We start from the raw sequence: 57,671 nt of genomic DNA on the forward strand, positions 1-57,671 counted from the left end.
GCGATGTTCGGGCTCAGCCTGCTCGCCACGCTGCTGATGATGCCGCTGATCTTCGCGCGCCTCCTCCAGCACGGCCCGCTGCCGCTCGCGTTGACGCCGACCCTGTTCCTCGTCCTCGGCCCGCTCGGCCAGTCCACCACCGCGGTCAACTCGCTGGCGGACGTGGCGCCGGGCGCGACAGACGCGCCGTACGCCGATGCGCTCGGCGCGTTCGCGGTCGTGTACGGCGTGCCGGTGATGGGCTTCGCGCTGCTGTGGCTGGCACTCGCCGCGGCGATGGTGGTCAGGGCGGCCCGGAACGGCATGCCGTTCACCATGACGTGGTGGGCGTTCACCTTCCCCGTCGGTACGTGCGTGACGGGCGCCGCCGGACTCGCCCGCCACACCGGGCTGGACGCCCTCGGCTGGCTGGCGGCGGCCCTGTACGCGGCGCTCGTCGTCGCCTGGGCGGTCGCCGGCGTACGTACGGCTCGCGGCCTGGTCAGCGGAGCGCTGCTCGCAGCACCCGGGGCGCCTCGGCCAACGACGGTCCGTACCACGTGAGATGACGCCCGCTGACGAGCGCGGCGGGCAGTGCGGGGAAGGCCTCGGGCCCGTCGTCGGCCGTGAAGCGGTAGGGCTCGTCGGGCAGTACGACGAGGTCCGCACCGGCGGCGCGCAGTTCGTCGAGGGGGATGCGCGGGTAGCGCTCGGCGTGGCCGGCGTAGAGGTGGTCGACGCCGAGTCTGGCCAGCAGGTCCCCGGCGAAGGTGTCGCGGCCCAGCACCATCCAGGGCCTGCGCCAGATCGGCACGACGGCCTTCAGCCGCGGGCCGTCCGTCCGCACGTCACTCCAGGCCGCCTCCGCCGCGTCGAGCCAGGCCGGGCGGGCGCTCAGACCGCAGCCGTCGACCAGGACCCGCTCCAGCTCGGCGAGGGCCTCGGGCAGATCGCGGATCACGGTGACCATGACGGTGAGCCCGGCCTGCCGCAGGGCGGCGAGATCGGGCTCGCGGTTCTCTTCCTCGTTGGCGATGACGAGATCGGGGCGCAGTCGTACGACCGCCTCGACGTCCGGATTCTTCGTGCCGCCGATCCGTACGACGTCGAGGTCCGCCGGGTGGCTGCACCAGTCGGTCGCCCCGACGAGCAGGCCGGGCGCGCTGACGGCCACGGCCTCCGTCAGGGACGGTACGAGCGAGACGACGCGTGGGCGCACGGCGGCCTGCCCGCCGTCAGCCGGTTTGACGCGGGTCTGCGTCGGAGTCGGCGCCGTCACCGTGTCCGACCGTGCCGGCCGCCGCTACGACGAGGATCCGGGTGCCGGGTTCGGTGGCCCGCCACCGGTGCCGTACGCCACCGGACAGGAACAGCGTGTCGCCGCGCTCCAGCCGGTACGCCCGGCCTTCCGCCTCCACCTCGGCGGCGCCATCGGCGATGTACATGAGCTCGTCGCCGTGGTGCTGGAACTCGCGCCCGGTGTCCTGCTCCCCGATGTATTCGGTGGCGCGCAGCTGATGCCTCCCGCGCACGACACACCGCACGGCCGCGCCATCGCCGTCTTCCTCCACGGCGCGTACGACATCGACCGTACGCCCCGAGTCGGCGGCGGCGATCAGCTCGGCCGCCGAGGTCTCCAGCGCCTGGGCCACCCGCTCCAGGGAGCGGGTGCTGGGTCTGGCGCGTTCGTTCTCGACCTGGCTGAGGAATGGCACCGAGAGCCCGCTGCGGGCCGCGACCGTGGCCAGGGTGAGGGCCAGGGACTTGCGGCGCCTCCGGACGGCCGTACCGACCCGAAGGGTTTCCTTGTCGTCCATCGCTCCGGCTCCCTCCCTGTCTCGTGGTGGTCATCAGTCGTCAGTCGTCAGTCATGGGCACTGAGTGCAGCCTACGCAGCTTCGCGCGCCGGTTTCGTACATACGTCAGGGAAGGCCCCCCTGTCCAGGACGGTGGTGCTACGGCGTCCGGCTCAGCCCGCGGCACGGACGGCATTGGGGCCGTACGGCATCATCGGGGTGTGACGCGACGCCTGATGCTCCTCGACACCGCTTCCCTCTACTTCCGCGCGTATTTCGGAGTCCCGGACTCCGTACGCGCCCCGGACGGTACGCCCGTCAACGCCGTACGCGGCCTGCTCAACTTCATCACCCAACTCGTCCAGACCCACCATCCCGACGACCTCGTCGCGTGCATGGACGCCGACTGGCGCCCGCAGTGGCGGGTCGACCTGATCCCCTCCTACAAGGCGCACCGCGTCGCGGAGGAGACCGAGACGGGCCCGGACGAGGAGGTCGTCCCCGACACGCTCAGCCCGCAGGTGCCGATCATCGAGGACGTGCTCGACGCGCTCGGGATCGCCCGGGTGGGCGTGGAGCCGTACGAGGCGGACGATGTGATCGGGACGCTCGCGGGCCTGGCCACGGGGCCGGTGGACATCGTCACCGGGGACCGCGACCTCTTCCAGCTGGTCGACGACGCCCGCGAGGTGCGGGTGCTGTACCCGCTGAAGGGTGTCGGCTCGCTCCAGGTCACCGACGAGGCGTGGCTTCGCGACAAGTACGCGGTGAACGGTCCCGGGTACGTCGATCTGGCGATCCTGCGCGGCGACCCGAGCGACGGACTTCCGGGCGTTCCCGGGATCGGCGAGAAGACGGCCGCGAAGCTCCTCGACGCGTACGGCGACCTGGCCGGGATCATGGCGGCGGTCGGCGACCCCATGTCCGGACTGACGCCGTCGCAGCGCAAGCGGCTGGACGAGGCGCGCGACTACCTCGCCGTCGCGCCGAAGGTGGTGCGCGTCGCCTCCGACGTACCACTGCCGGACTTCGATCCGGCGCTGCCCACCGAGCCGCGCGATCCGGCGGCGCTCGACGAACTCGCGGCGCGATGGGGACTCGGCAGCTCGCTGGAGCGCCTGCTCGCCGCTCTCCACGGCTAGACTGCTAACTTAGGTAAGCCTAAGCATGCAAGCGTCTGAGCAAGCGAGAGTCAGGGGAAGCGCCGTGGCGGAACGACCGGCCCGCAAGACACCGCAGGTTCGTGAGGCACAGGTGGTGCGTACCGAGCGGATCACTCCGCACATGGTGCGCGTCGTCCTGGGCGGTGAGGGGCTGGCCGGCTTCGCGGCCGACGAGTTCACCGACCACTACATCAAGGTGCTGTTCCCGGCGGCGGGAGCGGTGTACCCGGAGCCGTTCGACATGGCCCGCATCCGCGAGGAGTTCCCGGCGGAACAGTGGCCGGTGACCCGGACGTACACGGTGCGGTCGTGGGACGCCGTACAGCGCGAGCTGACCGTCGACTTCGTGGTGCACGGCGACGAGGGCCTGGCCGGTCCGTGGGCGGCGCGGGCCAAGTCCGGCGAGACGGTACGTTTCCTCGGCCCCGGCGGCGGCTACGCGCCGGACCCGGCGGCCGACTGGCATCTGCTGGTGGGCGACGAGAGCGCGCTTCCGGCGATCGCCGCTTCCCTGGAACGGATGCCGGACGGCACCGTCGTACACGCCTTCGTCGAGGTGGCGGGCCCCGAGGAGGAGCAGAAGATCGCCACGCCCGAGGGAGTGGCGGTGACGTGGCTGCACCGCGGCCGGAACCCGGTGGGCGAGACCCTGATCGCCGCGGTGCGCGGCCTCGACTTCCCGGCGGGCGACGTCCACGCCTTCGTCCACGGCGAGGCGGGCTTCGTGAAGGACCTGCGCCGCCACCTGCGCATGGACCGCGGTATCGCGCGCGAGCGGCTGTCCATCTCGGGCTACTGGCGTCTCGGCCAGGACGACGACGCGTGGCGCGCGATCAAGCGCGAGTGGAACGAGCAGGTCGAGCGCGAGCAGGAGCCCGCCGCCTGACCGCCCCCTCCCCCGCTCCCCCGCTGTTGTCCGTACGGAAGTGACCCGGCCCCTCGCTGATCTTCAGCGGGGGGTTTTGTCGCCTCCGTGGCCCTGGCCGGCACGGTCGCGGGAACGCTCGTATCGCTGCGTACAACTGCCTCGCGGGAAGCGTCGGGCACCGTCCCTTCCTGGTCCTGCGCGCGGTGGGGAGGCGGGCCATCATGAGGGGCGAGACCATGTGTCCGGAGGACCCATCCATGGGGGCGGGAAGTCGTCAAGGTGAGCACACCGGAAAGGGAAACGCGCGTATGAGTGTCGCCGTGGTGCTGTTCACCTCCGATCTGCGGCTGTACGACCAGCCGGTGCTCGGCGCGGCGCTGCGCCGGGCCGACGAGGTGGTGCCCCTGTTCGTACGGGACCGGGGCGTGACGGAGGCGGGCTTCGACGCACCCAACCGGCGTGCCTTCCTGGCCGATTGCCTGGCCGGGCTGGACGCGGGGCTGCGTGAGCGGGGCGGGCGCCTGGTGGTCCGTACCGGCGATGTGGTGGAACAGGTGTGCCGGGTGGTGACCGAGTCCGGCGCCCAGGAGGTTCATGTCGCGGGCGGGGTCAGCCGGTACGCGACGCGCAGGGAGGAACGGCTGCGCACCGCTCTCGGGAACGTTCGCTGCGCGCTGCACGTCCACGACGCGGTGATCACTGCGGTACCGCCCGGGCAGGTCACACCGGCCGGCAAGGACCACTTCGCCGTCTTCACGCCGTACCTGCGCAAGTGGGGAGCGGCCGGCGTCCGCGATGCTGTGCCGGCGCCCCGGACCGTGCGCGTTCCGGACGCGGTCGAAAGCGGTCCTCTGCCGACACGCCGCGCCGTCACGGGAACGTCGCCCGGTCTCGCGAAGGGCGGTGAACCCGAGGCACGCAAGCAGCTGCGCGCCTGGCTGGCGGACGGCATCGAAGCGTACGAAGAACATCACGACGACCTGTCCGGTGACGCCACCTCCCGGCTCTCTCCCCATCTCCACTTCGGCTGTCTCTCGGCGGCCGAACTGGTGCACCGCGCGCGGCACAAAGGCGGCCCGGGGGCAGAAGCCTTCGTACGTCAGCTCGCCTGGCGGGACTTCCATCACCAGGTACTCGCGGCCCGCCCCGCGGCGTCGTGGGCCGACTACCGGACGCGCGGCGACCAGTGGCGTACGGCCCCGCGGGAAATCACCGCCTGGCAGGAGGGCCGCACCGGCTGTCCCGTGGTCGACGCGGCCATGCGCCAGCTGCGCCACGAGGGCTGGATGCACAACCGGGGCCGGCTGCTGGTGGCGAGTTTCCTCACCAAGACGCTGTACGTCGACTGGCGCGTGGGCGCCCGGCACTTCCTGGATCTGCTGGTGGACGGGGACATCGTCAACAACCAGCTCAACTGGCAGTGGGTGGCCGGCACCGGTACTGACACGCGCCCCAACCGGCTGCTCAACCCGCTCGCGCAGGCCAGGCGTTTCGACCCGAGGGGTGACTATGTGCGGCGCTGGGTGCCCGAACTCGCGGGGATCGCGGGAGCGGCCGTCCACCAGCCGTGGACGGTGACAGGGCCGGACCGGGCCCGGATCGACTACCCGGATCCCATCGTGGACCTCGCCGAGGGCCGCGCCCGCTTCGAGCGGGCGCGCGGCCTGCGCTGACCGCAGCCACTGGGGACCGGCACGCAGCAGTTCGCGCGCACAAGGGAGCGTCCGCTTACCGCGCCCGCACCGTGGCCAGCACCTCCCGGTCCGGCTGAAGGGTGAGCGTCGGCACCGGCCGTATCTCACCCGGGTCGACGTCCAGCTCGAAGCGCCGCGCCAGCACGGCCAGCGCGAGCACCGTCTCGACCATCGCGAACCGCGCCCCGAGGCACACCCGTGGCCCGCCCCCGAACGGGAACCACGCGTACTCCGGTATCGCGTCCCCGCCGTCCGGATCCCATCGCTCGGGCCGGAACTCCTCCGGCTCCGGGAACCACCGGGCGTCGCGATGAGTGGCCCACTGACTGCTCCACACCCGCGTCCCCGGCACCAGGGGCAGCCCACCGATCCGCGCGCCCTCCTTGGCCACCCCGGTGAGCAGCCAGATCGTCGGATACAGCCGCAGTGTCTCCTTCACCACCGCTTGCGCGTACGTCAGTTGCGCATAGTCCTCGAAGTCCGGCTCGCGGTCACCGAGCACCCGCTCCAGTTCCCCGGCGAGCGCTTCCCGCACCCGCGGATTGCGCGCGAGCAAGTACCACGCCCACACCAGCGTGCTACTGGTCGTTTCGTGGCCCCCGATGTACAGGGTGACGGTCTCATCGCGTATCTCCTCGTCCGAGAGCCGCGCCCCGGTCTCGTCCTGCGCGGCGAGCAGCCGGCTCAACAGATCGGGGCGCTCCCCTTCACCCTGCCGGTGCTGTGCGACAACCCGCGCGACCTCGGCGTCGATGACCGCGGCGGCCCGCCGGATCCGGGCCCGCCCCCGCGTCGGCACCCAGTCCGGCAACAGTGCCCCGATCCCGCTGAACTCCGCGCCTATTTCCCGCTGCGCGACGTCCATCGCCCGCCCGATCGCCTCCGCGTCGGCGTCGGTGTCCGCGCCGAAGATGGTACGGACGGCGATCCGCTGAGTGAGGGCCGCCATCTCCCGCTTGATGTCGATCCGTTCACCGTCCGACCACCGGTCGGCAAGCTCCACGGCGCACCCGGCCATCGTCGCGGCGTACGACCGCACCTGCTTGGGCCGTACGGACGGCTGCACCAGCGACCTCTTTCGACGCCAGTCCGGCCCCCGCGCCACCACCACCCCGTTGCCCATCACCGTGCGGAAAGCGATCCCCAGCTCCGGCTGGTCGAAGGTCCGTTCCGTCTCCGTCATCAACTCGCCGATGTGCTCGGGGTCGGCCAGGAACAGCGACGGCTTCGGCCCGAACCGCCAGCGCACCAAGTCCCCATGCGCCCGCAGCCGTTCGAAGAAGGCGAGCGGGTCCTTCCCGAACTGCGGCAGGTTGCCGAGCACCGGCACCCCGCGCGGACCCGCCACGGTCATAGCCGGCCCGTTCGGCTGTACGCCGACGGCCGCATCGGTGTCCGTGGTGGTCATGACGGGTCTCCCCTGTTCAGGTGGCGCGCGTCCTGTCGTGCGCTACGAGTGACTCCATGGAAGCGCACAGGTACGACACCGCACCACCCCTGTGGATAACTCACAACCACGCGTCACACAGGCCCCGTTGACCCCACACACGCCAATACGCCGCCCCCTCAGGCTTCCAGGGAGCGGCGCACCGGTAACACTCAGACGAACCGAACCGTCAGCCCACCGACGAGTACGCGACAACGCCCCGCAGCACAGCGTCCACCGCCTTGCGCGCGTTCTTCGTGACCGCACTGCCCTCCGCCGACGACGGCGCGGCCGCCGCGATCTGCCCCAGTACGTCGATGACCTGCTTGCACCAGCGGACAAAGTCCCCGGCCGGCATCTCCGCCTCGCGCAGCACCTCGTCGAGCCCCTTGCCGGAGGCCCACATGTACACCGCCCAGGCGAAGCCGGGGTCGGGCTCCCGCTGCCCGACCCCCTCAGCCTGATTGATCTTGAACTCCTCCTCCAGAGCATCGAGCCTGCCCCAGATCCGGACCATCTCTCCCAGCGCGATCTTCGCGGGCCCGGTCGGCACCTTAGGCGCGACCGCGTCGTCCGGCTGGCGCGCCTCGAAGACCAACGCCGAGACGCACGCCGCCAGTTCCGCCGGCTTCAGCCCTTCCCACACGCCCTCGCGCAGGCACTCGGACGCCAGCAGGTCGAGCTCGCCGTAGAGCCGCGCGAGCCGCTTGCCGTGCTCGGTGGCCTTGTCGTCGCGCAGATAGTCCAGCTCGGTCAGCAGGGCGTAGATCCGGTCGAAGGTACGGGCGATGGTGTTCGTACGCCCCTCGATCCTGCGCTCCAGCTGCTTCGTGTCGCGCTGGAGCCGGTGGTAGCGCTCGGCCCAGCGGGCGTGGTCCTCACGCTCGTCGCACCCGTGGCACGGATGCGCGCGCAGCGCGGTACGCAGCCGCGCGATCTCACGGTCGTCAGCCGCGGCCGCCCGCTGCTTGCAGTGCCGCTCGAGCACCATGTGCCCGGCCTTGGTCCGCAGCGCGGACGCCAGATCACGCCGCGACTGCGGGCTGCGCGCGTTGAAGGACTTCGGGATCCGCATCCGCTCCAGCGCCTCGACCGGCACCGGGAAGTCGACCGACGCGAGCCGCTTGACCTGCCGCTCGGCGGTCAGCACCAGCGGCCGCGGCCCGTCGTGCTGATCGAACCCCCGGTGCCCGTTGGCACGTCCGGCGGGCAGCCCCGGGTCCAGCACCAGCGCCAGCCCCGCGAACTTGCCGGTGGGCACATGGATGACATCACCGGGCTTCAGCTTCTCCAGCGACGCGGCCGCCGCGACCCGCCGCTGCGTCGCGCCCTGTTTGGCCAGCTCGGTCTCGCGGTCCTTGAGCTCACGGCGCAGCCGCGCGTACTCCTCGAAGTCCCCGAGGTGGCAGGTCATGCCCTCCCGGTAGCCCTCGATCCCCTCTTCGTTCTTCTGGACCTGCTTCGAGATCCCGACGACCGACTTGTCGGCCTGGAACTGCGCGAAGGACGTCTCCAGCAGCTCGCGCGACCGGTGGCGTCCGAACTGCTGCACCAGATTGACCGCCATGTTGTACGACGGCTTGAAGCTGGAGCGCAGCGGGTACGTACGCGTCCCGGCCAGTCCCGCGAGCGCCCCCGGGTCCATGGCACGCTGCCAGAGCACGACCGCGTGGCCCTCGACATCGATGCCGCGCCGCCCGGCCCGCCCCGTCAACTGCGTGTACTCGCCGGGGGTGATGTCCGCGTGCTGCTCGCCGTTCCACTTGACGAGCTTCTCCAGCACCACCGAGCGGGCCGGCATGTTGATGCCGAGCGCCAGCGTCTCGGTCGCGAAGACCGCCTTGACCAGCCCGCGCACGAAGAGCTCTTCGACGACCTCCTTGAAGGTCGGCAGCATGCCGGCGTGATGCGCGGCGATGCCCCGCTCCAGGCCTTCGAGCCATTCGTAGTACCCGAGGACGTTCAGGTCCTCGCCCGGGATGGAGGCCGTCCGCTCCTCGACGATCTCGCGGACCAGCATGCGCTCGTCCTGGTCGTTGAGCCGCAGGCCGGCGTACAGGCACTGCTGGACGGCGGCCTCGCAGCCGGCCCGGCTGAAGATGAAGGTGATCGCGGGCAGCAGGTCCGCGGCGTCGAGCCGCTCGATGACCTCGGGCCTTCCGGGCGTCCAGATGCGGCTGCGCTGCCTGCGCTCGCGCTCCCGGTCCGCCTCCCGCATGTTTCCGCGGCCGCGGCCGCGCGCGAAGGGGGTGCTGTTCTCCATCCGCGCCATGCGCACCAGGTCGGGGTTGACCTCGCGCCTGCCGCCCCTGCCGTCGTCGGACTCCTCGAAGAGGTCGTACATCTTGCGCCCGGCGAGCACGTGCTGCCACAGCGGCACGGGCCGGTGCTCGGAGACGATCACTTGGGTGTCGCCGCGGACGGTGTCCAGCCAGTCGCCGAACTCCTCCGCGTTCGACACGGTCGCCGACAGCGACACCAGCGTCACCGAGTCGGGGAGGTGGATGATCACCTCTTCCCAGACGGCGCCGCGGAAGCGGTCGGAGAGGTAGTGCACCTCGTCCATCACGACATACGCGAGCCCCCGCAGCGCCTGCGATCCGGCGTACAGCATGTTCCGCAGGACCTCGGTGGTCATGACGATCACCGGGGCGTCGGGGTTGACGCTGTTGTCACCGGTCAGCAGCCCGACCTTGTCGGCGCCGTAGCGCCGCACGAGGTCCTGGTACTTCTGGTTGGACAGCGCCTTGATGGGCGTGGTGTAGAAGCATTTACGTCGCTCGGCGAGCGCCAGGTGCACGGCGAACTCGCCGACGATGGTCTTGCCCGAGCCGGTCGGGGCGGCCACGAGCACGCCCTTGCCGGCTTCAAGGGCCTTGCATGCCTCGACCTGGTACGGGTCCAGCTCGAAGTCGTACAGCTCGCGGAAGGGCGCAAGCGCGGTGGCCTGCTCGGCTGTACGGATCCGGGCAGCGGCGTAACGCTCAGCTGGGGAAAGGTCCTCTGTCATCTTGTCTTCGAGCCTACCCGCCCCGTATGACAGTCAGCCCGATCTTTAAATACGCGGGCCGAGCACCCGCGGACCGAGCACCCTGACCGCGCCCGGCACGCACACGGCGGTCAGCGGCAGCGCCCCCAGCGGTTCCCCGTCGGCGTACCCGGTAACCCCCGCCGCCGCCAGCTCGACCTTGGCCGCCCGGTGGACCGAGACCTTGGGATGGCTGAGATGCGTACCCCTGTACACCTTGGGAAAGACCTTGATCAGCGTCGTACGGGAGCAGTCCCCCACCACCGTGATGTCGAAGAGCCCGTCGTCGGTCCGCGCGTCGGCGCAGATCCGCATCCCGCCCCCGTACGACGTCCCGTTCCCCACGGCGACCAGCGTCGCCTCGACCTCGTGGACGTCGCCGTCAAGCGTGATCCGGTACGCGACGGGCCTGAAGGAGGCCAGTTCCGCGATCATCGCGAGGTCGTACTTGAACCGCCCGCTCGGCCACCGCATCCGGTTCCCGCGGTCGTTGACCCGCGAGTCGAACCCGGAGGCGAGTACGGTCCCGAACCACTTCTCCCCCACCCGCCCCAGATCCACGTCCATGATCCGCCCGCCCTTGAGCGCTTCCGCGGCCAGTCTCCCGGCGGCGGCCGGGTCCCGTACGGGCAGCCCGAGCGTACGGGCGAAGTCGTTGCCGGTCCCGACGGCGATCACCCCCAGCGGCGTCCGCGTCCCGGCGACGGCCTGCAGCGCGAGCGAGGCCATCCCGTCCCCGCCGACGGCTATCAGGGCCCCGGTCCCGCCCTCGACGGCGTCGCGCGCCCGCCGCAGAGCGTCGTCCGCGTCCTGGCCGAGGACCGTGCGTACGGAGAATCCCGCGTCCCGCAAAGCAGAAGCGGCCGGCTGCGCGGCGTGCGCGCCCCGGCCGCGTCCGGCGGTGGGATTGACGAAGAGGGTGATCTCACTGGTCACCCGGCGGACCCTACAAGCTCAGGTGACGTCGTCGTAACTCTGCAGCTGCTTCGGCCCCGGCCCGGCACTCTCGGCCCCCGCCTGCTCGGGCAGTGCGCGCGCGGCGGGCACGGTCTCGATCTCACCGATCGCCGCAGGGCTGAGGTCCAGCTCCGAGGCCTCGTCGTCGTCCAGCTCGGCGTCGGGGTTGTTGCGTTCCCGTCGCTTGTCGTTCAGCAGCGAGAATCCGACCGCCATGAAGTACAGGAGGGTGATCGGCCCGGCAAGGGCGAGCATGCCGACCGGGTCGGTCGTCGGCGTGATGATCGCGCCGAAGACGAAGACGCCCATGATCACGCCGCGCCACCACCGGAGCATGCGGCGGCCGCTCAGCACGCCCGTGAGGTTGAGCATCACCAGCACCAGCGGCAGCTCGAACGCGAGGCCGAAGACAATCACCATCCGGAGGGTGAAATCGAGCACGTCCCCCAGGGACAGGATGTTCGCGGATCCGGCCGGCGTGAGGCTGATGAGAACCTTCACGCTGATGGGAAGGATGAGGTAGGCGAGGTACGCACCGGCAGAGAACAGCGGCACCGCCGCGCCGACGAACGCGTACGTGTACTTCTTCTCGTTCTTGTGCAGTCCCGGCGCCACGAAGGCCCAGAGCTGGTACAGCCACACCGGGCTCGCGAGGACGAGACCGGCGGTGAGGCTCAGCTGGATCGTCACGCTGAAGGGTGCCATCAGCGTGTTGAAGGAGACGATCGCGCAGTTGCCGCCGTCGCTCGTTTCGCCCTTCCCGCACTTGGGCACCGACTGCGTCAGGAACGACATGAGCTCCTCGCTGTACACGAGGGCCACAATCGTGACCACCATGATCGCGAGCAGACCCTTGGCGAGCCGGTTGCGCAGCTCACGCAGGTGCTCCACGAGAGGCATGCGCCCCTCGGGGTCCTTCTCCAGTTTGGGGGCAGACTTGAGCAACCCACGTCCTCATCTCGTGCGGCAGGCGATCATCGTTCTCCGCGGAACGGTGCCTGCGGCGGCCCAGGTGTCAGCGCTTGGTCGTGTCGGTGGGCTCGGCCACCGGGCGTGAGCTGGTCACGTCACCGGGCGCGGCCTTGATCGTACGAGGGGCGGGCGTGGTGTGGTCCTGGGCGTTGCCCGTCGCGTGCGGCGGCGGGTCGGCAGGGGTGCTCTGGTCGTCGTCCTTCTTCATCGCCTTGGCCTCGCTCTTGAGGATGCGGGCCGACTTGCCCAGCGAACGGGCCATGTCCGGAAGCTTCTTGGCGCCGAACAGCAGGATGATGACGACGAGGATGAGGATGATCTCGGTGGGGCCGAGCCTACCCATAGCTTTTACCTTCTTCACCGAGGCGACAGGGAGTCTGATGCCCGACCGGCCGGACGTTTGTCCGGTCGCCGCGCTGGCTGCGATCGTAACCCGTAGGAGTAAACGAGGGGCAATGCCTGTGCGTACTCCGGATTGCGGCCCGCGCCTCGCTCCAAGAGCCGCTCAACCAGCCTACGCCCCCGCAGTCGCCCTGCGGCAGCCGCGCTTCCTACCGCCAGGCTTCGCCACTGCGGGCCAGGCCCTCGGCCGCGCGTTCGAGGTTCTCCGCGGCCGTGTTGATCTCCTGCGAGGTGGCGGCGACTTGGCGCCCGAGGCGCTGGACCTCCGTGAACACCCGGATCGCCAGCACGCCCAGCACGGCGAGACCACAGAAACCAAGAGCGATTGCGAGCATCGGCCAGAACATGCGCCAGAGCCTAGACGGTCAGACAGTGGAGTGGAGTCGCAGCGTCCGCACGCCGCCCCCGGTGAGCAGTTCGACGATCCGCTCGCCCGCCGGTTTGCGCACCGCCGCCTCGCACTCGGGGCAGGTGAAGGAGTAGAAGGTCGTACGGCGGCTGGCGCCTATCGCGAGGCGCAGCGAGCCCGCCGACAGTTCGAAGCGGGCGCCGCAGTCCGGGCAGCCCGCCTTGAAGAGGACCGGGCCCACCTGGGTGGGAACCCTTGGCAGTAGCGACATGTCCACCAATCTCCTTGTTACGCCCGGCCGGGGCTCTCGTACGCCGCGAGCGCCTCGCGGGCCGCTTCCCGCGCGCTGACCGCCAGCTCCGGCGGCGAGACGATGTGCCCGTCCCTGCCGAGTCGCAGAGCGAGCCGCCGCAGCGAGGCCGGTTCCGGCGTACGCAGGGTGATCCGCAGGCCGCCGTCGGGCAGTTCCTCCGCGCTGTCGTGCGGGTAGTACTCGGCGACCCAGCGCCCGCCGGGGCCCACCTCGACCACGACCTCGGGGTCGTCGGCGGACGGCTGGACGAGCCCTTCCGACAGGTCACGGAGCTCGATCTCCGGCGGCGAGGACGGCTCGTCGAGCAGCCTGATCTCGGCGACCCGGTCGAGCCGGAACGTACGCCGCGCCTCGGAGAGCCTGCACCAGGCCTCCATGTACGTGTGGCCGACGGCGAAGAGCCGGATCGGGTCCACTTCCCGCTCGGTGAGCTCGTCGCGCGCCGGGGAGTAGTAGCGCAGCCACAGCCGGCGCCGCTCAGCGATCGCCCGGTCGACGTCGGCGAAGACGCCGCCCTCGGCTTCGAAGGTCACCGAGAGTCTGGAGCTGGCGCCCGCCGCCTCGCCCGCCGCGGCCTCCAGCTTCGCCGTGGCCCGCAGCAGCGCCTGCCGGTCGCCCTCACGCAGGCCGGGGAGTGTGGAGACGGCGCGTGCGGCGACGAGCAGCGCGGTGGCCTCGTCGGCGGCGAGCCGCAGCGGCTCCGCGACATCGTCCGGGTTGTGCCACCAGATCCGGTCGCCGTCGGTGTCGATGTCGAGCAGGTCGCCGCCGCGGAAGCTCGTTCCGCACATGGGCAGGACGTCGAGGTCGGAGATCAGCTCGTCCTCGGTGATCCCGAAGGCGCGGGCGACATCGCTGACGTGCGCGCCGGGGCGCTCGCGCAGGTACGTCACCAGGGAGAGCATCCGCCGGGTCTGGTCGATCGCGTTCGTGGCCATGGTGGCTGTGTCCTCGGTCCTTCTCAGTCCTTGGCCACGGCGCGCAGCCGGTCCACGACGTCCGCCCGCAGATCAGCGGGCTCCAGTACGACGACTTCGGGGCCGAGCTCGACGAGCCAGGCGTCGAGCCCGTGCCCGTACGGAATCGCCAGCTCGTCCCAGCCGTCACCCAGGTCCCGTACGGCGGTGGCCCTGGCCCGCAGCGGATAGCCGGAGCCCTGGCGCAGCTTGATCAGCGCGCTGCGGGTCGCGGTTTCGCCGGCCCAGCTCTCGACGGTCTCGCGTACGGTCACGACGTCCGGCACCTGGGCGGTGAAGGACCCGGCGCGGGAACGCACCTTGCCGGTGATCCGGGAGAGCCGGAAGACGCGCTCGGCGCCGCGCTCGCGGTCCCAGCCCGCGAGGTACCAGTGGCCGCGCCAGCACTCCAGCGTCCATGGCTCGACGTGCCGGGTCTCGGGGCGGGCGGCGTTGGCCTTGCGGTAGTCGAAGACGACGGGGCGCCGGTCGCGGCAGGCGAGCATCAGCGGCTCGAAGGCCGTCTCGTGCACCGGGATCCGGGGTTCGAGGGCGCTGTGGTGTCCTTCGAACGGGTCCTCCGCCTCGGGCATGCCCGCCGCGCGCAGCTTCTGCAGCGCGCCGCTGGCGGCGCCGGCGAGGCGGGCCTGCTGCCAGACCTTGGCGGCGAGGCCGAGGGCGGCGGCCTCCTCGGCGTCGAGGGTGATGGCGGGGAGGCGGTTGCTGTCGCGGCGGGCCAGATAGCCGGCGTCGCCGTCGAGGTTCTCGACGGTTTCGATGACCAGGCCGAGTTCGCGCAGATCGTCCTTGTCGCGCTCGAACATCCGGTTGAAGGAATCGTCGGTGCCCGCTTCGAGGTAGGCCTCGATGGACCCCCTCAGTTCCCGCTTGCTGAGCGGGCGCCGGGTCCCTAGCAGGCACAACGCCAGATTCATCAACCGTTCGGCCTTGGCAATCGCCATCGGCACCCTCTCTCTTGCTCTACGACCGTCGACCGTACCGCCCCGGGGTGTCGCGGCAAAAGCCGAGGGCCCATGCCGGACGGCATGGGCCCTCGTACCGCACTCACTTGATCAGAGGGTGCCTTGATCAGAGCGCGCCTTGATCAGACCGCGACGAGGTCGCAGACGAAGATCAGCGTCTCGTTCGGGGCAATCACCGGGGGACGGCCCGAAGCGCCGTACGCGAGGTGCGCCGGGATGACCAGCTCACGGCGTCCGCCGACCTTCATGCCCTGCAGACCCTGGTCCCAGCCGGAGATGACCTGGCCGGCGCCGAGCTGGAACTGGATCGGCGTGCCACGGTTCCAGCTCGCGTCGAACTCTTCACCCGTGGAGAAGGAAACGCCGACGTAGTGGACCTTGGCCACGTCACCGGCCTTGGCAACAGCGCCGTCGCCCTCCCAGATGTCCTTGATCTGCAGGTCCTTCGGCGGCTCGCCACCCGGGAAGTCGATCTCGGGCTTTTCGATGCTCACGGAAAATGCTCCTCTTTACTGCGAACTGGGCAACCTGGACAGTCTCACAGATCGCCGGTCAGACGGCGCCGAGGATGTCGACAACGAAGACCAGCGTGTTCTTGGCGAGTGGACTGCTCGGGTCCGCGCCGTAACCGAGTGAGGGCGGGATCACCAGCAGCACCCGGTCACCGACGCGCTGGCCGACCAGGCCCTTGTCCCAGCCCTGCACCACGGATCCGGTGCCGATCTGGAAGCCGGTGGCGCCACCGTGGTCCCAGGAGGAGTCGAACTTCTTGCCGTCTTCCCATTTGACTCCGGTGTACTGGCCGATCAGGCCCTGACCGGCCTCGATCTTCGCGCCGGAGCCCTTGATCAGCACCTGCTGCTTCATCTCGGTGGGGGCCTTGTCGCCCTTGGGAATGGTGACGGTGGCGGCCTTCTGAGGCTCGGCCTTCACCGTGGGCATGCCCGCCTCGGGCGCTGCCTGCGTTCCCTTGACCTCGCCCTTGGAGTCGACCTTCGCCGCTGCGACCAGGTCGACGACCCAGACCAGGGTGTCCTTCGCGGTGATACCCGACTGGGGATTCAGCCCCTGCCCGATCAAATCGCTTGCGGGGCCCTGGACCAGCACACGGCTGCCGGCCTTGAGGCCGGAGAGGGAGTCGAGGACTTTCGGGGGCACTTGCTGGCTCGGCTGACCGAGACGCTCCACGGGCTGGCGGTGCGGCTGTTTGTCACCGCCCTGCGCAGCCCAGCTGCCGCCAAGATCGGCCGGGTCGTCCCACTTTCGCACGGAGTAGTCCACACGGATGAAGTCACCTTTCTTGGCCTCCGATCCGCTGCCTTCGGAAACCGTCTTGACGACGGTCTTGTCATCGGGCTTGGCGTCCTTGGACACGGAGACTTCGGGCTTTTCCCCGAATTTCCCCTTGACCTCGGCCACACCTGCTGCCGACTCGTTTGACGAGTCCGAACCACACGCGCCGGCGAACAGCAGGGCGGGCACGGCCAGCAGGGAGGCGATACGTCGCTTGGTGTTGTAGTTCATCAGTCCAACTGAGGTCGGGGCCATGGGCAGTGGCCGCCACTCTACGGTGTGCTGTCGGCTCAACCGTCGACCAATCGCGTCACAGAATGGCCCGGTCCTCGCCCTGGCGGGGTGAGGACCGGGCCACAGTTCACCGGGCGCCCGCAGCCGACCCCATGGGGCTGGTACGAGCGGGAATTGCGGACCGTACCGTCAGGAAGAGGCCTTCAGCGAGCGGAGCTTGGCCTTGAACGCCGCTTTGCTCAGGCGGCTACCTGTCCTGTCGTCCCCACTTCCGGAGGCGTAGGTCGCGTCGACCAGACTCGTGCCCGACTCCAGGTACACGAAGTGCGGCGTGACGGCAGGGGTGGGCTCCGAGTCCACCACCCCCTTACTTCCGGCGAAGACGAGAAGCTCGTGGCCCTTGGCGAAGGTGCTCTTTGCCGGAGCCTCCTCGGTCACGTACTTCACACCGTCCGCGACGCCGCCCATGGAGCGCACGACGATTTCCGACCCAACCTTCAGACCACCCTTGTGCACCGCGCCCACACGGACAACGATCGGGGTGTAGACGGCCTCGAACGTGGACCCGTCGTCGAGCTTGTCCGTCACATGCACGTTGGGCCGTCGCGAAATGACGGTCCCTTCGAAGACGTTCTCGTTCAGCGGGAACGCCACCGCGGCAGCCGGGTTACTGTCCACCTTGTAGGAGTGTCCTTCGACGACCCGAGCCCCGGAGGGCTTCCCGGAATCGATCTCCGGGACAGCCGCCCCACTCGGCTTCCCAGCTCCGGAGCACGCGGAAATACTCAGGGCCACGACCGTGAGAACCGTCGCCGTACCCGAGTGGGCTCGCAAGCGCCTCATACCGTTCATTGTTCGCCTCCCCCGCTCAGTAAAGGGCCTTGACGCCAGCAATGTCGTCGCTGTTAAGTTTGCGCCGGGTTCCGGTGTTGATGGTGGTCATGACCGAGCCCTTCTCGGCCCTGGTCAGGTCCGTACCATCGTTGCAGTGGTCCAGCCGCGGGTGTGCGAGGCCGGTGAAGTGCCCTACCTCGTGCACGACGACGGTCTGGACATCGGCTCTTTTGGCGCTGATGTTCTGACTACCATTCACCCATGTGAACTTATTGGAGAGGATGAGCGTCCCGCCCGTGTGTCGGCCGGCGTGAACGTTCGTCAGGGCCACGCCGGGCGAAGCGCCCATCAGCTCGCTGTAGCTGTGGGAAGCCCGGAAGGCATAGACCTGCCATCCACTGGTGTACGTGGGGGCGGCATAGCGGAGGTTGGAGCCACTACGGTTCCACTGCGCCAGGCCGCCCTTGAGACCGCTCCTGAGCGAGCTCTTGAAGTTAGATTTCGCAGCCAGGGACTTGGTCCCGGAAGTCTTCCACTTCGTCATTCCGGTTCTGCAGTACGCCGACGCAGGCGATGCCGTGACTCCCACGAGAACTGTGGCAAGTACGCTCCCAGCCATGCCGAGAGCGAGCGTTTTCCGCCCCCTTCCCCCGGCAGGCAGCACGGATATTCGACTGATTCGCATTGCTTCCCCCTTACTCGGTCAGGTCGATTGCCGTTCGTTCGCCGGGTCGAGGGGGAGGACACGCACCCCGCCCGCTCCACGAGTCCGGCGAACTGACGGTGCGGCGACACTAACAACAGCCCCCTCGGGCCCATCCCCTCCTATGTGCCCGCACAGGAAAGTGCCGCGCGCCAATCTGCACACTGGTCCGCACGCCGTGCTAGAGGTCCACAGTCCGCTATGCGCTATTAGCCGCCTTTCAGCTTCAGCACCTCCGCCGATCCCCTCCCGGAAGCTGACATTCCGCGCATCTTTGGCGCACCCACAGCAGGTGACATGTCTCTCACGCAAAAGGCCGCCCGGTGTCCGGGACAGGAAACGTCCCCGGACACCAGGCGGCCAATCGCCCCGCCGACTACATACCGGCGATGAGCTTTTCCACCCGGTCGTCGACCGACCGGAAGGGGTCCTTGCACAACACGGTTCGCTGTGCCTGGTCGTTGAGCTTGAGATGCACCCAGTCGACGGTGAAGTCCCGCCGCTGTTCCTGGGCCCTGCGGATGAAGTCACCGCGCAGCCGCGCCCTGGTGGTCTGCGGAGGCACCGATTTGCCTTCGAAGATCTTCAAGTCGTTGCAGATACGAGCGGCTTGCCCCTTCTTCTCCAGCAGGTAATAGAGCCCGCGCCGACGGTGGATGTCGTGGTAGGCGAGGTCTATCTGAGCGACCCGGGGGTGCGACATGGTCATGTTGTGCTTGGCGCGGTAGCGCTCGATGAGCTTGTACTTCATGACCCAGTCGATTTCGGTGCCGATCCGGTCGAGGTCCTCGGCCTCGATCGCGTCGAGCGCGCGGCCCCACAGCTCGAGGACCTGCTCGACCGTGCCCGTACGGATGCCGCGGCGGTCGACGAAGTCCACGGCCTTGTCGTAGTACTCGCGCTGCACCTCTATGGCGGAGGCCTCGCGTCCACTGGCCAGGCGCACCTTGCGCTGTCCGGTGATGTCGTGGCTGACCTCACGGATCGCCCGGATCGGGTTCTCCAGAGTGAGGTCACGCATCACCGTGCCCGCCTCGATCATGCGCAGGACGAGGTCGGTGGCACCGACCTTGAGCAGCATGGTCGTCTCGGACATGTTGGAGTCGCCGACGATGACGTGGAGCCTGCGGTAGCGCTCGGCGTCCGCGTGCGGCTCGTCGCGGGTGTTGATGATCGGCCGGGAGCGGGTCGTCGCGGAGCTGACGCCCTCCCAGATGTGCTCGGCGCGCTGGCTGACGCAGAAGACCGCGCCACGCGGGGTCTGCAGCACCTTGCCGGCGCCGCAGATGAGCTGGCGGGTGACGAGGAACGGGATGAGGATGTCCGCGAGCCTGGAGAACTCTCCATGGCGGGCCACGAGGTAATTCTCGTGGCAGCCGTAGGAGTTTCCCGCAGAGTCGGTGTTGTTCTTGAAGAGATAGACGTCGCCCGCGATTCCCTCCTCGTGCAGGCGGCGTTCGGCGTCGACGAGCAGGCCTTCGAGAATGCGCTCGCCCGCCTTGTCGTGGGTGACGAGCTCGGTCACGTTGTCGCATTCGGGAGTTGCGTATTCCGGATGCGATCCCACGTCGAGGTAGAGGCGGGCGCCGTTCCGCAGGAAGACATTGCTGCTGCGGCCCCATGACACAACACGGCGGAAGAGGTAGCGCGCCACTTCGTCAGGAGACAGTCGGCGCTGTCCCCTGAACGTGCACGTGACGCCGTACTCGTTCTCCAGCCCGAAAATGCGGCGGTCCATGACTGAACATTACGCCTGATGGCCTGTCCTGAAACCGGGTTCGGCCGCACCGATTCGATCATTTTCGCAAGGCATTACGACAGAGTCCTGGGGAAGGGGAGCCACAACGGGAATCGTGAGGACCCGCCGGGTGGCCAGCAGGACCAGCAGCGCGGCCACTCCACCGGCCGCCGCGACGGCGAAGCTGGCAGCGGTGCCACCGTGTTCGACGGCCGGTCCCGCGGCGCCGGTTCCCACCGCCGCCCCTACGCCGAAGGTGGTCACCAGCCAGGAGAAGGCCTCCGTGACGGTGCCGCGCGGGGCGTGCCGGTCGACGACGATGAAGGCGCAGGCGAGCGCGGGCGCCAGGAAGACTCCGGAGACCGCGGCGAGTACGACCATCGCGGGGATGCCGGGGGTGAGCATCAGCGGCAGATAACCGGCCGCGAGCAGGGCGACGATGAACCGCAGCCGCCGTTCGGGGGCGCCGACCCACTGCCGGGCGCCGTACACCATACCGCCGGCGAGCGCGCCGAGGCCGAGGGCCGCCATCAGCCAGCCGTACACCGCTTCCCGGCCGTGGTCGTCGGCGTACGCGACACCCGCGACGGTGATCGAGCCGAGCGCGAGACCGATGAAGAAGAACGCGCCGAGGAGGGCCAGCAGGCCCGGCGAGCGCAGGGCGCCAAGCCAGTGGGCCTCACGGGGCGCGGAACGCCAGGTCCGCGAAGGCTCGGAGAGTACGACGGAGAGCGCGCCCAGCACACCTATGGCGTTGATGACGAGCAGTGCGGCGGCCGGTGACCGGAGCGCCACGAGCAGCGTGACGAGCAAGGGGCCGACGGTGAACATGATTTCCTGGGCCACCGCGTCCATGGCGTACGCCCGGTGCACCCGGTCCTCGCGGCCGAGCACGTTGGGCCACAGCGCCCGCAGACCCCCTTCGAGGGGCGGGGTGAAGAGGCCGGCGAGGGCCACGGCGGCGTACGCGAGGGGCAGCGGATCGATTCCGGCGAAGGTGAGCAGGACCATGCCGAGCGCGGACAGGACGGCGGCCGGCAGCTGCACGCGCGGCTGCCCGTACAGGTCCACGGCGCGGCCGAGCAGCGGCTGCCCCACCGCGTTGCCGAGCCCGTACACCGCGGCGAGACCGCCGGCCAGGGAATAGCTGCCGCCCTCGGCGCGGGTGAAGAGCACGATCGCGATCGGGGCGGTGGCGTTGGGCAGCCGGCCCACCAGGGTGCCCGCCAGCAGGCGCGCGGCGTACCGCGTCCTGAGGAGATCCGCGTATCCGGCGGCCATGTCTGCCCCTCTCTGCCCCGGCGCGAGCCGAGGTTTTACGTATAACGTACGGTGCCATACGTACCATGAGCCAGTCCGCGGGTCCACCTCGCGGCGAGAAACCGTTGCTGCGGAGGCACGAGTGACCAGCCGGGACGACACCCACGACGCCGCCGCCACCGGCACGCCCGCCACGCCGCCGACCAGCAGGGACGTGGCCCGCGCCGCCGGCGTCTCGCAGGCGACCGTGTCGCTGGTACTGGGCGACAAATGGCGCGGGCGTGTGTCGGAGCGCACCGCGGACCTCGTCCGCGGGGCCGCGCGGGAACTCGGGTACCGCCCCAACCTCGCCGCCCGCAACCTCCGGCTCGGCCGGACCAGGACCGCGCTGCTCGTCGTGCCCGCACTGACCAACGAATTCTTCGCGCGCGTCTACGCCGGCGCCGCCCGCACCGCCGCGGAGCACGACTTCGGCGTCGTCCTCTACCCCTCCCCCGAGGGCACAAAGCCCGCCAGAGACCCGTTCGCGTCGGCGCAGGCCGCCCTCGACGGCGTCATCGCGTCCTCGATGGCCACCGAGGCACTGGGCGCGATCCGCGGCGCGGGGCTGCCGCTCGTGATGCTCGACAGCGATCCGGACGACCCCGGCGCCGCCGCGCACGTGAACCTCGACATCGCCGACGGAATGCGCCTGGTGACGGAGCATCTGCTCGCCCTCGGCCACCGCCGGTTCGTCCATCTCGCGTCGGCCGTGGACTCCTGGACCTTCGACGTACGCGCCGCAGCGCTCCACGACTCGCTGCGCCGGGCCCCCGACGCCGTCGTACGCACCGTGCCGGCGCCCCTGGACGTACACGGAGCCAGGCAGGCCGCCGAGCTGGCGCTGACCGGGCCAGGCCCACGGCCCACCGCGCTCGTCTGTGACGACGACATCCTCGCGGCGGGCGCCTGCAAGGCGGTGCGGCGCCTCGGCCTGCGGGTGCCCGAGGACGTCTCGGTCACCGGCTTCGACGACCTCGCCCTCGCGACTGCCGTGGATCCGGAACTCACCACCGTGCGGCTGCCCGCCGAGCAGGTCGGAGAACGCGGCATGGCGGCCCTGCTGGCCGTCCTGGACGGCCGGCGGCCCGAGGGTGGCGACCTCCCGGTGGAACTGATGGTGCGCGGCTCCACCGCCCGCGTGTGACGGCTCCCGACGCGACGGTGCCCCGGACCGCTGGGCGGTCCGGGGCACAAGCCGAGACGGGTCCGGAGCTACGACTCCTCGGTGTCCGAAGGAGTGTCGGTGGGCGCGGCCGCGTCGCCGTCCGCCTCCAGCAGACGCGACAGCTGACGGCCGACGATGCGCTTGAACTTCCGCTCCTGCGGGCGCGTACGGTCCAGGACCGCCACCTCGAGCCGCTCGGCGGGGATCTCCCGCTCGCTGCCGTTGGTGTCCCGCGAGAGCGCCTGCACCGCGAGCTTGAGCGCTTCGGCGAGCGTCATCCCGTCGCGGTGGCGCTGGTCGAGGAAGGTGCTGATCTGCTCGGCGTTGCCGCCGACCGCGACCGAGCCGTGCTCGTCCACGATCGAACCGTCGTGCGGCAGCCGGTAGATCTGGTCGCCCTCGGGCCGGGACCCGACCTCGGCGACGACCAGCTCCACCTCGTACGGCTTCTCCGCATTGCTGGAGAAGATCGTGCCCAGCGTCTGCGCGTAGACGTTGGCGAGGCCACGGGCCGTCACATCTTCACGGTCGTACGTGTATCCGCGCAGATCGGCGTACCGGACGCCGCCGATCCGCAGGTTCTCGTACTCGTTGTACTTGCCGGCGGCGGCGAAGCCGATCCGGTCGTAGATCTCGCTGAACTTGTGCAGAGCGCGGGACGGGTTCTCGCCGACGAAAACGATGCCGTCGGCGTACTGCAGCACGACAAGGCTGCGACCGCGGGCGATGCCCTTCCGGGCGTATTCCGCCCGGTCGGCCATGGCCTGCTGGGGTGAGACATAGAACGGCGTCGACACCGGCTATCCGTCCCTTTCTGTCGTTATCACGTTGATTCCAAGGAACAGGAGCCGTCAGAGAAGCGCGGCGCGGGGACCGTCGGGCTGCTCCAGCCGCCGCTCCAGGATCGAGCGGGCCAGTTCGGAGGACTCCGCCTCGGTGAGCCGCCGGAACCCCTCTTCGGTGATCACGGTGACGATCGGATAGATACGGCGGGCCACGTCCGGGCCGCCGGTCGCCGAGTCGTCGTCGGCTGCGTCGTACAGCGCCTGGATCACCAGGGTGGTCGTCTGCTGCTCCGTCAGATCGTCGCGGTAGAGCTTCTTCATCGACCCGCGGGCGAAGATGGACCCGGAGCCCGTCGCCGCGAATCCCTTCTCCTCGGAACGGCCGCCCGTCACGTCGTACGAGAAGATGCGGCCCTTCTCGCGGTCGACGTCCCAGCCCGCGAAGAGCGGGACGACGGCCAGGCCCTGCATGGCCATGCCGAGGTTGCTGCGGATCATGGTGGAGAGCCGGTTCGCCTTGCCCTCCAGGGAGAGCTGGGCGCCTTCCACCTTCTCGAAGTGTTCGAGCTCCAGCTGGAAGAGCCTGACCATCTCGACCGCCAGACCGGCCGTGCCGGCGATGCCCACCGCCGAGTACTCGTCGGCGGGGAAGACCTTCTCGATGTCGCGCTGGGCGATCATGTTGCCCATGGTGGCCCGCCGGTCACCGGCGAGCACCACGCCCCCGGGGAACGAGGCGGCGACGATCGTCGTGCCGTGCGGAGCCTCGATGACGCCCTTGACGGGCGGCAGCACCCGCCTTCCCGGCAGCATCTCGGGCGCGTGATCGCCCAGAAAGTCCATGAACGAGGACGAACCAGGCGTCAGGAAGGCAGCCGGCAGACGCCCGGTGCTACGAGGGTTGGCTTCCACGCGTTTCCTTCCGGATAGGCGGCGGCCCGCCACTGGAAGGCCGGGCCGATCTTTCGAACTGTGCACGGACCATACCCGTACGGTTGCCGGTCATCCGTCCCGGTGCGGCGGACCTGGGTCCACGGCCACCGGGACGGACAACGGGCTTTACTCCCCGCCCTTTTGGACGAAGGAGCGCACGAAGTCCTCGGCGTTCTCTTCGAGCACATCATCGATTTCGTCGAGTACAGAGTCGACGTCGTCCGAGAGCTTTTCCTGCCGCTCCTTGAGGTCCTCGGAGGCCTGCGCGTCCTGCGCGGTCTCCTCGACCTCCTCGGTGGAACGTGTCGCCTTCTGCTGTCCGCCGTCGCTGTCCTTGGTCGCCATCTCTACCTCACCCCGCTCGCTCGGTTCGATGTCCTTGATCAGACCCTACAAGCGGGGTCTGACATCCGCGCCGTACTTTCACAACGCGTGGGGACCACCTCGATGATTCCCACCCGCGGCCCCTTTCAGCCGCCGGAGAGCACCCGGACCAGGTCTTCCGCCGTCCTGCACCGGTCGAGGAGCTCCTTGACGTGATTACGTGTACCACGCAACGGTTCCAGGGTGGGGACGCGCTGGAGCGAATCCCGGCCCGGCAGGTCGAAGATCACGGAGTCCCAGGACGCGGCCGCGACGTCGTCCGCGTACTGCTCCAGGCAGCGGCCGCGGAAGTACGCCCTGGTGTCCTCAGGAGGCTTCGTCTCGGCCCGCCGAACCCCGCTCTCGCCCAGGAGCCGCTTCATCTTCCCGCGGGCCGCCAGACGGTTGTAGAGGCCCTTCTCGGGACGTACGTCGGCGTACTGGAGGTCCACCAGGTGGAGCCTGGGGGCATCCCAGTCGAGGCTGTCGCGCCTGCGGTAGCCCTCCAGGAGCTCCCGCTTGGCGATCCAGTCCAGCTCGCCCGACAGGCTCATCGGGTCGTTCTCCAGCCGGTTCAGTACGTCCTCCCAGCGCCCCAGGACGTCCTTGGTCTGGTCGTCCGCGTCGACGCCGAACCGCTCCTCGACGTACTTGCGCGCCAGCTCGAAATACTCCATCTGAAGCTGGACAGCTGTGAGTGTCCGGCCGCTGCGCAGGGTGATCAGCTGCTGCAGCGTCGGGTCGTGCGAGACCTGGTGCAGGGTGCGCACCGGCTGGTCGATCGCGAGGTCGACGTTGATGAAGCCGTCCTCGATCATCGAGAGGACCAGGGACGTCGTACCCAGTTTCAGGTACGTCGAGATCTCGGAGAGGTTCGCGTCGCCGATGATGACGTGCAGCCTGCGGTACTTCTCGGCGTCGGAGTGCGGCTCGTCGCGGGTGTTGATGATGGGGCGCTTGAGGGTCGTTTCCAGGCCCACCTCGACCTCGAAATAGTCGGCCCGCTGGCTGATCTGGAAGCCGTGCTCGTGGCCGTCCTGGCCGATGCCCACGCGGCCGGCGCCCGTGACGACCTGCCGGGACACGAAGAACGGCGTCAGGTGGCGCACGATGTCCGAGAAGGGGGTTTCCCGCTTCATCAGGTAGTTCTCGTGCGTGCCGTAGGACGCGCCCTTGTTGTCGGTGTTGTTTTTGTAGAGGTGGATCGGCTGGGCGCCCGGCAGCTGGGCGGCGCGCTCCGCGGCCTCCGCCATGATCCGCTCGCCAGCCTTGTCCCAGAGCACCGCGTCCAGCGGGTTGGTCACCTCCGGGGAGCTGTACTCGGGGTGCGCGTGGTCGACGTACAACCGCGCGCCATTGGTCAGGATGACATTGGCGAGGCCGATGTCCTCGTCGGTGAGCTGGCTGTTGTCGGCGGCCTCCCGGGCGAGGTCGAAGCCTCGCGCGTCCCGCAGCGGGTTCTCCTCCTCGAAGTCCCAGCGGGCGCGTCGCGCCCGGTGCATCGCCGCCGCGTAGGCGTTGACGATCTGGGACGAGGTGAGCATGGCATTGGCGTTCGGGTGGCCGGGGACGGAGATCCCGTACTCCGTCTCGATGCCCATTACTCGCCGTACGGTCATGCGGCCCTCCTTGCCCGCGTCGCCCCCGGACGGGGGCGGCACTCAAGTACCGCTGGTTCTCCGGTGCGTGTGCGGTGCCCGGTCCCGCACAGCGCGACTCGGCGGTACCGAAGAGCCAGCCTAGAACGCCTTTGCGCTGGTGGGGAGATCAATTGCGTCATTGCTCTGGTGTGGTCGGTGTGGCGGCCCGTAGTGGCGAGAATGCAACCGGCTGCGGATACCCGAGCGGGTACCCGCAGCCGGTCTGCGATCTACAGGTACTGACCGGTGTTTGCCACCGTGTCGATGGAGCGTCCGGTGTCCGCGCCCTGTTTTCCAGTGACGAGCGTACGGATGAATACAATCCGCTCGCCCTTCTTTCCGGAGATACGGGCCCAGTCGTCCGGGTTCGTAGTGTTCGGCAGGTCCTCGTTCTCCTTGAACTCATCCACGCAAGCCTGGAGGAGGTGGGAAACCCGAAGGCCCTTCTGGTTCTGGTCGAGGAAGGCCTTGATGGCCATCTTCTTGGCCCGGTCGACAATGTTCTGGATCATCGCGCCGGAATTGAAGTCCTTGAAGTACAGGACTTCCTTGTCGCCGTTCGCGTACGTGACCTCGAGGAAGCGATTCTCCTCGGACTCGGCGTACATCTGCTCGACGACCGACTGGATCATGCCGTGGACCGCGGCTTCCCTGGACCCGGTGTGCTCGGCCAGGTCGTCCGCGTGCAGCGGCAGGGTGGACCGGAGGTACTTCGCGAAGATGTCCTTCGCCGCCTCGGCGTCCGGACGCTCGATCTTGATCTTCACGTCGAGCCGGCCCGGCCGCAGGATCGCCGGGTCGATCATGTCCTCGCGGTTGGAGGCGCCGATGACGATGACGTTCTCCAGGCCCTCCACGCCGTCGATCTCGGCGAGCAGCTGCGGAACGATGGTGTTCTCCACGTCCGAGCTGACACCGGAGCCACGGGTGCGGAAGAGCGACTCCATCTCGTCGAAGAAGACGATGACAGGGGTGCCCTCGCTCGCCTTCTCCCGGGCACGCTGGAAGACGAGGCGGATGTGCCGCTCGGTCTCACCGACGTACTTGTTGAGGAGCTCGGGGCCCTTGATGTTGAGGAAGTAGCTCTTCCCCGCGGGCTTGCCGGTCGCCTCGGCGACCTTCTTGGCAAGGGAGTTGGCGACGGCTTTCGCGATCAGCGTCTTGCCGCAGCCGGGCGGACCGTAGAGCAGGATGCCCTTCGGGGGCCGCAGTTCGTGCTCCTTGAAGAGGTCGGGGTAGAGGTACGGAAGCTCGACCGCGTCGCGGATCAGCTCGATCTGGTTGCCCAGGCCGCCGATCTTGGAGTAGTCGACGTCCGGGACCTCTTCGAGGACGAGCTCCTCGACCTCGCTCTTCGGGATGACTTCGTAGACGTAACCGGACCTGGGTTCCAGCAGCAGGGCGTCGCCGGAGCGGATGATCACGTCCAGTAGCGGCTCGGCGAGCCGCACCACCCGTTCCTCGTCGGTGTGCCCGACCACCAGGGCGCGCTCGCCGTCCTCGAGGATTTCCTTGAGGGTGACGATTTCCCCGGCGCGCTCGTACTCCATGGCCTCGACCACATTGAGGGCCTCGTTGAGCATGACTTCCTGGCCACGCCGGAGCTCTTCGAGCTCCACGCTGGGGCTGACGTTCACCCGTAGCTTGCGGCCACCGGTGAAGATGTCGGCCGTGCCGTCCTCGTTCGCCATGAGGAAGACACCGAAGCCGGCCGGCGGCTGCGCGAGCCGGTCGACTTCTTCTTTGAGGGCCACAATCTGGTCGCGGGCCTCACGGAGCGTGTTGGCGAGCCGCTCGTTCTGTGCGGACACGCCGGCCAAGTTGGTCTGCAGCTCGACGATCCGCTCTTCGAGAATCCTCGTGTGACGCGGAGAGTCGGCGAGCTTGCGGCGCAGGACGGCGATTTCCTGCTCGAGATAGGCAACCTGGCCGGCGGGGTCCTCAGACCCTCTGCCCGGCCGGATGCCGCGGTTGATGTCGTCGTCGTGGGCTGCCACGGTCCTCACCTCCTCCAAGGGGAGCTGGACGCTTTCTGACCCTACCTGGGCGGGTGCTGGTTGAAACCCCTAGATCACAAAGACTGCGGGGTGTGTCCGATCTTCACCCTTGCGTACTCGCTCACACCAGGGGAATACCCACCCATCAACCTGGCAAAGCGGCCGGTTGTATCGTCGAAGTGTTCAACACCCGTCAGGGCTGGCTCCAATTGCTACAACCGCGCAGAAAACGGCAGGAGATATGACCGTGCAGCAGAAGGCTCCCACCGACGACGGCGCACAGACCGGTGACCCGCTCGAGGTGTGGATCGACCAGGATCTCTGCACCGGCGACGGCATCTGCGTCCAGTACGCCCCCGAGGTCTTCGAGCTCGACATCGACGGCCTGGCGTACGTGAAGAGCCCCGGCGACGAACTGTTGCAGAGCCCCGGCGCCACAACGCCCGTGCCCCTGACGCTTCTGAGGGACGTCGTCGACTCGGCGAACGAGTGCCCGGGCGACTGCATCCACGTACGCCGCGTCGCGGACCGGGTCGAGGTCTACGGCCCCGACGCTGAGTGACGGATCACATACTGCGTGCGTCCGGCACGACGGATCTGGCGAACTTGCCGCCCTTCCACTGCCACTTGACCTTCTCCTGCCGGTCCGGGCAGCAGCGCGGCACGTCCGGCGACGAGTAGCCGTGCACGGTCGCGGAGACCACGCCCGCGCTCACGGCGAAATCGCTGATGCCCAGGCCGTCGGCGGGGTCCACCAGGGTCGCCACGACGCGCGACGTGGGCCCGGTGAGTACGAAGACGCCGCTCGGCGGGGTCCCGATTCCCGACACACAGCGCACGACAGCCACGGTTTCGGGGCGGCCGTCGCCGTCGAGGTCGCCGGAGCCCTGCTTGACCACGGCCGGCTTCTCGCCGCGGCACTCCAGGGGGTACGCCGCGCTCGACGCGTCGGGCGCGGTGGCGGCGGCGGCCTTCTTGACCGGTCCGGCGCCCGGGGCGGTCTGCGAGGCGGTGGCCGCTTCGGGCTGGAGCAGACCGGCCGCGGCGACGACCGCGGCCATGGCGGCGGCGGTGGCGAGCCAGTGCACCGGGCGGGGCCGGGTGTGCGCGAGGTCCAGGGCGGCGGAGGTCTGCACGCGGGGTGTCTCCTGGGGCTGTACCGGTGGGGTGGCGAGCATCGTGCCACACGTCACAGCGCCGCGGAACGGCGGGGTCCGTACCCGTAACAGAAATCCGTAACAGAAATCGGTTAACGGAAAAGCGCCGCCGCTGAGTTCCCCGGTCGGTCGGGGAACTCAGCGGCGGCGCTTGCTCGTTGTCGGGTCAGCCCCGGGAGGCCGACCCGCTCTCGCTTCCGGGACCCGTGTAGTCCTCGCCGTACGCGCCCTTGGCGGGACGGCGGCGGCGCAGCGGGGCCTCCACGCCGTCCGCGAGGCGGCGGGCGGTGAGCAGGAAGCCGGTGTGGCCGATCATCCGATGGTCGGGGCGCACGGCCAGACCCTCGACGTGCCAGTTGCGGATCATCGACTCCCAGGCGGTCGGCTCCGCGAAGCAGCCGATCTCGCGGATGGACTCGACGGTGCGCGCGAGCTGCGTGGTGGTGGCCACGTAGCAGCAGAGGATGCCGCCGGGGACGAGCGCCTTGCGGACGACGTCCAGGCACTCCCACGGGGCGAGCATGTCCAGGATCACGCGGTCGACGTCGGTGTCGGACAGGTTGTCCTGAAGGTCGCCGACGGTGAGCTGCCAGGCGGGGTGCGGGCCGCCGAAGTAGCGCTCCACGTTCTGCGTGGCGATCTCGGCGAAGTCCTCGCGGCGCTCGTAGGAGTGCAGCATGCCCTGGTCACCGATGGCGCGCAGCAGGAAGCTGCTCAGCGAGCCGGAGCCGACTCCCGCCTCGACGACGCGGGCGCCGGCGAAGATGTCGGCGAAGGCCAGGATCTGCCCCGCGTCCTTGGGGTAGACCACGGCGGCGCCGCGGGGCATGGACAGGACGTAGTCGGGGAGCAGGGGGCGCAGCGCGAGGTAGGCGACGTTTCCCGTGGTACGGACAACACTGCCCTCGGGAGCACCGATCAGCTCGTCGTGGGGGAAGGAACCCTTGTGGGTGTGGAAATTCTTCCCGGCCTCGAGCGTGAACGTGTAGTGGCGTCCCTTGGGGTCGGTGAGCTGGACCTGATCCCCGACCTGGAAGGGGCCGCGACGTCGGGCGGCACCGGTCGGTTCGGACATGTGAACAGCCTACCGGTCTTTTGGGCCCGGGCTGTCTACTGCGGGCGGGCCATGGCCGACACGAAGGCGCGCTCCACGTCGGCGGTGGACAGCACGCCGTAGATCTCGCCCGTCTCCTCGACCACCAGGTACTCCGTGGCCGGGGCGGCGCGCAGGCGTTCCAGCAGGGCCTCGCCCGCCAGCTCGGCGGGGATCTTCATGTCCTCGGTGAGGTCCTGTGCGAGGCCGCTCACCGCTACCCAGGGCCTGCGGTGTTCCGGTACGCCGACGATGGCCGCCTCGCGGACGACTCCGGTGGGCTCCCCCTGCCCGTCGACGACGACCAGGGCGCGGGCTCCTGCCGTGTTGGCGCGGCGCAGGGCCTCGGAGAGCGGGGTGGCGGACTCGACGGGGACGGCGCGCCTGGTGAGCGTACGGGCGCGCAGGTCGGGGAGGTGTTCGCGCAGCCGCGCCATGCGCAGGCTGTTGCCGGCGCCGGTCCAGATGATCGCGGCGAGGATGGCGGCGAGCAGGGCGTCGGTGACGGTCTCCATGCCGCCGATGTCCTCGGTTGCGTTGCCGAGGGCGCCGGTGTGGGTGAGCAGGGGGAGGCCGATGAGGACGGCGACGGCGAGCGCCCTGCCGACCCAGGCGGCGGCGATGGTGCCGCTCATCGGCTTGCCGGTGAGCTTCCAGACGAGGGCGCGGAGCATCCGGCCGCCGTCCAGCGGGAGGCCGGGCAGCAGGTTGAAGGCGGCCACGATGAGGTTGGAGATCATGAGGCCGGCCAGCAGGACTCCGGGCACGGTGCCGGGCTCCACGACGCGCATGCCGGCGTAGAAGACACCGGCCAGTACGAGCGAGAGCAGCGGGCCGACGAAGGCGAGGACGAACTCACGCCCCGGCGTCTCCGACTCCTTCTCGATCTCCGACACCCCGCCGAAGAACTGGAGCTGGATGCGGCGCACCGGCAGTTTGAAGCGCAGCGCCGCCACGGTGTGGGCCAGTTCGTGGACCAGTACGGAGGCGTAGAACGCGACGGCGAAGAAGAGGGAGACGAGGTAGCGGAGGTTGCCCAACTCCGGGAGCACGCGGTCGAGCTGGCCGCCGAAGACCCAGGTGATGAGGGCGGCTACGAGGAACCAGCTGGGGGCGACGTAGACCGGCACGCCGAAGGGGCGGCCCATGAGGAGGCCGCCGCCCGGCTCGCGGGGGCGCTGCGGCTTGCCGCCGCTCCCGTCGCTCTCGCCGCGCTTGTCGCGCTCGCCGCTCTCGTTCACAGGGGCCCTTCGTTCGCAGGCGTCACTCGCCGCCGCACCCGGTGATCAGCCGACCGTGCAACGCGAGGGGGTCTGCCGTCGATGGTATGCGGACGGCTGCGCTGCGCTCCGCCTCGGCTCCCCATTTGAGGACTTCTGTGCCGAGCGTGTCAGTGGCGGGCCGTAGGGTCTTGGACATGACTACGAGTTCCGGTCGGGCCGACGCTGCCCAGCGCCCCATGTCGCTCTCCCCCTCACGGGCGAGCGACTTCATGCAGTGTCCGCTGCTCTACCGGTTTCGCGTGATCGACAAGCTGCCCGAGAAGCCGAGCGAGGCGGCGACGCGGGGGACGCTGGTGCATGCCGTGCTGGAGCGGCTCTTCGACGATCCGGCGACGGAGCGTACGGCGGGGCGGGCCAGGGCGCTGGTGCCCGGCCAGTGGAACCGGCTCCTGGAGTCCAAGCCGCAGCTCACGGAGCTCTTCGCCGAGGATCCTGAGGGTGAGCGGCTGGCGCGCTGGCTGGTGGAGGCCGAAGAGCTGGTCGAGCGGTGGTTCACGCTGGAGGACCCGACGCGCCTCGAGCCCGCCGAGCGGGAGCTCTTCGTGGAGACGGAGCTGGAGTCGGGGCTGCGGCTGCGCGGCATCATCGACCGGGTGGATGTGGCGCCGTCCGGCGAGGTCCGGATCGTCGACTACAAGACGGGCAAGGCGCCGCGGCCGGAGTACGCCGAGGGCGCGCTGTTCCAGATGAAGTTCTACGCGCTGGTGATCTGGCGGTGGAAGGGCGTCGTACCGCGCCGGCTTCAGCTGGTGTATCTCGGCAGCGGGGATGTGGTGACGTACGACCCGGTCGAGGCGGATCTGGAGCGGGTGGAGCGCAAGCTGCTCGCGTTGTGGGACGCCATCAAGGAAGCCACCGAGACGGGGAACTGGCGGCCGCGCCCGACCAAGCTCTGCGGATGGTGCGACCACCGGGCGGTCTGCCCGGAGTTCGGCGGCACTCCCCCCGTGTACCCGCTGTCCGTCGCCCTCACGGTGCGCCCGGCTGATCCGGCCGATGCGGCTGATGCGGCTGATCCGGCCGAGGGCGGCCAGGGCAGAATGGACCCGGTCTAGAGAAGGAGACTTCGTGGCTATCCGCGTCCTACTGGTCGACGACCAGCCCCTGCTGCGCACCGGCTTCCGGATGATTCTGGAGGCCGAGCAGGATCTCGCGGTCGTCGGTGAGGCCGGAGACGGTCTGCAGGCGCTCGACCAGGTCCGGGCGCTACAGCCCGATGTAGTCCTGATGGACATCCGGATGCCGCGGATGGACGGCGTGGAGGCGACCCGTCAGATCAGCGGTCCCGGCAAGGACGGTCCGGCGAAGGTGCTCGTGCTGACCACCTTCGACCTCGACGAGTACGTCGTGGAGGCGCTGCGCGCCGGGGCCAGCGGCTTCCTGCTGAAGGACGCGCCGGCCAACGAGCTCGTGCAGGCGATCCGGGTGGTGGCCGCCGGGGAGGCGATGCTGGCGCCGAGCATCACGCGCCGGCTGCTCGACAAGTACGCGGATCACCTGCCGTCCGGCGAGGAGCAGGTCCCGGACACGCTGCACACGCTGACCGACCGTGAGGTCGAGGTGCTCAAGCTGGTGGCCCGCGGGCTGTCCAACGCGGAGATCGCCGCCGATCTCTTCGTGAGCGAGACGACCGTGAAGACGCATGTGGGGCACGTGCTGACGAAGCTGGGGCTGCGCGACCGCGTGCAGGCCGCGGTGTACGCGTACGAGAGCGGCCTGGTCAGGCCCGGCGCCCAGTAAGGCGCCCAGTGGCTAAAGCCAGGACGCCGGGACCCGGCCCCGTGCGGGGGCCGGGTCCCGGCGTCGCTTGGCGTCAGCCCTTGCTGATCTCCCAGAAACGGAAGACGGTCGACGCGTCCAGGGTCCACTCCAGGCCCGAGATGTCGTCGTAGGCCACGGCGTACTGCTTGCCCTGCCACAGCGGGATGATCGGCACCTCGTCGGCGACGATGTCCTGGAGCTTGCCGAAGTCCTCCTCCGCCGTGGGTCGCTCGGTCGCGGCGGCGGTGTCCGGGATGATCCCGTCGGTGATCCGGCGGTTCTCGTAGTTGTTGGCGAGGACGTTGTCCTTGCCGAAGAACGGCAGGGTGAAGTTGTCCGGGTCCGGGTAGTCGGGGACCCAGCCCTTCACGTACACGCCGTACTTGCCGGCCGCGATGTTCTTCTCGTACTCGTTGATCTCGGCCGACTTGACCGTCGCGTCGAAGAGCCCGCTCTTGTTGAGCTGCTTGGCTATCGTCTCGAACTCGTGGACCGTGGCGGGTCCGTAGCGGCTGGGTGTGGCCCAGAGGGTGACCTTCACCTTGCCGTTGATGCCCGCGCCGCGCAGGACCCGCTCGGCCTTGGCGGGCTGCGGGCTGCCGCCGTAGGCGTCGAAGAACGCCGTGTTGTGGGCGTCGATGCCGCTCGGGATGATGGAGTACAGCGGGGTGGCGGTGGACTTGTACACGTCCCGCACCAGGGCGTCGCGGTCGATGAGGAACGCCATGGCCTTGCGCACGGCGGGCTTGCCGACGACCGGGTCCTTCATGTTGAAGACCAGGTGTTGGACCTCGGCGCTGGAGCCCTCGACAACCTCGATGCCCTGGTCGTCGCCCGCCGACGAGTTCTCGAGCTCGGCGATGTCGTCGGCCGTGAGGCCTCGGTAGGCGACGTCCACGTCACGCTGCTTGAGGGAAGCGGCGAGCGCCTTCTGATCGCCGTGGAAGAACTTCATGGTGACGCCGGAGTTCTTCGTCTCGGCGGTGCCCTTGTAGTTCTCGTTCACGGAGAAGTCCGCCCGGGCCTCGCCGAAGCTGTCCAGCTTGTACGGCCCCGAGCCGACGGCCTGGTCGTCGGTGCGCAGCTGGTCGAAGGCGTACTCGCGGTGGTCGACGATGGAGCCGGCACCCGAGGCGATCTTGCTGGGGAAGGTGGCGTCCGGCACCTTGAGGTGGAAGACGACGTTCTTCTCGTCCGGGGTTTCGATCCTGCCGATGGAGCCGAGCATGACGCCCGCGGGGCCGGCCTTGTCGTTGATCTTCAGCGAGCGCTCGAAGGAGTACTTGACGTCCTTCGACGTCAGCTCGTTGCCGTTGCTGAACTTCAGGCCGTCACGCAGCGTGCAGCGGAAGACCGTGCTGCCGCCCTTGTCGAAGTCGCAGGTCTCGGCGGCCTCGGGCTGCGGAGAGGTGCTGCCCTTGGGGAAGCTCAGCAGCGACTGGAAGACGTTGTTGAACAGCAGCCAGGAACCTGGGTCGTAACCCGATGCCGGATCGGTGGCCAGCACCTCGTCCGACATTCCGATGACCACGCCGCCGTCAGTGCCCCCCGGGCCGCCCTCCTCGGTGCCACAACCGCTGAGCAGCCCCGCCGCCAGTCCCGCCGCAAGCGGTGCCGTCAGCCACTGGTTACGCCTTTTCACGGATCCTTGCCTCACAGATTCGATGAATTACCCACCGGCGACGCGGGTTTCGCGGCCGGATACTGCCGGCGTCAGGAGACGCCGCGGCCCAACTCCCACAGCTGCAGGTCGGCCGAGGAATTGAGCGCCCACTCGACGCCGGTGATGTTGTCGCGAGCGGCTACGTACTGCTTGCCCTGCCACAGCGGCAGCACCGGTACGTCGTTGGCGACGATTTCCTGGATCCGCTCGAACGGCTTCGCGGCCGCGGCCCGGTCGGCCGCGCGGCGCGACTCGGGGATGAGCTTGTTCCTGGTTTCGCTGTTCACGTACGGGGTGTTGAGGAAGTTGTCCTTGTCCAGGAACGGCGCGACGTAGTTGTCGGCGTCCGGGAAGTCGGGGAACCAGCCCATGCCGTAGACGGCGTACTCGCCGCGCTTCTGGTTGTCACGGAACTTCGACCACTCGGTGCCCTTGATGCTGATGTCGAAGAGCTTCGTGGCGTTGAGCTGCTCCTGGAGCACCTCGAACTCCTTCTTCGTCGCCGTGCCGTAGTGGTCACTCGTGTAGTTCAGCGTCAGCTTCACCGGTGTACTGATGCCGGCCGCGCTCAGGATGCCCGCGGCGTTCGGCCGGTTCGGCTCGCCGTACTTGTTGAAGAACGCGTTCTGGTGCCCGGTGATGGTGTTCGGGATGAGCGAGTACAGCGGCTCGGCCGTGGCCGGGTAGACCTCGCTCGCGAGCTCCCCGCGGTCGACGACGGCGGCCAGCGCCTGGCGCACCGCCCTGTTCTTCACCGTGGAGTCTTCGGTGTCGAAGCCGAGGTAGCGGATTTCCAGGCCGGGCATCTCGACGAGTTCGATGCCCTTGGTCGGGTTGTCCGACAGGTCCTCGATCTGCTCGGGCCGCAGGGTTCGCGTCATCATGCTGATGTCGCCGTCCCGCAGTGCCTTCTCCATGGACCGGGTGTCGGTGAACGACCGCAGTTCGACCTTGTCGTTGCGCAGCTCCAAGTCGCCCTTGTACTCGGGGTTCTTGGTGAAGACGGCCCTGACGACCCGCTCGCCCTCGGTTTCGGTCTTCAGCGTGTACGGGCCCGAGCCCTCGGCGTCGAATCCATCCCGGAGCTTGTCGCTCTCGTACGTGTCGGAGTCGACGATCCCGGCGGCAGGCGTCGCGATCTTGTACGGGAACGTGGCGTCCGGCGTCTTCAGGTGGAAGACGATGCCGTGGTCGCCATTGGTCTCGATCGTGTCGATGTTCGACAGCAGCGCGACCGGGCCGTTGTTGTTCTTGATCTTCAGCACGCGGTCGATCGAGAACTTGACGTCCTCGGCGGTGAGCGCGTCACCGTCGGCGAACTTCAGCCCGCTGCGCAGGGTGCAGCGGTAGCTCTCGTTCTGGGTGTCCGTGAAGCCGCACTTGGAGGCCGCGTCCGGCACCGGCTCGCCGCCGCCGCGCGGGACGTGCATCAGCATCTGGACGGTCTGCCGCAGGACGTTCCAGGCGCCGGCGTCATAGGCGAACGCCGGGTCGAAGGGCGCGGGCGCGTCCTTCGTCGCGATGAACTGGTCCGTGGTGCCGACGACGATGGCACCGCCCTTGCCGCCGTTGTCCGCGTCGCCGCACCCGGCGAGCACGGGCGCGAGCAGGCCAATCACAGCCGGCAGCACCAAAGCCTTGCGGTTCATCCTGGACGTTCTCCCTCATCCGGCACTGGGTTTCAGCGGTGTACGGGACACTCCGCCGCGGCCGCCCGGTCGGGGCGGAGCGATCGGGCCGGATCAGAGCGATCGGTTCCGTGGCCCCAGCAACTGGTTGAGCGTTGAGGCACGTGGTGATGCGGCGAAGTTCTCATGTTGAGATTAGTGGGAATCGCCCGGAGGGCTTTACCGGGTGCCGGCCGACCGGTTATCGGTCGGCGATCATATTCCCGGCGGGTCATCGCCGCGGGCCGGGAATGATTCGTACACCACACCATCAATCTGGACACAAGGGCGTCAAATACGGTCCGAGAAGGCCGCTTTGACGCCCTCGGGCGCCGAGCGGGACGTGCCCGGGGGTGACTAACGTCACCAGACCAAGGCTTATGGGCGGCTGTGCATTTCCGGCTGCGTGTGTGACGGAAAATGCACGGCCCAATGCCCTCGGTTTCCGCCCAATAGTGCGAATACGCTCAGTGCGCGGTTCAGTTCATCCGTGTGATCAAAGTCGTGAGAAAGGCGAGATCGACTTCTTCGAGCGATCCCACGACCACCCGGCCGCGTGCGGGCGCGATCGGCGCGACGGACGGGACGGCCACCACGCGGCAGCCGGCCGCCTCGGCGGCGGCCACACCGGTCGCCGTGTCCTCGACGACCGCGCATCTGCCGGGCTCGGCACCGAGCAGCGCGGCGGCGTGCAGATACGGGTCGGGGTGCGGTTTCGTACGGGCCACCTCGTCGCCCGCGACCGTGTGCGTGAACATCTCGCGGCCCAGCGTCTCCAGGACGCGGTCGATGATGCGCCGGTGCGAGGCGGAGACCAGGGCGGTGGGCACCTCGTGCGCCGCCAGTTCCGCGAGCAGCCGCGCCGCGCCGGGCATCAGCGGCACTCCCCGCCCGATGCGCTTCTCGAAGCGGTCGTTGAGCAGCACCGTGAGCTCGGGCAGCGTGATGTCCGCGCCGGTGACCTCGATGAGGTAGCCCGCGCTGCGGGTCATCGGCCCGCCGACCACCACGTCGCGCCACGCCTCGTCCAGCGCATGCCCGAGGTCCGCGAAGACCTCCGCCTCGACCTCCCACCAGAAACCTTCGGTGTCGACCAGGGTTCCGTCCATGTCGAGGAAGACGGCCTGCAGTGCGGAGCCTTCGGCCGTACGGGTACTGGGCGCGGGGACGGTACTGGTCATCCGGGCACACCTCCTGAAGGGACGAGAAGGCCGGCCGTCTCCCCAGGTGGGAAGGCGACCGGCCTGCGCTGGACCGACCAGTGTACGACTCGTCCGGACTTAGCGCGCGTTGAAGTACTTCGCCTCGGGATGGTGAATGACGATCGCGTCGGTGGACTGCTCCGGATGGAGCTGGAACTCCTCCGAGAGGTGGACACCGATGCGCTCCGGCTGCAGCAGATCGGCGATCTTCGCGCGGTCCTCCAGGTCCGGGCACGCCCCGTAACCGAGGGAGAAGCGCGCGCCGCGGTACTTCAGCGCGAACATGTCCTCCACGGCGTCGGGGTCCTCTCCCCCGAAGCCGAGCTCGCTGCGGACGCGGGCGTGCCAGTACTCGGCGAGCGCCTCCGCCAACTGGACGGACAGCCCGTGCAGTTCGAGGTAGTCACGGTAGGAGTTCGACTCGAACAGCTCGGCCGTGGCCTCGCCGATCTTCGATCCCACGGTGACGACCTGGAGCCCGACCACGTCCGTCTCGCCGGACTCCTCCGGGCGGAAGAAGTCCGCGAGGCACAGGCGGCGGCCGCGGCGCTGGCGGGGGAAGGTGAAGCGGGTGCGCTCGGATCCGTCGTCGTTGAGGAGGATCAGGTCGTCGCCCTTGGAGTGGCAGGGGAAGTACCCGTAGACGACGGCGGCTTCGAGCAGGTTCTTCGTGTGGAGCTGCTCCAGCCAGCCGCGCAGCCGGGGCCGGCCCTCGGTCTCGACGAGCTCTTCGTACGTCGGCCCGTCACCGGTCCGCGCCTGCTTGAGGCCCCACTGGCCCTTGAACAGCGCGCCCTCGTCGAGCCAGGAGGCGTACTCCTTCAGGCCGATGCCCTTGACGACGCGGGTGCCCCAGAACGGCGGCTCCGGGATCCGGTTGTCGGTGGAGACGTCGGAGCGTACGGAACCTTCGGGCTCTTCGACTTCCAGCACGGCGGCCGTGGCCTTCGTCGGGACGCGGCGCTGCTTGAGCTCGGGGAGCTTGGCGCCGGGGACGCCCCGCTTGACGCCGATCAGGGCGTCCATCAGGCGCAGTCCCTCGAACGCGTCGCGGGCGTAGCGGACTTCGCCCTCGTAGATCTCGTGCAGATCCTGTTCGACGTACGCCCTCGTCAGCGCGGCACCGCCGAGGATGACCGGGAAGTCGGCGGCCATCTTGCGCTGGTTGAGCTCCTGGAGGTTCTCCTTCATGATCACGGTGGACTTCACCAGGAGACCCGACATGCCGATGACGTCGGCGCGGTGCTCCTCGGCGGCCTCCAGGATCGCGGAGACGGGCTGCTTGATACCAAGGTTGACGACCGTGTAGCCATTGTTGGACAGGATGATGTCGACGAGATTCTTTCCGATGTCGTGAACGTCGCCGCGGACGGTGGCCAGCACGATCGTGCCCTTGCCCTCGTCGTCCGTCTTCTCCATGTGCGGCTCCAGGTAGGCCACCGCGGTCTTCATGACCTCGGCGGACTGGAGCACGAACGGCAGCTGCATCTGGCCGGAGCCGAAGAGCTCACCGACGACCTTCATGCCCTCCAGCAGCGTGTCATTGACGATCTCCAGTGCGGGCCGCTCGGTCAGCGCCTCGTCGAGGTCGGCCTCCAGGCCCTTCTTCTCGCCGTCGATGATCCGGCGCTGAAGCCGCTCGTCGAGCGGGAGCGCGAGAAGCTCCTCCGCCTTGCCGGCCTTCATGGACTTCGTGTCGACGCCCTCGAACAGCTCCAGGAACCGCTGCAGGGGGTCGTAACCCTCCGCACGGCGGTCGTAGATCAGGTCGAGGGCGACCTGGATCTGCTCCTCGCCGAGGCGGGCGATCGGAAGGATCTTCGACGCGTGCACGATCGCCGAGTCCAGGCCCGCCTTCACGCACTCGTCGAGGAAGACGGAGTTCAGGACGATGCGGGCGGCCGGGTTCAGGCCGAAGGAGATGTTCGACAGGCCCAGCGTGGTCTGCACGTCCGGGTGGCGCCGCTTGAGCTCGCGGATGGCCTCGATCGTGTTGACGCCGTCCTTGCGGGACTCCTCCTGGCCGGTGCAGATGGTGAAGGTGAGGCAGTCGATGAGGATGTCCGACTCGTGGATGCCCCAGTTGCCGGTCAGGTCGGCGATGATCCGCTCGGCGATGGCGACCTTGTGCTCGACCGAGCGGGCCTGGCCCTCCTCGTCGATGGTCAGCGCCATCAGCGCGGCGCCGTGCTCCTGCGCCAGCTTGGTGACCTTCTGGAAGCGGGACTCGGGCCCGTCGCCGTCCTCGTAGTTGACCGAGTTGATGACGGCGCGGCCGCCGAGCTTCTCCAGGCCGGCCCGCAGCACGTCCAGCTCGGTGGAGTCCAGCACGATGGGAAGGGTGGAGGCGGTCGCGAACCGGCCGGCCAGCTCGGCCATGTCGGCGGCGCCGTCACGGCCGACGTAGTCGACGCAGAGGTCGAGCATGTGCGCGCCCTCGCGGATCTGGTCGCGGGCCATCTCCACGCAGTCGTCCCAGCGGCCCTCCAGCATGGCCTCGCGGAACTTCTTCGACCCGTTGGCGTTCGTACGCTCGCCGATGGCCAGGTACGACGTGTCCTGGCGGAAGGGGACGGTCTGGTAGAGGGAGGCGGCGCCGGGCTCGGGGCGCGGGTCGCGGGGGGCCGGGGTGAGGTCACGTACCCGCTCGACGACCTGGCGCAGGTGCTCGGGCGTCGTACCGCAGCAGCCGCCCACCAGGGAGAGGCCGTAGTCGCGTACGAACGCCTCCTGGGCGTCGGCCAGCTCCTCGGCCGACAGGGGGTAGTGCGCGCCGTTCTTGCCGAGGACGGGCAGGCCGGCGTTGGGCATGGCGGAGATCGGGACGCGCGAGTGGCGGGCGAGGTAGCGCAGGTGCTCGCTCATCTCGGCCGGGCCGGTGGCGCAGTTCAGGCCGATCATGTCGATGCCGAGCGGCTCCAGCGCGGTGAGCGCGGCGCCGATCTCGGAGCCCAGCAGCATGGTGCCGGTGGTCTCGACGGTCACGGAGCAGATCAGGGGGACGCTGATGCCGGCGACGTCCATGGCGCGGCGGGCGCCGATGATCGCCGACTTGGTCTGGAGCAGGTCCTGGGTGGTCTCCACCAGGAGCGCGTCCGCGCCGCCCGCGAGCATGCCTTCGGCGTTCTGCTGGTAGGCGTCGCGCAGCGTGATGTACGGGGCGTGGCCCAGCGTCGGCAGCTTCGTACCGGGTCCCATGGACCCCAGCACCCAGCGCTGGCGGCCGTCCTTGGCCGCGAACTCGTCCGCGACCTCGCGGGCGATACGGGCGCCCGACTCGGACAGCTCGAAGACGCGCTCGGGGATGTCGTACTCGGCGAGCGCGGCGAAATTCGCGCCGAAGGTGTTGGTCTCGACGCAGTCCACGCCGACCGCGAAGTACTCCTCGTGGACGGTACGCACGATGTCCGGGCGGGTGATGTTGAGGATCTCGTTGCAGCCTTCGAGGTTCTCGAAGTCCTCGAGGCTGGGGTCCTGCGCCTGGAGCATGGTGCCCATCGCCCCGTCGGCGACCACGACTCGACTGGCGAGTGCTTCGCGGAGGGCGTCTGCGCGGCTGCTGTGGCTGGCAGGCGTTGGGGTTGGCAACGAGGCCATGGATCTGCTCCCTGGGGTGCGACGGCTGTCGGCTTTGCGGCTTCCCGGCGGAAGGCGCACCTGGCCAGCGTAGCCGTGACCCCGTCCGCGGCGTGAAGGCGTCCCACGGGGCGGACGGTGTCGTGCTCTGATGGCTCCCGGTCGCCGGGCGGGCTCCCGACGGTGACACCAGGTCGGCATGAGCCGATAGTGTTCAGCATTGTCGAACCGAGGTGGAGGTGGCCGAGCATGGCGAAGAACATCCAGTCGCTCGAGCGGGCGGCAGCGATGCTGCGTCTGCTCGCGGGTGGCGAGCGCAGGCTCGGCCTTTCCGAAGTGGCCTCGTCCCTCGGACTTGCCAAGGGTACGGCGCACGGGATCCTTCGCACCCTCCAGGCGGAGGGTTTTGTCGAACAGGATTCCGCCTCCGGCCGCTATCAGCTCGGCGCCGAGCTGCTGCGCCTCGGCAGCACCTATCTGGACGTGCACGAGCTGCGCGCCCGCGCGCTGGTGTGGACCGACGACCTGGCCCGCTCCAGCGGCGAGAGCGTCTACCTGGGCGTACTGCACCAGAAGGGCGTACTGATCGTCCACCACGTCTTCCGGCCGGACGACAGCCGGCAGGTGCTGGAGGTCGGCGCGATGCAGCCGCTGCACTCCTCCGCCTTGGGCAAGGTGCTGTCGGCGTACGACCCGGTGGCGCACAACGAGGTCGTCGAGACCGAGCACAAGACCTTCACTCCGCGCACGATCACGGACGTGGACGACTTCGAGAAGGTGCTCGACCTGACCCGGGCGCGCGGCTGGGCCGCCGACGTGGAGGAGACCTGGGAGGGCGTGGCCTCGATCGCCGCCCCCATCCACGACCGGCGGCGGATGCCCGTCGGCGCGGTCGGCGTCACCGGCGCGGTGGAGCGGGTCTGCGGTGAGGGCGGAGAGCTCCGTGGCGACCTCGTTGCGGCCGTACGGGACTGCGCCCGTGCGGTGTCCCGTGACCTGGGTGCCGGGCGTTTCTGAGGCGCGTACAGCCCTCCCCTGTCACGCTGGTAACGATCGCGACACCCGGTCGCAGAACTCTTGACGCGCGTGTTAACCGGGGGCAAAACTGCCGTTCATCGGTCGGCAATGCCGAACACCTACCGGCAATACGCGCTAGAGTGTGGCAACGCCAAGGGACCGGGCTAGGCCCTCACCGAGGGCGCGAACCACCCGGAGGGACCCGGGGTTCGCCTTTCCCCTGGACGCAAGGACAAAGGAGTCGCGGGTGTCTACCTCCGACATCTTCATCGGCGAGATCATTGGTACCGCCGTACTCATCCTGCTCGGCGCAGGCGTCGTCGCCGCCGTCGTGCTCAAGCGCTCGAAGGCGCAGAACGCCGGCTGGCTGGCCATCACCTTCGGGTGGGGCTTCGCGGTCTTGACTGCCGTCTACATGACGGGCAGCCTCTCCGGCGCCCACCTCAACCCGGCGGTCACCGTCGGCATCGCGATCAAGGACGGCGACTGGAGCGACGTTCCGGTCTACATCGCCGGCCAGATACTCGGCGCGATGATCGGCGCCACCCTGGTCTGGATCGCGTACTACGGCCAGTTCCAGGCCCACCTCACGGACCCGGAAATCCTCGCGGAGCAGCCCGCCGAGGAAGGCATGGTCGACCAGAAGGCCGCCCCCAAGGCCGGCCCCGTGCTCGGCATCTTCTCCACCGGTCCTGAGATCCGGAACGTCTGGCAGAACCTCGCCACCGAGATCATCGGCACCGTCGTGCTCGTCCTCGCGGTCCTCACCCAGGGCCTCAACGACAGCGGCAAGGGTCTCGGAGCCGTCGGCGGACTGATGGTCGCCCTCGTCGTGGTCGGCATCGGCCTCTCGCTCGGCGGCCCGACCGGCTACGCGATCAACCCGGCCCGTGACCTCGGGCCGCGCATCGTCCACGCCCTGCTCCCGCTGCCGAACAAGGGCGGCTCCGACTGGGGCTACGCCTGGATCCCCGTCGTCGGCCCGCTGGCCGGCGCGGCGATCGCCGCGGGTATCTACAACATCGCGTTTGTCTGAGCCGACCGGCCGACCCTCTACAGACCTCCGGGAGCACACCGTGAACGACGTACACAGCACCGGCCCGTTCATCGCGGCCATCGACCAGGGCACGACCTCCAGCCGCTGCATCGTCTTCGACAAGGACGGCCGGATCGTCGCGGTCGACCAGAAGGAGCACGAGCAGATCTTCCCGAAGCCGGGCTGGGTCGAGCACGACGCGACCGAGATCTGGACGAACGTCCAGGAAGTCGTGGCCAGCGCCATCGAGAAGGCGGCCATCACGCCCGCCGACGTCAAGGCGATCGGCATCACCAATCAGCGCGAGACCACGCTGATGTGGGACAAGAACACCGGTGAGCCCGTCCACAATGCCATCGTGTGGCAGGACACCCGCACCGACGCGCTCTGCAAGGAACTCGGCCGCAACGTCGGCCAGGACCGCTTCCGCCGCGAGACCGGCCTGCCGCTCGCGTCGTACTTCGCGGGACCCAAGGTCCGCTGGCTGCTCGACAACGTCGAGGGCCTGCGGGAGCGCGCCGAGGCCGGCGACATCCTCTTCGGCACCATGGACTCCTGGGTCATCTGGAATCTGACCGGTGGCACCGACGGCGGCGTACACGTCACCGACGTCACCAACGCCTCGCGCACCCTTCTCATGAACCTGCACGAGATGCGGTGGGACGAGAAGATCCTCCAGTCCATGGACATCCCGGCCGCCGTGCTGCCGAAGATCCGTTCCTCCGCCGAGGTGTACGGCGTCGCCAAGGCCGGTCCGCTGAAGGGCGTCCCCGTCGCCTCGGCGCTCGGCGACCAGCAGGCGGCGCTGTTCGGGCAGACCTGCTTCGCCCAGGGCGAGGCCAAGTCGACGTACGGCACCGGCACCTTCATGCTGATGAACACCGGTGACACGCCCGTCAACTCGTACAACGGCCTGCTGACGACCGTCGGATACCAGATCGGCGACCAGAAGCCCGTCTACGCCCTCGAAGGCTCGATCGCCATCACCGGCGCGCTCGTCCAGTGGATGCGCGACCAGATGGGCCTGATCAAGTCGGCCGCCGAGATCGAGACGCTGGCCTCCTCGGTCGAGGACAACGGCGGCGCGTACTTCGTGCCCGCCTTCTCCGGCCTGTTCGCCCCGTACTGGCGTCCCGACGCCCGCGGTGTGATCGCCGGCCTCACCCGGTACGTCACCAAGGCGCACATCGCCCGTGCCGTCCTGGAGGCCACCGCCTGGCAGACGCGCGAGATCAGCGACGCCATGACCAAGGACTCCGGCGTCGAGCTGACGGCCCTGAAGGTCGACGGCGGCATGACCTCCAACAACCTGCTGATGCAGACGCTCTCGGACTTCCTGGACGCACCGGTCGTGCGCCCGATGGTCGCCGAGACCACCTGCCTCGGCGCCGCCTACGCCGCCGGCCTCGCCGTCGGCTTCTGGTCCAGCACGGACGAACTGCGCGCCAACTGGCGCAGGGCCGCCGAGTGGACCCCCCGCATGGACGCGGCCACGCGGGACCGCGAGTACAAGAGCTGGCTCAAGGCCGTTGAGCGGTCCATGGGCTGGCTCGACGACGAGAGCTGACGAGGAGTTACGAAAATGACCACCCTGCAGAGCGTCCCGGCCCTCGGGACGCGCCCGGCCGACGGTTCCACCCCGAGCCGCGCCGAAACCCGGGACCAGCTTTCCAAGGCGACGTACGACCTCCTGGTGATCGGCGGCGGCATCCTGGGCATCTCCACTGCCTGGCACGCCGCTCAGTCGGGGCTGCGGGTGGCCCTGGTGGACGCCGGCGACTTCGCCGGCGCCACCTCCTCCGCCTCCTCCAAGCTGCTCCACGGCGGACTGCGCTACCTCCAGACCGGCGCGGTCAAGCTGGTCGCGGAGAACCACTTCGAGCGGCGCGCCGTCTCCCGGGACGTCGCGCCGCACCTGGCCAACCCGCTGAAGTTCTACCTCCCCGTCTACAAGGGCGGCCCGCACGGCGCGGCCAAGCTCGGCGCGGGCGTCTTCGCCTACTCGGCGCTGTCCGCCTTCGGCGACGGAGTCGGGCATGTCATCGGCGCGGCGAAGGCGGCGCGTGAGGTGCCGGAGCTGCGTACGGACAACCTCAAGGCCGTCGCGGTGTACGGCGACGACCAGATGAACGACTCGCGCATGGCCCTGATGACGGTCCGTGCCGCCGCCCAGTCGGGCGCGACCGTACTCAACCACGCCGAGGTCACCGGGCTGCGCTTCACCAACGGGCGGGTCACGGGCGCGGAGCTCAAGGACCGCCTGGACGGCTCCGAATTCGGTGTGACGGCCCGTCTGGTGCTCAACGCCACCGGTCCGTGGGTCGACCACCTGCGCAAGATGGAGAACCCGGACGCCGCTCCCTCCATCCGGCTCTCCAAGGGCGCGCACCTGGTCCTCAAGCGCACCGCCCCCTGGCGGGCCGCGCTGGCGACGCCCATCGACAAGTACCGCATCACCTTCGCGCTGCCGTGGGAGGACCAGCTCCTGCTGGGTACGACCGACGAGGAGTACGAGGGCGACCCTGCGGACGTCGCCGTCAACGAGAAGGACATCGCCCAGATCCTGGACGAGGCCGCCTACTCGATCCGCGACCAGCAGCTGTCCCGCGACCTGATCACGTACTCCTTCGCGGGTCTGCGGGTGCTGCCCGGGGGTCCCGGCGACACCTCAAAGGCCAAGCGCGAGACGGTCGTCACCGAGGGACGCGGCGGCATGCTGTCGGTCGCGGGCGGCAAGTGGACGACGTTCCGTCACATCGGGCGTACGGTCATGAACAAGCTCGCCGCCCTGCCCGGCCACCCGCTGGGCGAGGACATGGAGCCGATCTCGCGCCTGCCGAAGAGGCAGCCGCTGCCGGGCATCTCCAACCCGAACGCGGTCGCCCACCGGCTGCTCGTCGACGGCGGTACGCCGGGCCCGCGGATGGCCGCGGACACCGCACGCCACCTGGCCACGCACTACGGCTCGCTGTCCTTCGACATCGCGCGCCTGGCCAACGAGGACGCGGCGCTGGCCAAGCGGATCCACCCGGACGCGCCGGAGATCTGGGCGCAGGTCGTGTACGCCCGCGACCACGAGTGGGCCGAGACGGCGGACGACGTACTGCGCCGCCGTACGACGCTGACGATCCGCGGCCTGGCCACGGACGAGCTCCGCGCCGAGGTCGAGGACGTGCTGGGCCGCAGGTCCTGAAAAGGCGTCCGGTAAGGGGCAGCCGCACAGGCGGCTGCCCCTTACCCATGGGCCCGCTCACGGGCTTACTCACGGTCGCTTCGTACCCACATAATGGGGCCAGACATCGGATGTCTGAGCGAAGCGACTAGGAGACACACCGTGGCTGTCACCGACGAGGCGATCGAGAAGATCAAGGAAATGATCGTCTCGGGGGCCCTGCGCCCCGGCGACCGCCTCCCCAAGGAGAGCGAGCTCGCCGCCGAGCTGGGGCTGTCGCGCAATTCGCTGCGCGAGGCGGTACGCGCCCTGTCGCTGATCCGCATCCTCGACGTACGCCAGGGCGACGGCACATACGTCACCAGCCTCGATCCGCAACTCCTGCTCGAAGCGATGAGTTTCGTCGTGGACTTCCACCGGGACGACACGGTGCTGGAGTTCCTCGCCGTACGCCGCATCCTGGAGCCCGCCGCCACCGCGATGGCCGCCACCCGGATCAGTGAGGCGGAACTGGGCGCGCTGAGCGCCCAGTTGGACGCCCTGGGGCCCGACCCGTCCGTCGAGGAGCTGGTCGCGAGCGACCTCGAATTCCACCGCCGCATCGTGCGGGGCTCCGGCAACTCGGTACTGTGTTCGCTGCTTGACGGGCTCTCCGGGCCGACCACCCGGGCTCGTATCTGGCGCGGACTGACCCAGGAGGACGCGGTCAGCCGCACGCTCCACGAGCACCGCGCGATCCTCGCCGCCCTGCGCGACCAGGACGTTGAAGCCGCCAGGTCGTGGGCGACGGTGCACATCGCGAGCGTCGAGCAGTGGCTGCGCTCGACGCTGTAGAGCGATGCAGAGCACCAGGCAGACGTCGGGGCTCTGATCTCGAATGATTCGGCGGACGCAGGGCACGCTTCCCTCATTCGCATCAGGCGTCGCCGCACCTGCTGAAAGCCTTAAGGTTGGTGCGTGTACAAGGGAACTTCGAAAGGGGGCACTGGGTGATCGAGCTCGAGGGGGTTCCCGAGCTGATCGACCCGGTCATGGTGGCCGCGTTCGAGGGCTGGAACGACGCCGGCGACGCAGCCTCCACCGCGGTCGCGCATCTGGACCGGGAATGGAAGGGCGAGGTCTTCGCGGCGCTCGACGCCGAGGACTACTACGACTTCCAGGTCAACCGGCCCACGGTGTTCATCGACGGCGGCGTCCGCAAGATCACTTGGCCCACCACCCGGCTCTCCGTCGTACGGATCGGCGGCGACAAGCCCCGTGACCTCGTCCTGGTCCGCGGCATCGAGCCATCCATGCGCTGGCGCTCGTACTGCAACGAGATCCTCGGCTTCGCCCACGAACTGGGCGTCGAGATGATCGTGATCCTGGGCGCGCTGCTCGGCGACACCCCGCACACCCGGCCGGTGCCGGTCAGCGGCGTGACGTCGGACGCGGATCTGGCGCGGACCATGGATCTGGAGGAGACCAGGTACGAAGGCCCCACCGGCATCGTCGGAATCCTCCAGGAGGCCTGTACGCACGCGGGCGTTCCTGCCGTGAGCCTGTGGGCCGCCGTTCCGCACTACGTCTCGCAGCCTCCGAACCCCAAGGCCACGCTGGCGCTCCTCAACCGCCTCGAAGACCTCATCGATCTGCGGATCCCGCTCGGCGAACTCCCCGAGGACGCGCGGGCGTGGCAGGTCGGCGTCGACCAACTGGCCGCCGAGGACAGCGAAGTCGCCGAGTACGTGCAGTCGCTGGAGGAGGCGCGGGACACCGCGGAGCTTCCGGAGGCGACGGGCGAGGCCATCGCCCGCGAGTTCGAGCGGTATCTGCGACGGCGTGACGGCGGGCCGGGCGCCGGCCACGGCCATGCGACGGACGGGGGCGAGGGCTCCGGTACGTACCTGCGCGACAGCTCCAGCGGCCGTACGCGACCGCCCAAGCCGCCTCGCGCGGAGCCGCCTTCCGACAGCGCGGACGGAACGGAAGACTCCACAGAGGAGTGAGACGGAGCCGCCCCCGGCCCTCTCCATGAGAGGGCCGGGGGCGGGAAGGTCCGGAAAACGACTACAGAGCCACGCCGAGCAGTGCGTCGACGGCGCGCGAGACGACACCGGGCGCGCCTTCGTCCGTACCGCCTTCGGACGCCTGGAGGGCGGCCCAGCGGTCCACGGCGGCGAGTGCGGCCGGGGCGTCGAGATCGTTGGAGAGCGCCTCGCGGATCTCCTCGACCAGGTCGTCGGCGGAGGGACCGTCGGGCCGGGACACGGCCGCACGCCAGCGGCCGAGCCGCTCCAGGGCGTCTTCGAGCACCTGGTCCGTCCACTCCCAGTCGGCCCGGTAGTGGTGCGCGAGCAGCGTGAGGCGGATGGCGGCCGGGTCGACGCCGTCGCGGCGCAGCTTCGAGACGAAGACCAGGTTGCCCTTGGACTTGGACATCTTCTCGCCGTCCAGAGCGACCATTCCGGCGTGTACGTACGTCTTGGCGAACGGGTACTCGCCCGTCAGCGCCTGGGCGTGGGACGCCCCCATCTCGTGGTGCGGGAAGGCGAGGTCCGATCCGCCGCCCTGCACGTCGAAGCCCATCCCCAGGTGGTCCAGGGCGATCGCCACGCACTCGATGTGCCAGCCGGGCCTGCCGCGGCCCAGCGAGGCGCCGTCCCAGCTCGGCTCGCCCGCACGGGCGGCCATCCAGAGCATCGGGTCGAGCGGGTTCTTCTTGCCGGGGCGCTCTGGGTCGCCGCCGCGCTCGGCGGACAGCAGCCGCATCGCGTCGGCGTCGAGGCCGGACACCTCGCCGAAGTGCGGGTCGGCCTCGACGGAGAAGTACACATCCCCTTCGAGCTCGTACGCCGCGCCCGCGTCCCGCAGCCGCTCGATGAGCGGCACGATGCCCGGTATGGCCTCGACGGCGCCGATGTAGTGCTGCGGCGGGAGCATCCGCAGGGCGGTCATGTCCTCGCGGAACAGCGTGGTTTCGCGCTCCGCGAGTTCGGTCCAGTCGAGTCCGTCGCGGATCGCCCGCTCCAGCAGCGGATCGTCTACGTCCGTGACGTTCTGGACGTAATGAACCTGCCGCTTGGTGTCGAGCCACACGCGCTGCACAAGGTCGAACGCGTTGTACGTCGCCGCGTGACCGATGTGGGTCGCGTCGTACGGCGTGATGCCGCAGACATAGATACGGGCGACGGGACCGGGGTCGAGGGAAACCAACCCACTGGTCGCGGTGTCGTGGATCTGGAGGTCGCGGCCCTTGCCAGGCAGGGCGGGGACCTCAGAAGCGGGCCAGGCATGCATGCCTTGAGCGTAACCGGACGCACGTTCCGGATACGAACCGGATAGGAAAACGTGTCCGGTTACGCACTCTTGCACGGGGCGGCAGCCGCACCCGCGCCTACACCGGCGGCCAAGGAATCGCCGGCCACTCCCCGCTCGGCTCCGGGTGGCGCCCCGTCGTGCGCAGCGCCGTCACCCTGGCCCGCAGCGCGTCCACCTCCGCCGGCGTGATCAGCTCGGCCATGCGGGTGGCGAGCGGCCGCCCCTCGGCCAGCTCCTCCGACAGCCGGGCCACCACCTCGACGGCCTCGGCCGTCAACGGCTCCCCCGCCCACCCCCACAACAACGTGCGCAGCTTGTCCTGCTCATTGAACGTGACCCCGTGGTCGATGCCGTACAGCTTCCCGTCCGCCGTCGGCAGCAGATGCCCGCCCTTGCGGTCGGCGTTGTTAATCACCGCGTCCAGCACCGCCAGGCGCCGCAGGCGCGCATCGTCGGCGTGCACGAGGAGCGCCGTGCGCCCCTCCCCCACGTCGGCGAAGGCAATGGCCTTCCAGCCCTCCGCGGGCTCCTCGTCCTCGACCAGAGCCAGCAGCCCCGGACCGCCGTCGCCGGACGCGGTCTCGATCCACAGCTGGCACATGCCCTCCCCGTACGGCCCGTCCCGCAGCACAGTCGGCGGCACAAGACCCCACCCCGTCACCTCGGAGATCTCGTACGCCGCCACCTCCCGCTGCGCGAGCGTGCCGTCAGGGAAGTCCCACAGCGGCCGCTCACCGGCGACCGGCTTGTACACGCAGGACGCCGATACGCCCTCGTACTCGATCTCGCAGTACAGCACCGCGTTGGACGCCTCACGGACGCGTCCGCGCACCGTCAGCTGCCCCTTCGCCAGCACGGTGAGGAGGCCGTCGTCCGCCGGAGTCACGCTCCGCGGCGGTATCCGTTCTGACGCGGGCATACGTGTCCCTCCGGGTCGAGCGGCAGGCTGCACAGCGGGCACGGCGGCCGGCCCGCGTTGACGACTTCGAGGGCGCGCTTGGCGAAGGCTCTGGCCTGGGCGCCGCTGAGCCGGACGCGCAGCATCGGCGGGCCGTTCTCCTCGTCCTGGAGCAGCCGTTCCTCGGCCTCCGCGAGATCCTCTTCGGTCTCCACGTCCAGCTCGACGAGGGCCTGCGCCTCGACGATCATGCGCTGTTCCTCGCCGTCCCAGGCGAGCGCCATGGTGCCGACGCGGAACTCCTCCTCGACGGGGGCGTCCAGCGGTGCGCTGTCGGTGACGTCCGCGGGAGCCACGGCGGGTACGGGGGCGTTGCCTCCGGTGCGGCGTACCACTTCGTCGAGCAGCTCGTCGATGCGCTCGGCGAGCGCGGCCACCTGGGTCTTCTCCAGGGCGACGCTGGTGACGCGGCCGGCGGCGGATGCCTGGAGGAAGAACGTACGACGTCCAGGCAGCCCGACCGTACCGGCGACGAAGCGGTCCGGCGGGTCGTAGAGGAATACCTGACGGGACACGTCCTGATCTCCCTTGAACTCATCTAAGCGCGGAAATCGTCTGTATGCGCGGTCTTGGGCGCGTCCACCCTACTGCGCCGATCGATCACGGTGCGCCTGCGCCGCCTCCTACGGCCGCGTCCCCGTCATCGCCGCTCTCGCGCGGCGCCAGCGAGGAGAGGTCGCCCGTGTCGCCGAGGCGCACGAGAAAGGGGCGGAGCCCGGTGTACCGGATGGCTGTCAGGGAACACGGGTCCACGTGAATCCGCTGGAAGAGATCGAGATGAAGGCCGAGTGCGTCCGCGACGACGGACTTGATGATGTCGCCGTGAGAGCACATGAGATACACGGCGTCCTCGCCGTGCTCGGCCTCGATGCGCGCGTTCCAGTCCCGTACGGCCTCGACCGCGCGGGCCTGCATGACCCGCATCGACTCCCCGCCCGGGAACGTCACCGAGGAGGGGTGCTGCTGTACGGCGGCCATCAGCGGCTCGTCGGAGAGCTCGGCGAGCTTGCGGCCCGACCAGTCGCCGTAGTGACACTCCCCTATCCGTTCGTCGGTGTGCAGCGGGAGACCCGGCCGCGCGTCGAGCAGCGGCTGAAGGGTCTGGCGGCAGCGTTCGAGGGGGCTGGTGACGGCGGCGGCGAGCGGCACGTCGGCCAGCCGCCCGGGCAGCGCGGCTGCCTGCGCGGCGCCGCGCTCGTCGAGCGTGACACCTGGCGTCCAGCCGGCGAGCAGCCCTGCGGTGTTGGCGGTGGAACGTCCGTGGCGTACGAGAATCAGCGTGGCCATGGCCGCCAGCCTAGGCCGAAGCCGGTTCCGGGGTGTGCCCGGGCCCGTACCGGGGGAGAATGCGCGCCGTGATCGTCGACTGTGCCATCTACCGGGAAGGGCGCCGTACCGAAGGCCCTTCCGATCTGTCCGACGCCCTCGCCGAGGCGCGGGCCGCCTCCGCCGGGGACGCCTTTCTGTGGATCGGGCTCCATGAGCCGACCGAGAAGGAATTCGATCTCGTGAGCAGTGAGTTCGGGCTGCATCCGCTGGCCGTGGAGGACGCGCTGTCGGCCCATCAGCGGCCCAAGCTGGAGGTGTACGACGACTCGCTCTTCGCGGTGCTGAAGCCGGTGATCTACGAGCCGGAGACCGACACCGTGACGACGGGCGAGCTGATGGTCTTCGTGGGCGACTCGTTCGTGGTGACGGTGCGGCACGGGGAGGGCGCCCCGCTGGCCGCCGTACGGCACCGTCTGGAGGCGGAGCCCGAGGTACTGCGGCACGGTCCGACCGCGGTCCTGTACGCCGTGAGCGACGCCGTCGTCGACCACTACATAGAGGTCGGCGCCGAGCTCCAGACCGACCTGGAGGAGCTGGAGGCGGAGGTCTTCGCGCCGTTCAGCCGCGATTCCAAGAACACCGCCGCGCGGATCTACACCTTCAAGCGGCAGGTGCTCGAATTCCGCCGCGCGACGGGGCCGCTCGCCCAGCCGATGCTGCGGCTGTCGAACCCCGGTCTGCCGTTCGTCGACGACCACGCGCAGCCGTTCTTCAGGGACGTCAGCGACCACCTCACCCGGGCGAACGAGCAAGTGGAGGGTCTCGACCGGCTGCTGTCCGACATCCTGTCGGCGCATCTCGCGCAGATGAGCGTGCGGCAGAACGACGACATGCGGAAGATCTCGGCGTGGGCGGCGATGGCCGCGGTCCCGACGATGGTCGCGGGGATCTACGGCATGAACTTCAAGCACATGCCCGAGCTGGGCTGGGTGTGGGCCTATCCCGCCGTGATCCTGCTGATGGTGATGTCCGAGATCGGCCTGTTCCGGCTGTTCAAGCGCCGCGGCTGGCTCTGAGCAGCAGCCGCCGCGCGCTGCTCAGGCGATCCCGGCCGCGGACGTCGCCGGCCCGCCCAGCGCATCGCGCCGCTCAGGCATCGTCAGGGACACCATGCGCCGCCAGCCGCCGAGGCGCTCGTACGCGTACATGGCGTGGATGCCCGCGGCGAGCGCGGCGGACTTGGCCTTCGGCCACTTCAGGATGCGCCCCATGTGGGCCATGACGGCGAGGCTGACGTCCCGGTAGACGCGGCACTCCGCCATGGCGCACTCGCGCAGGACGCGCTGGATCGTACGGCCGTGTCCCGCACGGGCCAGCCGGAGCAGTTCCTCGTGGCAGTACACGAGGTGGTTCTCCTCGTCGTGGGAGATCATCCTGATCGGCTTGCCCGCCTGGGGATGGTCGCCGAAGTACTTGACCAGCATGTCCATCTGGTCGGCGGCCCGCTGTTCGGTCACCCGGCTGTGCGAGAGGTAGACAAGGATGTCCTGCTCGGTCAGCGGCTCGTCGCGGCGCAGCTTGTCGTGGGCGAGGCCGATGCCGCGCTGTTCGAGCAGCATCGTGTAGTCGGTCTCCGGAGGGACCGGGACCGGTTCGAGCTCCCGCTTGTTGAGCAGGGCGTTGAAGAGCCGGCCGTGCTTGTCCTCGTCGGCGCCGTGCCGGGTGATCTTCGGAGCGAGGTGCCTCATGCTCTCGGGCACCAGAGCCGCGATGCGGCCGTTCTCCCAGCCGCCCTGGCTCTCGCCGCTGGCGGCGATGGAGCAGAAGAGCTGGAAGGGCTCGTCGTTGTCCAGAATTTCCTGAAAGACACTTCGGGCCGACAGCATCACTGAATACCTCCGTCTACCGCCGTGCAGGCGTCCGCAAAGAACAAGTCAAGAGCGGTACGGGAGGGCAGACAACAGCTGCGGCGGTCAACTCAGCCAGAATGACGAACCCCTGCGTAGTGCGGGGGCGTAACCCCAGCGGGCCCTGAGGCGTTGTTGTGCATGACGGCCGTGGCGGGGAAGACCCCCCGAGCCCCCACCACGGCCGCAGACTTCTTCTCCCGCTTTCTCGTCTGCGGGATTACGCCAGACCGGCGAGCTCCAGAGCGTCGGCGCCGGCCCTCAGGGCGGCGATCCGCTCGTCGAGCGTGAAGCCCGCGGGGGACAGCGTCAGCGTCGTCACTCCGGCAGCGGCGTACGCCTGCATCCGCTCGGCGATCCGTTCCACGGAGCCCAGCAGGGTCGTCTGGTCGATCAGCTGGTGCGGGATCGCGGCGGCGGCGCCCGTCTTGTCGCCGGACAGGTACTTGTCCTGGATCTCGGCGGCTTCCTTCTCGTAGCCCATGCGCTGCGCGAGCTGGTTGTAGAAGTTCTGCTTGCGGCTGCCCATGCCGCCGACGTACAGGGCGGTGTACGGGCGGAACGTGTCGGCCAGCGCGTTCACGTCGTCACCGACCGCGAGCGGCACGGTGGGGCAGACGTCGAAGCCGTCCATCGTCTTGCCGGCCTTCTCGCGGCCCGCGCGCAGGTGCTGGAGCGCGGTGTCCTCGATGTGCTCGGCGGAGGGGAAGATCAGCAGCGCGCCGTCGGCGATCTCGCCGGTCTGCTCCAGGTTCTTGGGGCCGATCGCGGCGATGTAGAGCGGGATGTGCTCGCGCTGCGGGTGGACCGTGAGCTTCAGCGGCTTGCCCGGGCCGTCGGGCAGCGGCAGCGTCCAGTGCTGGCCCTCGTACGACAGGCGCTCGCGGGACATGGCCTTGCGGACGATCTCGACGTACTCGCGGGTGCGGGCCAGCGGCTTGTCGAACTTCACGCCGTACCAGCCCTCGGAGACCTGCGGGCCCGAGACGCCGAGGCCGAGGCGGAAGCGGCCGCCGGAGAGGGAGTCGAGGGTGGCGGCGGTCATCGCGGTCATGGCGGGCGTACGGGCCGGGATCTGGAAGATCGCGGAGCCGACGTCGATGTTCTCGGTCTGGGCGGCGACCCAGGAGAGCACGGTGGCGGCGTCCGAGCCGTAGGCCTCGGCGGCCCAGCAGACGTCGTAGCCGAGCCGGTCCGCTTCCTGGGCGACGGCCAGATTGTCGCTGTCCATCCCGGCGCCCCAGTAACCGAGATTGATGCCGAGCCGCATAGCCACTCCCTTTACTGATCAGTAACGTGCCTGTGCCGGCGACTCTAACGCGCGGGGGCCGCGCCGCGTCAGGGGGCGTCCCGCGGTCTGACCCCGTGTGAGTTGTCCACAGGGGTCTGCTGCCGCCCGGCCCGTGGCCAGTAATCTCAGCGCCCATGGAGCAGAGGCATCTCGGCCGCACGGGCCTGCGCGTATCGAGAATCGGGCTCGGCACCCTCACCTGGGGCCGGGACACCGACGAGCACGATGCCGCCGACCTGTTGAAGGCCTTCTGGGAAGCGGGCGGCACGCTCGTCGACACAGCGGACGTGTACGGCGACGGGGACGCGGAGTATCTGCTCGGGCAGCTCGTGGAACGGCTCGTTCCGCGGCGCGATCTGGTCATTGCGACCAAGGCGGGCAGCGTGCCCGACCCCGACCGGCGCTTCGACGGCTCCCGTGGCCATCTGCTGGCGGCGCTCGACGCGTCGCTGGAGCGACTCGGCACGGATTACGTCGATGTGTGGCAGGTGCACGCCTTCGACTCGGCGAAGCCGCTCGACGAGACGCTCCAGGCACTGGACATCGCGGTCGGCAGCGGGCGGGCGCGGTACGCGGGGGTGTCGAACTTCTCCGGCTGGCAGCTGGCGAAGGCCGCCACCTGGCAGCTCGCGGCGCCCGGTGTACGTACCCGGCTCGCCAGCACGCAGATGGAGTACTCGCTGCTGCAGCGGGGCGTCGAGCGTGAGGTACTGCCGGCCGCACTGGACCTCGGTGTCGGACTGCTGCCGTCGTCACCACTCGGCCGGGGCGTACTCACGGGCAAGTACCGGCGCTCCGTCCCGCCGGACTCGCGCGGCGGCTCGGAGCACCTCTCCGGGTTCGTCGCGCCGTACCTCGACGACGCGGCGAGCCGGATCGTGGACGCGGTGGCGACAGCCGCGGACGGCCTGGCGACAACCCCCCTCAGAGTTGCCCTCGCGTGGGTCCGCGACCGGCCCGGAGTGGTGGCCCCACTCGTGGGCGCACGCAACGCGCGGCAGCTCGCGGCGGCATTGTCAGTGGAGGCGCTTAGTCTTCCAGACGAGATCTGCCAGGCGCTCGACGATGTGTCGGCGCCCGTGCACCGCTATCCCGACCAGGACTGGAGCACGCTGTGACTGCGCTTCCCCGGGGGGCAACCCCCGGACCCCCGGCCGAACACCGCGACGAGCCGACCGCCGAACCCGCGCGCCCGGCGCCGGGAGCCGCCGGGGACAACACGAAGCCCCACACCGAGCCCGGCCCCGGAGCCGACGCTGGGGCCGCGCGTGCGGCAGCGGCCCCGACGGACGCGAACGAGAACGCAGGTACCACCGTGAACACCGCCGACGAAGGACCCTCAAGCGGTCCCGACGAGAACCCGTCGGACACCGAAAGCCCGTCCGCCGACGGCGGAGATCCGGCGGACGCCACGAACCTGTCCGCCGAAGACGACACCGCGGGCCTGCCGGCCGGGGCCGGTGAAGGCGCGGCGCAGGGTGCAGAGGCGGCCACGGCGCCGCAGTTGTCCGAGGCTGAGGCTGAGCTTGCTGCCCAGCGGGCGTTGCGGGAGCGGATTGAGCGGCGCAAGGCCGAGAAGACCGCACCCGTCGAAGCCGGTGCCAAGCTGAGCGGGCAGGCCGCCGATCTGCTCGCGGCCGTACGGGCCGTGGAGAGCGGCGCCAAGTCCGGGGAGGTGTTCTCGTCCCCGGCGCCCCCTCCGCGCCGTGTCGCGCCCGCCCCCGCTTCCGCTCCGGCTCCCACGCCGGTGGCGCAGGCGACTGTGGCGGTCGCCGTCGCGCCCGAGGCCGTGGGTTCCGTACGGGACGTGCTGGCCGAGGGCGGTGCCCCGGAGGCGCTCGCCGGGGCGGTCGCGGGCGTCCTCGGGGAGCAGGCCGGGCAGGTACTGCGCGACGACCCCTGGCAGCTGCTGTCCGTACCGGGCGTGCGGCCCGAACAGGCCGACGGGTTCGCGCGCGCCCTGCTCGGCGCCCAGTGCGGTCCGGGCGACGAGCGCAGGACGGTGGCCCTCGTCGGCTGGCTCCTGGAGCGGGCGGCGGTCCAGGGCCACACCGCCCTGGAATCCGGCGCCGTCCGCAAGGCGCTCGCCGAGCACAAGGTGCCCGACCCGGACGAGGCCATCCAGAACGCCGTCGCCGAGGGTGTGGTGCTGGTCTTCCAGGACGGTGCGGAGGACGGCGGAGCCGACGAGGGCGCCGAGCCCGTGGAGGTTCTGCTGGGGCTCGAGCGGTACGCCCTCGCCGAGGAAAGCCTCGCCGACGGGCTCGCCCGGCTGGCCAGTACGTTCGGGAGCGAAGCGAAGGAAGCAACCGGCTGGGACGCGGGGCCCGTCCCGCCCTCCGCCGCCGAGCTGATCCGCGCCGTCGCGGCGAACGGCCTGGTCGCCCACAGCGGCGGCGAGGCCGCCCGCGCCGAACCGGCCGCGCTGGTCGCCGTGGCACGCGGG

At 69.5% G+C, this 57,671-nt stretch carries 52 protein-coding genes (2 of these 52 cut by a window edge); 17 read left to right on the plus strand and 35 right to left on the minus strand.

Annotated elements, in window-relative coordinates; genetic code table 11:
* Positions 1-543: the 3' portion of a TDT family transporter gene (locus J7E96_RS17095; protein ID WP_215132452.1), read on the plus strand. 606 nt of this gene lie to the left of the window's left edge; 543 of the gene's 1,149 nt are visible here — the last part of the coding sequence; its start codon lies off the left edge, out of view; its stop codon occupies positions 541-543.
* Here the strand turns inward: J7E96_RS17095 and J7E96_RS17100 are convergent.
* A complete protein-coding gene (locus J7E96_RS17100) occupies positions 482-1,198 on the minus strand; it encodes a helical backbone metal receptor (protein ID WP_215132664.1) in 717 nt (238 codons plus the stop codon). The genes J7E96_RS17095 and J7E96_RS17100 overlap by 62 nt on opposite strands.
* A 16-nt stretch (positions 1,199-1,214) precedes the next feature.
* Entirely contained in the window at positions 1,215-1,796 is a 582-nt protein-coding gene (locus tag J7E96_RS17105; RefSeq protein ID WP_215132454.1) for a helix-turn-helix domain-containing protein, read from the minus strand.
* A 215-nt stretch (positions 1,797-2,011) separates the two neighbouring features.
* Here J7E96_RS17105 and J7E96_RS17110 point away from each other — a divergent pair, with 215 nt between their 5' ends.
* The 3 genes from J7E96_RS17110 (at position 2,012) to J7E96_RS17120 (ending at position 5,479) form a co-directional block, all read left to right on the plus strand.
* The gene (locus J7E96_RS17110) at positions 2,012-2,917 is read left to right on the plus strand and encodes a 5'-3' exonuclease (protein WP_215132665.1); all 906 of its coding nucleotides are present in this window, start codon (positions 2,012-2,014) and stop codon (positions 2,915-2,917) included.
* Between the two features lie 64 nt (positions 2,918-2,981).
* Entirely contained in the window at positions 2,982-3,824 is an 843-nt protein-coding gene (locus J7E96_RS17115; RefSeq protein ID WP_215132456.1) for a siderophore-interacting protein, read from the plus strand.
* A gap of 290 nt (positions 3,825-4,114) precedes the next feature.
* Entirely contained in the window at positions 4,115-5,479 is a 1,365-nt protein-coding gene (locus tag J7E96_RS17120) for a deoxyribodipyrimidine photo-lyase (RefSeq protein WP_215132458.1), read from the plus strand.
* Between the two features lie 55 nt (positions 5,480-5,534).
* Here J7E96_RS17120 and J7E96_RS17125 read toward each other — a convergent pair whose 3' ends face one another.
* From J7E96_RS17125 to J7E96_RS17195, 15 genes are all read right to left on the minus strand, one after another.
* Positions 5,535-6,908 (minus strand): cytochrome P450, encoded by a 1,374-nt coding sequence (locus J7E96_RS17125; protein ID WP_215132460.1) that lies wholly within the window; start codon positions 6,906-6,908, stop codon positions 5,535-5,537.
* A gap of 208 nt (positions 6,909-7,116) precedes the next feature.
* A complete protein-coding gene (locus tag J7E96_RS17130; RefSeq protein WP_215132465.1) occupies positions 7,117-9,936 on the minus strand; it encodes an RNA helicase in 2,820 nt (939 codons plus the stop codon).
* Between the two features lie 45 nt (positions 9,937-9,981).
* Positions 9,982-10,890 carry a diacylglycerol kinase gene (locus tag J7E96_RS17135; protein ID WP_215132467.1) on the minus strand — a complete coding sequence of 303 codons (909 nt, stop codon included), beginning with the start codon at positions 10,888-10,890 and terminating at the stop codon, positions 9,982-9,984.
* A gap of 18 nt (positions 10,891-10,908) precedes the next feature.
* Positions 10,909-11,811: a twin-arginine translocase subunit TatC gene (gene tatC, locus J7E96_RS17140; RefSeq protein ID WP_215132666.1), complete on the minus strand. Its 903-nt coding sequence runs from the start codon at positions 11,809-11,811 to the stop codon at positions 10,909-10,911.
* A gap of 115 nt (positions 11,812-11,926) precedes the next feature.
* Complete coding sequence (gene tatA, locus J7E96_RS17145; RefSeq protein ID WP_215132469.1) at positions 11,927-12,226, minus strand: Sec-independent protein translocase subunit TatA; 300 nt, start codon at positions 12,224-12,226, stop codon at positions 11,927-11,929.
* Positions 12,227-12,434: 208 nt separating this feature from the next.
* The gene (locus J7E96_RS17150; protein WP_215132471.1) at positions 12,435-12,632 is read right to left on the minus strand and encodes a hypothetical protein; all 198 of its coding nucleotides are present in this window, start codon (positions 12,630-12,632) and stop codon (positions 12,435-12,437) included.
* Positions 12,633-12,650: 18 nt separating this feature from the next.
* The gene (locus J7E96_RS17155) at positions 12,651-12,905 is read right to left on the minus strand and encodes a phage terminase large subunit family protein (protein ID WP_215132472.1); all 255 of its coding nucleotides are present in this window, start codon (positions 12,903-12,905) and stop codon (positions 12,651-12,653) included.
* A gap of 17 nt (positions 12,906-12,922) precedes the next feature.
* Complete coding sequence (locus J7E96_RS17160) at positions 12,923-13,885, minus strand: YafY family protein (protein ID WP_215132475.1); 963 nt, start codon at positions 13,883-13,885, stop codon at positions 12,923-12,925.
* A 23-nt stretch (positions 13,886-13,908) separates the two neighbouring features.
* On the minus strand, positions 13,909-14,865 hold the full coding sequence (locus J7E96_RS17165; RefSeq protein ID WP_215132477.1) for a YafY family protein: 957 nt from the start codon (positions 14,863-14,865) through the stop codon (positions 13,909-13,911).
* Positions 14,866-15,008: 143 nt separating this feature from the next.
* Positions 15,009-15,380, minus strand: a complete 372-nt coding sequence (locus J7E96_RS17170) for an FKBP-type peptidyl-prolyl cis-trans isomerase (protein ID WP_215132480.1) — start codon at positions 15,378-15,380, stop codon at positions 15,009-15,011.
* Positions 15,381-15,438: 58 nt separating this feature from the next.
* Positions 15,439-16,410, minus strand: a complete 972-nt coding sequence (locus J7E96_RS17175) for an FKBP-type peptidyl-prolyl cis-trans isomerase (RefSeq protein WP_215132482.1) — start codon at positions 16,408-16,410, stop codon at positions 15,439-15,441.
* Positions 16,411-16,602: 192 nt separating this feature from the next.
* Entirely contained in the window at positions 16,603-17,091 is a 489-nt protein-coding gene (locus J7E96_RS17180) for a hypothetical protein (protein WP_215132484.1), read from the minus strand.
* A gap of 190 nt (positions 17,092-17,281) precedes the next feature.
* Positions 17,282-17,791 carry a matrixin family metalloprotease gene (locus tag J7E96_RS17185; RefSeq protein ID WP_215132486.1) on the minus strand — a complete coding sequence of 170 codons (510 nt, stop codon included), beginning with the start codon at positions 17,789-17,791 and terminating at the stop codon, positions 17,282-17,284.
* A 535-nt stretch (positions 17,792-18,326) separates the two neighbouring features.
* Positions 18,327-19,688: a Pup--protein ligase gene (gene pafA, locus J7E96_RS17190; RefSeq protein ID WP_214976543.1), complete on the minus strand. Its 1,362-nt coding sequence runs from the start codon at positions 19,686-19,688 to the stop codon at positions 18,327-18,329.
* A 9-nt stretch (positions 19,689-19,697) separates the two neighbouring features.
* Positions 19,698-20,969, minus strand: a complete 1,272-nt coding sequence (locus tag J7E96_RS17195; protein ID WP_215132488.1) for an MFS transporter — start codon at positions 20,967-20,969, stop codon at positions 19,698-19,700.
* A 121-nt stretch (positions 20,970-21,090) separates the two neighbouring features.
* Between J7E96_RS17195 and J7E96_RS17200 the strand changes: the two genes are divergently transcribed.
* The gene (locus J7E96_RS17200; protein ID WP_308296003.1) at positions 21,091-22,134 is read left to right on the plus strand and encodes a LacI family DNA-binding transcriptional regulator; all 1,044 of its coding nucleotides are present in this window, start codon (positions 21,091-21,093) and stop codon (positions 22,132-22,134) included.
* A gap of 68 nt (positions 22,135-22,202) precedes the next feature.
* Here J7E96_RS17200 and prcA read toward each other — a convergent pair whose 3' ends face one another.
* The 5 genes from prcA to arc form a co-directional block, all read right to left on the minus strand.
* Positions 22,203-22,952, minus strand: a complete 750-nt coding sequence (gene prcA, locus J7E96_RS17205) for a proteasome subunit alpha (RefSeq protein ID WP_215132492.1) — start codon at positions 22,950-22,952, stop codon at positions 22,203-22,205.
* Between the two features lie 54 nt (positions 22,953-23,006).
* Positions 23,007-23,852, minus strand: a complete 846-nt coding sequence (gene prcB / locus J7E96_RS17210; RefSeq protein WP_215132494.1) for a proteasome subunit beta — start codon at positions 23,850-23,852, stop codon at positions 23,007-23,009.
* Positions 23,853-23,999: 147 nt separating this feature from the next.
* Positions 24,000-24,218, minus strand: coding sequence for a ubiquitin-like protein Pup (locus tag J7E96_RS17215; protein WP_215132496.1), 219 nt, complete (start codon positions 24,216-24,218; stop codon positions 24,000-24,002).
* A gap of 125 nt (positions 24,219-24,343) precedes the next feature.
* Positions 24,344-25,855 carry a depupylase/deamidase Dop gene (gene dop / locus J7E96_RS17220; RefSeq protein WP_374196689.1) on the minus strand — a complete coding sequence of 504 codons (1,512 nt, stop codon included), beginning with the start codon at positions 25,853-25,855 and terminating at the stop codon, positions 24,344-24,346.
* 251 nt (positions 25,856-26,106) lie between these two features.
* Positions 26,107-27,873, minus strand: a complete 1,767-nt coding sequence (gene arc, locus J7E96_RS17225) for a proteasome ATPase (protein WP_215132498.1) — start codon at positions 27,871-27,873, stop codon at positions 26,107-26,109.
* A 241-nt stretch (positions 27,874-28,114) separates the two neighbouring features.
* Between arc and J7E96_RS17230 the strand changes: the two genes are divergently transcribed.
* Positions 28,115-28,435 carry a ferredoxin gene (locus J7E96_RS17230; protein ID WP_215132500.1) on the plus strand — a complete coding sequence of 107 codons (321 nt, stop codon included), beginning with the start codon at positions 28,115-28,117 and terminating at the stop codon, positions 28,433-28,435.
* A 4-nt stretch (positions 28,436-28,439) separates the two neighbouring features.
* Here the strand turns inward: J7E96_RS17230 and J7E96_RS17235 are convergent, their stop codons facing one another.
* From J7E96_RS17235 to J7E96_RS17245, 3 genes are all read right to left on the minus strand, one after another.
* A complete protein-coding gene (locus J7E96_RS17235; protein WP_215132502.1) occupies positions 28,440-29,009 on the minus strand; it encodes a hypothetical protein in 570 nt (189 codons plus the stop codon).
* A gap of 187 nt (positions 29,010-29,196) precedes the next feature.
* Positions 29,197-30,105 carry a tRNA (adenine-N1)-methyltransferase gene (locus J7E96_RS17240; RefSeq protein ID WP_214976533.1) on the minus strand — a complete coding sequence of 303 codons (909 nt, stop codon included), beginning with the start codon at positions 30,103-30,105 and terminating at the stop codon, positions 29,197-29,199.
* 35 nt (positions 30,106-30,140) lie between these two features.
* Positions 30,141-31,364, minus strand: coding sequence for a site-2 protease family protein (locus J7E96_RS17245; protein WP_215132504.1), 1,224 nt, complete (start codon positions 31,362-31,364; stop codon positions 30,141-30,143).
* Positions 31,365-31,540: 176 nt separating this feature from the next.
* Here J7E96_RS17245 and J7E96_RS17250 point away from each other — a divergent pair, with 176 nt between their 5' ends.
* Both J7E96_RS17250 and J7E96_RS17255 read left to right on the plus strand, forming a co-directional pair.
* Positions 31,541-32,461: a RecB family exonuclease gene (locus J7E96_RS17250; RefSeq protein ID WP_215132506.1), complete on the plus strand. Its 921-nt coding sequence runs from the start codon at positions 31,541-31,543 to the stop codon at positions 32,459-32,461.
* 13 nt (positions 32,462-32,474) lie between these two features.
* The gene (locus J7E96_RS17255; RefSeq protein WP_214976530.1) at positions 32,475-33,146 is read left to right on the plus strand and encodes a response regulator transcription factor; all 672 of its coding nucleotides are present in this window, start codon (positions 32,475-32,477) and stop codon (positions 33,144-33,146) included.
* 73 nt (positions 33,147-33,219) lie between these two features.
* Here J7E96_RS17255 and J7E96_RS17260 read toward each other — a convergent pair whose 3' ends face one another.
* From J7E96_RS17260 to metH, 4 genes are all read right to left on the minus strand, one after another.
* Positions 33,220-34,809 (minus strand): ABC transporter substrate-binding protein, encoded by a 1,590-nt coding sequence (locus J7E96_RS17260; RefSeq protein ID WP_215132508.1) that lies wholly within the window; start codon positions 34,807-34,809, stop codon positions 33,220-33,222.
* Between the two features lie 71 nt (positions 34,810-34,880).
* A complete protein-coding gene (locus tag J7E96_RS17265) occupies positions 34,881-36,479 on the minus strand; it encodes an ABC transporter substrate-binding protein (protein WP_215132510.1) in 1,599 nt (532 codons plus the stop codon).
* A gap of 497 nt (positions 36,480-36,976) precedes the next feature.
* Entirely contained in the window at positions 36,977-37,678 is a 702-nt protein-coding gene (locus J7E96_RS17270; protein ID WP_215132512.1) for an HAD family phosphatase, read from the minus strand.
* A 99-nt stretch (positions 37,679-37,777) separates the two neighbouring features.
* The gene (gene metH / locus J7E96_RS17275; protein WP_215132513.1) at positions 37,778-41,296 is read right to left on the minus strand and encodes a methionine synthase; all 3,519 of its coding nucleotides are present in this window, start codon (positions 41,294-41,296) and stop codon (positions 37,778-37,780) included.
* A 228-nt stretch (positions 41,297-41,524) separates the two neighbouring features.
* On the opposite strand from metH, the gene J7E96_RS17280 reads away from it, so the two are divergent.
* The 6 genes from J7E96_RS17280 to J7E96_RS17305 all read left to right on the plus strand — a co-directional run bounded on the left by J7E96_RS17280 (position 41,525) and on the right by J7E96_RS17305 (position 48,488).
* Positions 41,525-42,292: an IclR family transcriptional regulator gene (locus tag J7E96_RS17280; protein ID WP_215132514.1), complete on the plus strand. Its 768-nt coding sequence runs from the start codon at positions 41,525-41,527 to the stop codon at positions 42,290-42,292.
* 247 nt (positions 42,293-42,539) lie between these two features.
* Positions 42,540-43,328 carry an MIP/aquaporin family protein gene (locus J7E96_RS17285; RefSeq protein ID WP_215132515.1) on the plus strand — a complete coding sequence of 263 codons (789 nt, stop codon included), beginning with the start codon at positions 42,540-42,542 and terminating at the stop codon, positions 43,326-43,328.
* A gap of 40 nt (positions 43,329-43,368) precedes the next feature.
* The gene (gene glpK, locus J7E96_RS17290; RefSeq protein ID WP_215132516.1) at positions 43,369-44,895 is read left to right on the plus strand and encodes a glycerol kinase GlpK; all 1,527 of its coding nucleotides are present in this window, start codon (positions 43,369-43,371) and stop codon (positions 44,893-44,895) included.
* 15 nt (positions 44,896-44,910) lie between these two features.
* Entirely contained in the window at positions 44,911-46,521 is a 1,611-nt protein-coding gene (locus tag J7E96_RS17295; protein WP_215132517.1) for a glycerol-3-phosphate dehydrogenase/oxidase, read from the plus strand.
* Between the two features lie 141 nt (positions 46,522-46,662).
* Positions 46,663-47,334: a FadR/GntR family transcriptional regulator gene (locus J7E96_RS17300; RefSeq protein WP_215132519.1), complete on the plus strand. Its 672-nt coding sequence runs from the start codon at positions 46,663-46,665 to the stop codon at positions 47,332-47,334.
* Positions 47,335-47,489: 155 nt separating this feature from the next.
* Positions 47,490-48,488, plus strand: a complete 999-nt coding sequence (locus tag J7E96_RS17305; RefSeq protein ID WP_215132521.1) for a PAC2 family protein — start codon at positions 47,490-47,492, stop codon at positions 48,486-48,488.
* 61 nt (positions 48,489-48,549) lie between these two features.
* On the opposite strand, the gene mshC is transcribed toward J7E96_RS17305, so the two are convergent.
* The 4 genes from mshC to J7E96_RS17325 all read right to left on the minus strand — a co-directional run bounded on the left by mshC (position 48,550) and on the right by J7E96_RS17325 (position 52,045).
* Positions 48,550-49,779, minus strand: coding sequence for a cysteine--1-D-myo-inosityl 2-amino-2-deoxy-alpha-D-glucopyranoside ligase (gene mshC, locus J7E96_RS17310; protein WP_215132522.1), 1,230 nt, complete (start codon positions 49,777-49,779; stop codon positions 48,550-48,552).
* Positions 49,780-49,876: 97 nt separating this feature from the next.
* Entirely contained in the window at positions 49,877-50,719 is an 843-nt protein-coding gene (locus tag J7E96_RS17315; RefSeq protein ID WP_215132523.1) for an SCO1664 family protein, read from the minus strand.
* The gene (locus tag J7E96_RS17320) at positions 50,683-51,273 is read right to left on the minus strand and encodes a DUF3090 domain-containing protein (RefSeq protein WP_069929557.1); all 591 of its coding nucleotides are present in this window, start codon (positions 51,271-51,273) and stop codon (positions 50,683-50,685) included. The genes J7E96_RS17315 and J7E96_RS17320 overlap by 37 nt, the downstream gene beginning before the upstream one ends.
* 85 nt (positions 51,274-51,358) lie before the next feature.
* Positions 51,359-52,045 (minus strand): histidine phosphatase family protein, encoded by a 687-nt coding sequence (locus J7E96_RS17325; RefSeq protein ID WP_215132524.1) that lies wholly within the window; start codon positions 52,043-52,045, stop codon positions 51,359-51,361.
* Positions 52,046-52,104: 59 nt separating this feature from the next.
* Here J7E96_RS17325 and corA point away from each other — a divergent pair, with 59 nt between their 5' ends.
* Positions 52,105-53,103: a magnesium/cobalt transporter CorA gene (gene corA / locus J7E96_RS17330; protein WP_215132525.1), complete on the plus strand. Its 999-nt coding sequence runs from the start codon at positions 52,105-52,107 to the stop codon at positions 53,101-53,103.
* A gap of 21 nt (positions 53,104-53,124) precedes the next feature.
* Here corA and J7E96_RS17335 read toward each other — a convergent pair whose 3' ends face one another.
* Entirely contained in the window at positions 53,125-53,913 is a 789-nt protein-coding gene (locus J7E96_RS17335; protein WP_215132526.1) for a ferritin-like domain-containing protein, read from the minus strand.
* 241 nt (positions 53,914-54,154) lie between these two features.
* Complete coding sequence (locus J7E96_RS17340; protein ID WP_215132527.1) at positions 54,155-55,204, minus strand: LLM class F420-dependent oxidoreductase; 1,050 nt, start codon at positions 55,202-55,204, stop codon at positions 54,155-54,157.
* Positions 55,205-55,359: 155 nt separating this feature from the next.
* Between J7E96_RS17340 and J7E96_RS17345 the strand changes: the two genes are divergently transcribed.
* Together J7E96_RS17345 and J7E96_RS17350 are read left to right on the plus strand one after the other, a co-directional pair.
* Positions 55,360-56,343 (plus strand): aldo/keto reductase, encoded by a 984-nt coding sequence (locus tag J7E96_RS17345; RefSeq protein ID WP_215132528.1) that lies wholly within the window; start codon positions 55,360-55,362, stop codon positions 56,341-56,343.
* A protein-coding gene (locus J7E96_RS17350; RefSeq protein ID WP_215132529.1) for an ATP-dependent RecD-like DNA helicase crosses the window boundary here: on the plus strand, positions 56,340-57,671 show its 5' portion. Its footprint extends 1,035 nt past the window's final position; only the first 1,332 of its 2,367 coding nucleotides appear in the window; the start codon lies at positions 56,340-56,342; its stop codon lies beyond the right edge, outside the window. Before J7E96_RS17345 ends, J7E96_RS17350 begins: the two co-directional genes overlap by 4 nt.

The organism is Streptomyces sp. ISL-96 (genome assembly GCF_018614035.1).
In the GTDB taxonomy this organism is placed as follows: Bacteria; Actinomycetota; Actinomycetes; order Streptomycetales; family Streptomycetaceae; genus Streptomyces.

Coding starts and splice junctions, on each gene's coding strand:
- J7E96_RS17160 (WP_215132475.1), bottom strand. CDS start 13,885: ATGGCCACGAACGCGATCGACCAGACCCGGCGGATGCTCTCCCTGGTG.
- J7E96_RS17125 (WP_215132460.1), bottom strand. CDS start 6,908: ATGACCACCACGGACACCGATGCGGCCGTCGGCGTACAGCCGAACGGG.
- metH (WP_215132513.1), bottom strand. CDS start 41,296: ATGGCCTCGTTGCCAACCCCAACGCCTGCCAGCCACAGCAGCCGCGCA.
- J7E96_RS17105 (WP_215132454.1), bottom strand. CDS start 1,796: ATGGACGACAAGGAAACCCTTCGGGTCGGTACGGCCGTCCGGAGGCGC.
- dop (WP_374196689.1), bottom strand. CDS start 25,855: ATGACCGTACGGCGAGTAATGGGCATCGAGACGGAGTACGGGATCTCC.
- corA (WP_215132525.1), top strand. CDS start 52,105: ATGCGCGCCGTGATCGTCGACTGTGCCATCTACCGGGAAGGGCGCCGT.
- J7E96_RS17280 (WP_215132514.1), top strand. CDS start 41,525: ATGGCGAAGAACATCCAGTCGCTCGAGCGGGCGGCAGCGATGCTGCGT.
- J7E96_RS17335 (WP_215132526.1), bottom strand. CDS start 53,913: ATGCTGTCGGCCCGAAGTGTCTTTCAGGAAATTCTGGACAACGACGAG.
- J7E96_RS17185 (WP_215132486.1), bottom strand. CDS start 17,791: ATGACGAAGTGGAAGACTTCCGGGACCAAGTCCCTGGCTGCGAAATCT.
- J7E96_RS17120 (WP_215132458.1), top strand. CDS start 4,115: ATGAGTGTCGCCGTGGTGCTGTTCACCTCCGATCTGCGGCTGTACGAC.
- J7E96_RS17270 (WP_215132512.1), bottom strand. CDS start 37,678: ATGACCAGTACCGTCCCCGCGCCCAGTACCCGTACGGCCGAAGGCTCC.
- J7E96_RS17325 (WP_215132524.1), bottom strand. CDS start 52,045: ATGGCCACGCTGATTCTCGTACGCCACGGACGTTCCACCGCCAACACC.
- J7E96_RS17250 (WP_215132506.1), top strand. CDS start 31,541: ATGACTACGAGTTCCGGTCGGGCCGACGCTGCCCAGCGCCCCATGTCG.
- J7E96_RS17340 (WP_215132527.1), bottom strand. CDS start 55,204: ATGCGGCTCGGCATCAATCTCGGTTACTGGGGCGCCGGGATGGACAGC.
- J7E96_RS17345 (WP_215132528.1), top strand. CDS start 55,360: ATGGAGCAGAGGCATCTCGGCCGCACGGGCCTGCGCGTATCGAGAATC.
- J7E96_RS17165 (WP_215132477.1), bottom strand. CDS start 14,865: ATGGCGATTGCCAAGGCCGAACGGTTGATGAATCTGGCGTTGTGCCTG.
- J7E96_RS17150 (WP_215132471.1), bottom strand. CDS start 12,632: ATGTTCTGGCCGATGCTCGCAATCGCTCTTGGTTTCTGTGGTCTCGCC.
- J7E96_RS17195 (WP_215132488.1), bottom strand. CDS start 20,969: ATGGCCGCCGGATACGCGGATCTCCTCAGGACGCGGTACGCCGCGCGC.
- J7E96_RS17215 (WP_215132496.1), bottom strand. CDS start 24,218: ATGGCGACCAAGGACAGCGACGGCGGACAGCAGAAGGCGACACGTTCC.
- J7E96_RS17155 (WP_215132472.1), bottom strand. CDS start 12,905: ATGTCGCTACTGCCAAGGGTTCCCACCCAGGTGGGCCCGGTCCTCTTC.
- J7E96_RS17130 (WP_215132465.1), bottom strand. CDS start 9,936: ATGACAGAGGACCTTTCCCCAGCTGAGCGTTACGCCGCTGCCCGGATC.
- tatC (WP_215132666.1), bottom strand. CDS start 11,811: ATGCCTCTCGTGGAGCACCTGCGTGAGCTGCGCAACCGGCTCGCCAAG.
- J7E96_RS17265 (WP_215132510.1), bottom strand. CDS start 36,479: ATGAACCGCAAGGCTTTGGTGCTGCCGGCTGTGATTGGCCTGCTCGCG.
- tatA (WP_215132469.1), bottom strand. CDS start 12,226: ATGGGTAGGCTCGGCCCCACCGAGATCATCCTCATCCTCGTCGTCATC.
- J7E96_RS17175 (WP_215132482.1), bottom strand. CDS start 16,410: ATGAACTACAACACCAAGCGACGTATCGCCTCCCTGCTGGCCGTGCCC.
- J7E96_RS17110 (WP_215132665.1), top strand. CDS start 2,012: ATGCTCCTCGACACCGCTTCCCTCTACTTCCGCGCGTATTTCGGAGTC.
- J7E96_RS17240 (WP_214976533.1), bottom strand. CDS start 30,105: ATGTCCGAACCGACCGGTGCCGCCCGACGTCGCGGCCCCTTCCAGGTC.
- J7E96_RS17315 (WP_215132523.1), bottom strand. CDS start 50,719: ATGCCCGCGTCAGAACGGATACCGCCGCGGAGCGTGACTCCGGCGGAC.
- pafA (WP_214976543.1), bottom strand. CDS start 19,688: ATGGACCGCCGCATTTTCGGGCTGGAGAACGAGTACGGCGTCACGTGC.
- J7E96_RS17295 (WP_215132517.1), top strand. CDS start 44,911: ATGACCACCCTGCAGAGCGTCCCGGCCCTCGGGACGCGCCCGGCCGAC.
- J7E96_RS17230 (WP_215132500.1), top strand. CDS start 28,115: ATGACCGTGCAGCAGAAGGCTCCCACCGACGACGGCGCACAGACCGGT.
- mshC (WP_215132522.1), bottom strand. CDS start 49,779: ATGCATGCCTGGCCCGCTTCTGAGGTCCCCGCCCTGCCTGGCAAGGGC.